Origin of the sequence: Streptomyces sp. NPDC046881 (assembly GCF_040645015.1) — a bacterium.
Lineage (GTDB): Bacteria > Actinomycetota > Actinomycetes > Streptomycetales > Streptomycetaceae > Streptomyces.
Genome location: NZ_JBEYXJ010000040.1, coordinates 1 through 56,888, shown reverse-complemented (window position 1 = coordinate 56,888; position 56,888 = coordinate 1). Strand labels below are relative to the sequence as shown.

Annotated in this window: 48 protein-coding genes and 2 pseudogenes (1 of these 50 running past the window's edge); 32 read left to right on the top strand and 18 right to left on the bottom strand. The window is 74.1% G+C overall.

Annotated features, from left to right (window positions below):
- A protein-coding gene (locus ABZ923_RS20525) for an SDR family oxidoreductase (RefSeq protein WP_361473586.1) crosses the window boundary here: on the top strand, positions 1-508 show its 3' portion. Its footprint begins 524 nt before the window's first position; only the last 508 of its 1,032 coding nucleotides appear in the window; its start codon lies off the left edge, out of view; it ends in the stop codon at positions 506-508.
- 40 nt (positions 509-548) lie between these two features.
- On the top strand, positions 549-788 hold the full coding sequence (locus ABZ923_RS20520) for a hypothetical protein (protein WP_361473583.1): 240 nt from the start codon (positions 549-551) through the stop codon (positions 786-788).
- Positions 789-894: 106 nt separating this feature from the next.
- On the opposite strand, the gene ABZ923_RS20515 is transcribed toward ABZ923_RS20520, so the two are convergent.
- Together ABZ923_RS20515 and ABZ923_RS20510 are read right to left on the bottom strand one after the other, a co-directional pair.
- Positions 895-2,184 carry an ROK family transcriptional regulator gene (locus ABZ923_RS20515; RefSeq protein ID WP_361473580.1) on the bottom strand — a complete coding sequence of 430 codons (1,290 nt, stop codon included), beginning with the start codon at positions 2,182-2,184 and terminating at the stop codon, positions 895-897.
- A gap of 236 nt (positions 2,185-2,420) precedes the next feature.
- The gene (locus ABZ923_RS20510; RefSeq protein WP_361473577.1) at positions 2,421-5,600 is read right to left on the bottom strand and encodes a cytochrome P450; all 3,180 of its coding nucleotides are present in this window, start codon (positions 5,598-5,600) and stop codon (positions 2,421-2,423) included.
- 219 nt (positions 5,601-5,819) lie between these two features.
- Here ABZ923_RS20510 and ABZ923_RS20505 point away from each other — a divergent pair, with 219 nt between their 5' ends.
- The 6 genes from ABZ923_RS20505 (at position 5,820) to ABZ923_RS20480 (ending at position 14,632) form a co-directional block, all read left to right on the top strand.
- On the top strand, positions 5,820-9,476 hold the full coding sequence (locus tag ABZ923_RS20505) for a hypothetical protein (protein WP_361473575.1): 3,657 nt from the start codon (positions 5,820-5,822) through the stop codon (positions 9,474-9,476).
- A 74-nt stretch (positions 9,477-9,550) separates the two neighbouring features.
- The gene (locus ABZ923_RS20500) at positions 9,551-10,192 is read left to right on the top strand and encodes a PAS domain-containing protein (protein ID WP_361473572.1); all 642 of its coding nucleotides are present in this window, start codon (positions 9,551-9,553) and stop codon (positions 10,190-10,192) included.
- Positions 10,193-10,309: 117 nt separating this feature from the next.
- Positions 10,310-10,804 (top strand): FBP domain-containing protein, encoded by a 495-nt coding sequence (locus tag ABZ923_RS20495; protein ID WP_361473569.1) that lies wholly within the window; start codon positions 10,310-10,312, stop codon positions 10,802-10,804.
- A gap of 79 nt (positions 10,805-10,883) precedes the next feature.
- Positions 10,884-12,137, top strand: a complete 1,254-nt coding sequence (locus tag ABZ923_RS20490; protein WP_361473566.1) for an aromatic acid exporter family protein — start codon at positions 10,884-10,886, stop codon at positions 12,135-12,137.
- Between the two features lie 46 nt (positions 12,138-12,183).
- Entirely contained in the window at positions 12,184-13,287 is a 1,104-nt protein-coding gene (locus ABZ923_RS20485) for a hypothetical protein (protein ID WP_361473563.1), read from the top strand.
- A 205-nt stretch (positions 13,288-13,492) separates the two neighbouring features.
- On the top strand, positions 13,493-14,632 hold the full coding sequence (locus tag ABZ923_RS20480; protein WP_361473632.1) for a lactonase family protein: 1,140 nt from the start codon (positions 13,493-13,495) through the stop codon (positions 14,630-14,632).
- On the opposite strand, the gene ABZ923_RS20475 is transcribed toward ABZ923_RS20480, so the two are convergent.
- Together ABZ923_RS20475 and ABZ923_RS20470 are read right to left on the bottom strand one after the other, a co-directional pair.
- Entirely contained in the window at positions 14,600-15,325 is a 726-nt protein-coding gene (locus ABZ923_RS20475; RefSeq protein ID WP_361473560.1) for a DUF2470 domain-containing protein, read from the bottom strand. The genes ABZ923_RS20480 and ABZ923_RS20475 overlap by 33 nt on opposite strands.
- 80 nt (positions 15,326-15,405) lie before the next feature.
- Complete coding sequence (locus ABZ923_RS20470; RefSeq protein ID WP_361473558.1) at positions 15,406-16,023, bottom strand: TetR/AcrR family transcriptional regulator; 618 nt, start codon at positions 16,021-16,023, stop codon at positions 15,406-15,408.
- A gap of 120 nt (positions 16,024-16,143) precedes the next feature.
- On the opposite strand from ABZ923_RS20470, the gene ABZ923_RS20465 reads away from it, so the two are divergent.
- Complete coding sequence (locus ABZ923_RS20465; RefSeq protein WP_361473555.1) at positions 16,144-17,712, top strand: cytochrome P450; 1,569 nt, start codon at positions 16,144-16,146, stop codon at positions 17,710-17,712.
- Here ABZ923_RS20465 and ABZ923_RS20460 read toward each other — a convergent pair.
- The 7 genes and pseudogenes from ABZ923_RS20460 to ABZ923_RS20430 form a co-directional block, all read right to left on the bottom strand.
- On the bottom strand, positions 17,674-18,531 hold the full coding sequence (locus ABZ923_RS20460; protein ID WP_361473552.1) for a pentapeptide repeat-containing protein: 858 nt from the start codon (positions 18,529-18,531) through the stop codon (positions 17,674-17,676). The genes ABZ923_RS20465 and ABZ923_RS20460 overlap by 39 nt on opposite strands.
- A 136-nt stretch (positions 18,532-18,667) precedes the next feature.
- Positions 18,668-19,969, bottom strand: coding sequence for an alpha/beta fold hydrolase (locus tag ABZ923_RS20455; RefSeq protein ID WP_361473549.1), 1,302 nt, complete (start codon positions 19,967-19,969; stop codon positions 18,668-18,670).
- A 128-nt stretch (positions 19,970-20,097) separates the two neighbouring features.
- Positions 20,098-21,129, bottom strand: coding sequence for a LacI family DNA-binding transcriptional regulator (locus ABZ923_RS20450; RefSeq protein ID WP_361473546.1), 1,032 nt, complete (start codon positions 21,127-21,129; stop codon positions 20,098-20,100).
- A 54-nt stretch (positions 21,130-21,183) separates the two neighbouring features.
- Positions 21,184-22,596, bottom strand: a complete 1,413-nt coding sequence (locus tag ABZ923_RS20445; RefSeq protein WP_361473544.1) for a BNR repeat-containing protein — start codon at positions 22,594-22,596, stop codon at positions 21,184-21,186.
- Between the two features lie 16 nt (positions 22,597-22,612).
- Positions 22,613-22,933: an L-rhamnose mutarotase gene (locus tag ABZ923_RS20440; protein WP_361473541.1), complete on the bottom strand. Its 321-nt coding sequence runs from the start codon at positions 22,931-22,933 to the stop codon at positions 22,613-22,615.
- Positions 22,933-23,232: pseudogene (locus tag ABZ923_RS20435) on the bottom strand (rhamnose ABC transporter substrate-binding protein); the annotation flags it as partial. The pseudogene ABZ923_RS20435 and the gene ABZ923_RS20440, both read right to left, overlap by 1 nt.
- A gap of 3 nt (positions 23,233-23,235) precedes the next feature.
- Positions 23,236-23,412: pseudogene (locus ABZ923_RS20430) on the bottom strand (ATP-binding cassette domain-containing protein); the annotation flags it as partial.
- A gap of 270 nt (positions 23,413-23,682) precedes the next feature.
- Here ABZ923_RS20430 and rhaI point away from each other — a divergent pair.
- The 7 genes from rhaI (at position 23,683) to ABZ923_RS20395 (ending at position 32,800) form a co-directional block, all read left to right on the top strand.
- On the top strand, positions 23,683-24,843 hold the full coding sequence (gene rhaI / locus ABZ923_RS20425; RefSeq protein ID WP_361473538.1) for an L-rhamnose isomerase: 1,161 nt from the start codon (positions 23,683-23,685) through the stop codon (positions 24,841-24,843).
- A gap of 127 nt (positions 24,844-24,970) precedes the next feature.
- Positions 24,971-27,010, top strand: a complete 2,040-nt coding sequence (locus ABZ923_RS20420) for a bifunctional aldolase/short-chain dehydrogenase (protein WP_361473535.1) — start codon at positions 24,971-24,973, stop codon at positions 27,008-27,010.
- Between the two features lie 8 nt (positions 27,011-27,018).
- Positions 27,019-28,473: a rhamnulokinase family protein gene (locus ABZ923_RS20415; RefSeq protein WP_361473629.1), complete on the top strand. Its 1,455-nt coding sequence runs from the start codon at positions 27,019-27,021 to the stop codon at positions 28,471-28,473.
- 72 nt (positions 28,474-28,545) lie between these two features.
- Positions 28,546-29,301 (top strand): (Fe-S)-binding protein, encoded by a 756-nt coding sequence (locus ABZ923_RS20410; RefSeq protein ID WP_361473532.1) that lies wholly within the window; start codon positions 28,546-28,548, stop codon positions 29,299-29,301.
- The gene (locus ABZ923_RS20405; RefSeq protein ID WP_361473529.1) at positions 29,298-30,776 is read left to right on the top strand and encodes a LutB/LldF family L-lactate oxidation iron-sulfur protein; all 1,479 of its coding nucleotides are present in this window, start codon (positions 29,298-29,300) and stop codon (positions 30,774-30,776) included. The genes ABZ923_RS20410 and ABZ923_RS20405 overlap by 4 nt, the downstream gene beginning before the upstream one ends.
- Positions 30,773-31,414, top strand: coding sequence for an LUD domain-containing protein (locus ABZ923_RS20400; protein WP_361473526.1), 642 nt, complete (start codon positions 30,773-30,775; stop codon positions 31,412-31,414). The genes ABZ923_RS20405 and ABZ923_RS20400 overlap by 4 nt, the downstream gene beginning before the upstream one ends.
- A gap of 231 nt (positions 31,415-31,645) precedes the next feature.
- Entirely contained in the window at positions 31,646-32,800 is a 1,155-nt protein-coding gene (locus ABZ923_RS20395) for a betaine/proline/choline family ABC transporter ATP-binding protein (protein ID WP_361473524.1), read from the top strand.
- Between the two features lie 6 nt (positions 32,801-32,806).
- Here the strand turns inward: ABZ923_RS20395 and ABZ923_RS20390 are convergent, their stop codons facing one another.
- From ABZ923_RS20390 to ABZ923_RS20380, 3 genes are read right to left on the bottom strand one after another with little or no spacing between them, the layout of a single operon-like run.
- Positions 32,807-33,748 carry an ABC transporter substrate-binding protein gene (locus ABZ923_RS20390; protein WP_361473521.1) on the bottom strand — a complete coding sequence of 314 codons (942 nt, stop codon included), beginning with the start codon at positions 33,746-33,748 and terminating at the stop codon, positions 32,807-32,809.
- Positions 33,745-34,416 carry an ABC transporter permease gene (locus ABZ923_RS20385; protein ID WP_361473518.1) on the bottom strand — a complete coding sequence of 224 codons (672 nt, stop codon included), beginning with the start codon at positions 34,414-34,416 and terminating at the stop codon, positions 33,745-33,747. The genes ABZ923_RS20390 and ABZ923_RS20385 overlap by 4 nt, the downstream gene beginning before the upstream one ends.
- Entirely contained in the window at positions 34,413-35,093 is a 681-nt protein-coding gene (locus ABZ923_RS20380) for an ABC transporter permease (RefSeq protein WP_361473515.1), read from the bottom strand. Before ABZ923_RS20380 ends, ABZ923_RS20385 begins: the two co-directional genes overlap by 4 nt.
- A gap of 223 nt (positions 35,094-35,316) precedes the next feature.
- Here ABZ923_RS20380 and ABZ923_RS20375 point away from each other — a divergent pair, with 223 nt between their 5' ends.
- The 3 genes from ABZ923_RS20375 to ABZ923_RS20365 all read left to right on the top strand — a co-directional run bounded on the left by ABZ923_RS20375 (position 35,317) and on the right by ABZ923_RS20365 (position 38,567).
- Entirely contained in the window at positions 35,317-36,174 is an 858-nt protein-coding gene (locus tag ABZ923_RS20375; RefSeq protein WP_361473512.1) for a MoxR family ATPase, read from the top strand.
- Entirely contained in the window at positions 36,171-37,523 is a 1,353-nt protein-coding gene (locus ABZ923_RS20370; RefSeq protein ID WP_361473509.1) for a VWA domain-containing protein, read from the top strand. Before ABZ923_RS20375 ends, ABZ923_RS20370 begins: the two co-directional genes overlap by 4 nt.
- A gap of 63 nt (positions 37,524-37,586) precedes the next feature.
- Complete coding sequence (locus tag ABZ923_RS20365; RefSeq protein WP_361473507.1) at positions 37,587-38,567, top strand: pyridoxal-phosphate dependent enzyme; 981 nt, start codon at positions 37,587-37,589, stop codon at positions 38,565-38,567.
- 167 nt (positions 38,568-38,734) lie between these two features.
- Here ABZ923_RS20365 and ABZ923_RS20360 read toward each other — a convergent pair whose 3' ends face one another.
- Positions 38,735-39,091, bottom strand: a complete 357-nt coding sequence (locus ABZ923_RS20360) for a cupin domain-containing protein (RefSeq protein ID WP_361473504.1) — start codon at positions 39,089-39,091, stop codon at positions 38,735-38,737.
- Between the two features lie 183 nt (positions 39,092-39,274).
- Between ABZ923_RS20360 and ABZ923_RS20355 the strand changes: the two genes are divergently transcribed.
- Both ABZ923_RS20355 and ABZ923_RS20350 read left to right on the top strand, forming a co-directional pair.
- On the top strand, positions 39,275-39,874 hold the full coding sequence (locus tag ABZ923_RS20355; RefSeq protein WP_361473501.1) for an HD domain-containing protein: 600 nt from the start codon (positions 39,275-39,277) through the stop codon (positions 39,872-39,874).
- Positions 39,875-39,876: 2 nt separating this feature from the next.
- On the top strand, positions 39,877-40,443 hold the full coding sequence (locus ABZ923_RS20350; RefSeq protein ID WP_361473499.1) for a GNAT family protein: 567 nt from the start codon (positions 39,877-39,879) through the stop codon (positions 40,441-40,443).
- A 5-nt stretch (positions 40,444-40,448) separates the two neighbouring features.
- On the opposite strand, the gene ABZ923_RS20345 is transcribed toward ABZ923_RS20350, so the two are convergent.
- On the bottom strand, positions 40,449-41,393 hold the full coding sequence (locus ABZ923_RS20345) for a LysR family transcriptional regulator (protein WP_361473496.1): 945 nt from the start codon (positions 41,391-41,393) through the stop codon (positions 40,449-40,451).
- A gap of 180 nt (positions 41,394-41,573) precedes the next feature.
- On the opposite strand from ABZ923_RS20345, the gene ABZ923_RS20340 reads away from it, so the two are divergent.
- The 7 genes from ABZ923_RS20340 to ABZ923_RS20310 all read left to right on the top strand — a co-directional run bounded on the left by ABZ923_RS20340 (position 41,574) and on the right by ABZ923_RS20310 (position 50,761).
- Positions 41,574-42,269: a type 1 glutamine amidotransferase domain-containing protein gene (locus ABZ923_RS20340; protein ID WP_361473493.1), complete on the top strand. Its 696-nt coding sequence runs from the start codon at positions 41,574-41,576 to the stop codon at positions 42,267-42,269.
- A 301-nt stretch (positions 42,270-42,570) separates the two neighbouring features.
- Complete coding sequence (locus ABZ923_RS20335; RefSeq protein ID WP_361473491.1) at positions 42,571-43,017, top strand: hypothetical protein; 447 nt, start codon at positions 42,571-42,573, stop codon at positions 43,015-43,017.
- A 64-nt stretch (positions 43,018-43,081) separates the two neighbouring features.
- Entirely contained in the window at positions 43,082-43,747 is a 666-nt protein-coding gene (locus ABZ923_RS20330) for a SigE family RNA polymerase sigma factor (protein WP_361473488.1), read from the top strand.
- Positions 43,744-44,085 carry a hypothetical protein gene (locus ABZ923_RS20325; protein WP_361473485.1) on the top strand — a complete coding sequence of 114 codons (342 nt, stop codon included), beginning with the start codon at positions 43,744-43,746 and terminating at the stop codon, positions 44,083-44,085. Before ABZ923_RS20330 ends, ABZ923_RS20325 begins: the two co-directional genes overlap by 4 nt.
- 53 nt (positions 44,086-44,138) lie before the next feature.
- Positions 44,139-45,104: a pirin family protein gene (locus ABZ923_RS20320; RefSeq protein WP_361473482.1), complete on the top strand. Its 966-nt coding sequence runs from the start codon at positions 44,139-44,141 to the stop codon at positions 45,102-45,104.
- Positions 45,105-45,431: 327 nt separating this feature from the next.
- Entirely contained in the window at positions 45,432-47,702 is a 2,271-nt protein-coding gene (locus ABZ923_RS20315) for a PAS domain S-box protein (protein WP_361473626.1), read from the top strand.
- An 839-nt stretch (positions 47,703-48,541) separates the two neighbouring features.
- Positions 48,542-50,761, top strand: a complete 2,220-nt coding sequence (locus ABZ923_RS20310; protein WP_361473623.1) for a heavy metal translocating P-type ATPase — start codon at positions 48,542-48,544, stop codon at positions 50,759-50,761.
- Here the strand turns inward: ABZ923_RS20310 and ABZ923_RS20305 are convergent.
- Complete coding sequence (locus ABZ923_RS20305; RefSeq protein WP_361473479.1) at positions 50,752-51,450, bottom strand: response regulator transcription factor; 699 nt, start codon at positions 51,448-51,450, stop codon at positions 50,752-50,754. The two genes, ABZ923_RS20310 and ABZ923_RS20305, sit on opposite strands and share 10 nt — an antisense overlap.
- Before the next feature lie 501 nt (positions 51,451-51,951).
- Between ABZ923_RS20305 and ABZ923_RS20300 the strand changes: the two genes are divergently transcribed.
- On the top strand, positions 51,952-53,601 hold the full coding sequence (locus tag ABZ923_RS20300) for an AMP-binding protein (RefSeq protein ID WP_361473476.1): 1,650 nt from the start codon (positions 51,952-51,954) through the stop codon (positions 53,599-53,601).
- Positions 53,602-53,685: 84 nt separating this feature from the next.
- On the opposite strand, the gene ABZ923_RS20295 is transcribed toward ABZ923_RS20300, so the two are convergent.
- On the bottom strand, positions 53,686-54,132 hold the full coding sequence (locus ABZ923_RS20295) for an SCP2 sterol-binding domain-containing protein (RefSeq protein WP_361473473.1): 447 nt from the start codon (positions 54,130-54,132) through the stop codon (positions 53,686-53,688).
- A gap of 196 nt (positions 54,133-54,328) precedes the next feature.
- On the opposite strand from ABZ923_RS20295, the gene ABZ923_RS20290 reads away from it, so the two are divergent.
- From ABZ923_RS20290 to ABZ923_RS20280, 3 genes are read left to right on the top strand one after another with little or no spacing between them, the layout of a single operon-like run.
- Entirely contained in the window at positions 54,329-55,327 is a 999-nt protein-coding gene (locus ABZ923_RS20290; protein ID WP_361473470.1) for an ATP-binding cassette domain-containing protein, read from the top strand.
- Positions 55,327-56,106, top strand: a complete 780-nt coding sequence (locus ABZ923_RS20285; protein ID WP_361473467.1) for an ABC transporter permease — start codon at positions 55,327-55,329, stop codon at positions 56,104-56,106. Before ABZ923_RS20290 ends, ABZ923_RS20285 begins: the two co-directional genes overlap by 1 nt.
- A 40-nt stretch (positions 56,107-56,146) precedes the next feature.
- Positions 56,147-56,839, top strand: a complete 693-nt coding sequence (locus ABZ923_RS20280) for an alpha/beta fold hydrolase (protein ID WP_361473464.1) — start codon at positions 56,147-56,149, stop codon at positions 56,837-56,839.
- The last annotated feature ends 49 nt before the right edge of the window (positions 56,840-56,888 follow it).

Genomic DNA, 56,888 nt, shown 5'->3' with positions numbered 1-56,888 from the left:
CCTGTTCAAGTGGGAGTCGGCGAGCGAGCAGCGGCGGATCTTCGGCGGACGGTTCCTGCCCGGTCCGCTGGCCCGGCCGGAACTGCTGCCGTTCCTGCCGGACGTCCCGGGGCTGCGGGTGCAGGCCCTGCACACGGACGACGCCGCCGAGGCCTACCGGCTCGCGGTGCGGTCGGACAGTGCCCGGGGCGCCTTCAACCTGGCCGCCGATCCCCCGCTGGACGCCGGTGTGCTCGCCGAGCTGCTCGGCTCCCGGCCGGTGCGGCTGCCGCGTACGGCGGCCCGGTCGGCGATCGCCGCGGCCTGGGGGCTGCGCCTGCTGCCCGCGTCGCCGCACCTGTTCGACGCCGTGCTGCGGCTGCCGCTGATGGACTGCTCCCGGGCGCGCGCCGAGCTGGAGTGGGAGCCCCGGCACACCGCGACCGAGGTGCTCCAGGAGTTCCTGGACGGCCTGCAGAAGGGCGGCGGGATGGAGACCGAGCCGATGCGGGGCCGGAAGGTCGGCTGACCCCTGCCCCGCCCGAGCCGACCGAGGAGCGGAGGACACCATGGCTGAGCAGCAGCCCCGGCCCGGCGCCGAGCAGCGCCCGGTCCCCCGGGACATGCCGGACCAGCAGGCCCGGCCCAACGAGGACCCCTGGGACGTCGCCCCGGGCCGCACGCCGGACGACGAACCGGACGAGAACACCGTCCCGGACACGGACGAGGCCGGCACCGGGCGACGCGGCGCCACCGACACGGGCACGGCCCACTCGGACCACCCGGCTCCGCAGGAACCTTCGGGCTGAGGCGCGGACGGTTGGTCGTAAGCGCCCGCCGGGGCGGCCCCGCTCCCCGGCGGGCGACAGACGGGCCACCCGGTGCCGGCCGCCTGCGCCCCGCATCCCCCGAGGGTCAGTGCGGGCTGCGGTCCTGGAGGGCGGTGCGCCAGGCCGGCAGGCGCTTCTCGGGGGTTCGTTCGGGGCGGCGGCCGCCGTCGGCGAAGAACTCGGCCAGCGGGAGGATCGCCGCGCCGACGGTGACCGCGTCCGGGCCGAGCCGGCCGAGTTCGATGGCCACCTGGTCGGCCGGGTGCCGCAGGGCGTACGTCGTCGCGTGCCGGCGTACGGCGGGCAGGAAGCGCGTGCCGAGCTGGAGGCCGGCCCAGCCGCCGATCAGGATCCGCTCGGGCTGGAAGAGGTTGATCAGGTCGGACAGGCCGGCGCCGAGGTACTCCGCGGTCTCCTCCAGGACGGCCAGCGCAACCGGATCGGGCGCGGTGCCCTCGGCGGGATAGGCGGCGGCGAGCATCGCGGTGAGGGCGGTCTCCTCGTCGGTGTCCTCGGGCGGCCGTCCGCCCTCCTCGCGCCAGCGGGCCAGCAGCGACTCGGCGCCCGCGTAGGCCTCCAGGCAGCCCGGCGCACCGCAGCGGCAGCGGCGCCCGCGCACCCGTACCGTCAGATGCCCCCACTCGACGGCCCGCCCGTGCTCCACCTCGGGCGTGACCAGGCACGCGCCGACGCCGGAGCCGAAGAGCACGACCACGGCGTTGCGGGCCCCGCGCCCGGCGCCGAACCACATCTCGGCCTGGCCGAGGGTCTTGGCGCCGTTGTCGATGAAGTACGGCACCCCGTCGGGCAGCCCGGAGGCCGAGCGGAGCAGCTGCTCCAGCGGGACCGCGTCCCAGCCGATGGTCTGCCCGTGGACGACGGCGCCCCGGTCCGTGGTGTGCTCCACGATGCCGGGGACGCCGACGCCGACGCCGAGCAGCCGGTCGGGGGCGGCCTGTTCGGCGGTGAGGACCTCGGCGACGCCGTCGCGGATGTGGCCGGCGATGACGTCCACGTCGTAGCCCTGCGGGGTCAGCGGGCGTTCCACGCGGGCCAGTTCGGTGAGGGCCAGGTCGAACAGCTCGACCCGGACCCGTGTCTCGCCGACGTCGACGCCGATCATCTGTCCGCTGTGCGGGGCGACCCGCAGCAGGGTGCGGGGCCGGCCGCCGTCGGAGTCGACACTGCCGGCCTCCTCGACCAGTCCGTCGGCGATCAGGTCCGCGACCACGTTGCTGACCGACCCGGAGCTGAGTCCGGTGGCCGGCCCCAGCTCGAACCGGCTGAGCGGGCCGTCGAAGTACAGCCGCTGGAGCACCGCCGTCCGGTTGCCCCGCCTGAGGTCGCGTACCGTGCGTCCGTTGCGCCCAGCCATGTGGCTCCCTTCACGAACCCTGCCCGACCTGCAACATACCCCTTCGGGCAGCCGGGGCGCGACATTCTCCCAACCCTTAGTTCACGCTATGAGCTAAGGCGGAGGCGATTGAGTGCCGGGGTGCCGCCGCCGAGGGGCCGCACGGTGGCCGGCCGGGCGGGCGCCATGCCCGCCCGGCCAGGACCCGCCGGGCCCGTTCCCCGGAGTCCCCCACCGTGCCCCCTCCCCCGGCGGGCTCAGCCCCCCGCGTACACGTCCTCCACGTAACGCCCGTCCGCGACCAGCTCGTTCAGCCACCGCTCGGCGGCGGCCCCGTCGGTGCCCGGCGTGCGTTCCCGGTACAGGGTACGGAAGGCCTCGCGGACGCCGGGGGCCATGCGCGCGCCGTCGCCGCAGACGTACACCCGCGCCCCGGCCGTCAGCAGCCGCCACACCTCGTCGGCCTCGGCGGCGATCCGGTGCTGGACAAAGGCGGCCCCGTTCTCGGGCGCGGCGCTGAAGGCCGGGCGCAGCGACACCGCTCCGGCCCGCTCGGCGGCGCGCAGCTCCTCGGCGTGCAGGTAGTCGGCGTCGGGAGCGTCGCAGCCGAAGTACAGCAGCGCGGGCGGGAGCGCGGTGCCCGCGCGGCGGGCGGCCAGGCGGTCGGCGACGGCGCCCCGGAACGGGGCGAGCCCGGTGCCCGCGGCGACCAGCACGACCGGTGCCGAGTGGTCGATCCGGAACGCCTCGCGGCAGGGCTGGACGCGGGCGTGGACGGTGTCGCCGGGCCGCAGGGAGGCGAGGTGGCCGGACCCGGTGCCCCGGTAGCGGCCCCTGCCCGACCGGGCCGGTGCGTCGAGCACGGACACCATGAGGTCGGCGTGGCGCGCGTCGGCCACCGGTGCCGAGGAGATGGAGTAGTGGCGGGGGCGCAGCGGGGTCAGCAGGTCGAGCAGGAGCGGCCAGCCGAGCGCGCCGCGCAGGGCGGGGTGGTCCTCGGCCAGCTCCACCAGGGTGCGCGGGTCGTCGTCGGCCGGGGCGGCGAGGGCGGCACGCTCGGGCGGGCAGGGGTTGGCCTCGGCGAGCAGGGCCCGCTGCCGGTCCGTCGGCCGCTCCTGCAACTCCACGTGGTGGGTGAGCAGTTCCCGCACCGGCAGCGGCCGGTCGACGACAAGACCGTCGCGGCGCGGGCGCGTGGCCCGGATGTCCAGTACCGCGTCGGCGTCCAGGCCGAACGCGGCGACGGCCCGGTCCACCAGGTCCGGGGCGTTGGCGGGCAGCACGGTCAGGTGGTCGGCGGTGCGGTAGGTGACGCCCTCGGGCAGGGCGACGCGCAGGAACCGCTTGGTGCGCGGGTGGTCCGCCGCGGTGAGGTCACAGGCCTCGGTGACCGTCATCGGGACCAGGCCGTGCCGTTCGGCGAGGGCGTCCAGCGGACCGCCGGTCAGGGTGCGCACCGCGTAGGCGTGGTCGGGCTCGGCCGGTGCGCCGTCCCCGGTGTCCGGGTCGCCGTACTCCGTGAGCAGGGCGGTGCGCAGCCGGGCCGTGAACTCCCGTACCGTGCCGGTGAGATCGCCGGAGGCGTCGGCGGCGGCGCGGTCGGTGAGCCGGGTGGCGCCGAGTTCGGCGAGGCGGGCGTCGACGCGGGTGGGGACCTGCTGGTAGGTCGCGGCCCAGTTGCGGTCGCCGACGCCGAGGACGGCGTAGCTGACGCCGGTCAGATCGGGGGTGGCGTCGAGCCAGGCGGTGAAGGCGACGGCGTCGTCGGTGGGCCGGCCGTTGTAGGAGGCGGCGGTGATGACGACGGGCCGGTCCGTGGGCAGGCCGTCCGCGTAGGCGTCCAGGGCGGCGACCTCGGTGGCGCAGCCCACGGCGGCGGCCTCGTCGGCGAGCTGGGCGGCGAAGTCCCGGCAGGTGCCGTAGTTGCTGCCGTGCAGGAAGAGGGCGCGGGTGCCGGGGCGGACCCGGGCCGGGAGGGCGTCGGGGGCCGGGGCGCCCGCGGCCGGCGCGGGGGCGGTGCCCGGCAGGGGTGCGTGCACGCGGTCGGCGGGGGTGCGCGGGGTGAGCGTGAGGGTGAAGCCCTCGGGCTTGAGGGTGAGGGTCTCCTTCACGGTGAGTCGGTAGCCGGCGTGGTCGTGCAGCCGGTAGCGGTGAACCAGCAGGGCGAGCAGCATGGTCGCCTCGTGCAGCGCGAACTGCCGTCCGATGCAGGCGCGTTCACCGGTGCCGAACGGCTTGAAGGCGTGCACCGGTCGGGCCGCCTCGGCCTCGGGGGTGAACCGCTCGGGGTCGAACAGCTCGGGGTTGTCGCCCCACACGGGCCGGCGGTGCAGCATCGGCGCGAGCACGGTGACGGCCTGGCCGGCGCGCAGCGGGATCCGGCCGCCGAGCAGGGTGTCCTCGCGGGCGTGCCGGCTGAACGCGGCGGCCGTCGGCCACAGCCGCAGCGCCTCGTTGAGGACCTGGCGGGTGTAGGTGAGCCGGCCGATGTCCTCGTACGTCGGCTCGGGGTCGGCCGTGTCGCCCCACAGCGCGTCGGCCTCGCGCTGCACGAGCCGCAGGACGGCGGGGTGCTTGGCGAGGTAGTACAGGGCGAAGGACATCGCGCCGGAGGTGGTCTCGTGGCCGGCGATCAGGAAGGTGATGACCTGGTTTCGGATGTTGGCCGGGTCCAGGGTGGTGCCGTCGGCGGGGTGCGGGGCGCTGAGCATCAGCCCGAGCAGGTCCTCGGCGCCGCTCTGGTCGGTGCCGGTGCGGGCGGCGATGACGTCGTCCACGACCCCGGCGAGGTAGTCCGCGTCCCGCCGGAAGGCCGCGTCGGCCGCCGTGTGGTCCTGGCCGGGGGTGCGGGCCAGGCGGGTCATGCTCCACTCCAGGCAGCGGACCATGGACTCCACGAAGGGGTGCGGCTCGGCGCGTTCGAAGGAGCCGAAGTCGTAGTCGAAACCGGCCAGTCCGATGGTGTCGAGGGTCATGCGGGTCATGTCGTCGGGCACGTCGACGGGCTGCCCGGCCCGCGCGGCCCGGTCCCAGGAGTCGATGAGCCGCCGGGCCACCTTCAGCATCACGGGGTGGTAGGTGCGCATCGAGCCGAGCGCGAAGGCGGGCATCAGGATGTCGTGCGCCTTGGCCCAGTTGGGCTCGTCGTTGTACGCGGTGAACAGGCCGTCGGCGGCGAACTCGCGGACGTTCTCCAGGGCGGGCCCGACGTGCTTGGCGAACCGCTCCTCGTCGGCCAGGTCGGCGACCAGGTCCGCGTCGGCGACGAACGTCACGTCCCGGCCGTGCAGCCGGCGCACCAGCACCGGGCCGTGCTCCCGCATCAGTTCCATGATCTGCTGGATGGGGGCGCGGCCGGGGCCGGTGGCGGTGATGTCGACGACGGGGACACCGGCCAGGGGTGCGGCCGGTTCGGGGTGCAGTGCGGTGGGGGGCATGACGCGCCAACTGCCTTTCGCGGTAGCGGACTACTGCGTTCCAGGGTGGTCGACGGTCAGGCCGGGCCCGCGCCACGGCACTACACGATCGTGCAGTGGAAAGCGGGCCGCGCCACTTGCGCGCACCCGGTCCGGGGGGCCCGAACCGCCCGCACCGGACGCCGGCCAGGCCGTACGCTTCGGAGAACTCCGCCGAGCCGCATGCGAAGGAGTGGGGAGTTGGCCGTACCACCGGCGGGTCCCGTCGCGGACTTCTGCGCGGAACTGCACCGTCTCGTGCGCGCGTGCGGGGTGTCGCAGACGGAGATCGGCGCCGCGCTGCGGCTGAGCGGCCCCTCGGTGTCGGAGCTGCTGAGCGGACGGCGGCGCCGGGTGCCCGACTGGAACAGGGTCCGGCTGATCGTCGCACTCTGCGCGGAACGGCGCGGGACCGGGACGGCGCCGCCCGCCGGGATGACCCTGGACACGGACTGGTGGCGGGCCCGGCACGCCGAACTGGAGCGGACCGCGGAGGCGGCGACCGTACCGCGGCACGAGCCCGCGCCGCCGGCCGGCGCGCCCACGGCCGGGCACCGGCCCGGCCTGCCGGCGGACGTGCCCGCACCCGGCGACCTCGACACCGGCGCCTGCGTGGACATGGACGTGCGCACCGCCGTCCTGCTGCTGGCAGGTGACCGGCCGCACCCGGGCCTGGAGCTGCTGCGGCAGCTCAACCACGCCTACGACCGGCAGAGCGTGCTGCGCATGCTGGCGGAACTGCTGGACGGGTACCCGAGCCGGGTGCGGGCCGCCCGCGGTCCGGCGCGCGCCGCGTTGCTCCAGGCGGCGCGTGTGGCGTTGACGGCCTGCGCGGTCCGGCGGCACGTCCCGGGGCTCCCGGCGGAGGGGTCCCACCTGGTCCAGGGCATGGCCGACGGCTCGTCCCCGGCCTACGCGCCCGCCGGTACGGCCCCGGACGGGCAACCCGACCCGGCGGGCATCCTGTCCTGGCCCCCGTCGAGCGCGACCACCGGCACCCAGCGGCTGATCGCGGACACCTTCCACGAGTTGGCGCTCCCCCTGGCCGAGCGGTGCCCCGAGTTCGCGCTGTCGGCCGGGCTGCCCAGTGCCGTGGTGACGTCCCTGGCGGACACGGGTACGGGGGTGGGCCTGGCCGGACTGGGCGTCCTCCTCGACGAGTTCGCGGGGACCGGCTCCCCGGGCGCCGCCGTCCGCGCCCGGCTCCGGGCCCCGATCGCCTCGCTGGACGCCCCCGGCCCACGGCTGCCGTCGCTCGGCGAGGGGTACGTCGATCCGCGCTTCCGGCTGTCCCGCCCCACACCCGGGGACGAGACGAGAGTCGCCTCGGACAAGTGGTGGGAGCAGCAGGAAGCGCACGAGGGCATCGAGCGGTTCCTCGCCGCCCATCTGCTCTCCCTGCCCGCCCTGCTGACCCCGCTCGTCGTCCTCGGGCACCCGGGCGCCGGCAAGTCACTGCTCACCAGGCTGCTGACGGCCCGGCTCCCGGCAGCCGAGTTCCGGCCGCTGCGGGTCGAGTTGCGGCACACCCCGGCGCTCGACGTACAGGGCCAGCTCGAACACGCGCTGCGGCAGGACACCGGGCGGCCGCGGCACTGGCCGGACTGGTCCGAGGAACAGCCCGGCGCGGTACCGGTCGTCCTGCTCGACGGCTTCGACGAGCTGCTGCAGGCGGGCGCGCAGAGCCTGAGCACGCGGTGGCAGTGGAACTACCTGACGGACGTGGCGGCGTTCCAGGCGCGGGAGGCGGCCCTGGGCCGCCCGCTGATCGTCCTCGTCACCAGCCGGACCGTGGTGGCGGACCGGGCACAGCTCCCCCAGGGGTCCCTGGTGCTGCGCCTGGAGCCGTTCGGACCGGCCGAGACGGACCGTTGGCTGTCCGTCTGGAACACCGTGAACCACACGTACTTCACGCAGCGGGACATCCTTCCGCTGAGCCCGGAAACGGTGCTGCGGCACCGGGAACTGACCGCCCAGCCCCTGCTGTTGCTCATGCTGGCCCTGTACGACGCGGCCGACAACGCCCTGCACCGCCTCGCCGGCGCGGACTTCAGCCGTACCGAGCTGTACGACCGGCTGCTCACGGAGTTCGTCCGGCGGCAGGTCGACAAGGACGGCGCGCTGCCGCCGGCCGAGCAGGCCGCGGCGGTCGAGCGGGAACTGCACCGGCTGTCCGTGGTCGCGCTCGGCATGTTCCAGCGCGGCGCCCAGGCGCTCGGCGCCGCGGACGCGGACCGGGACCTGGCGGCCCTGGACACCGGGGCCACCGAGGAGGACCGGGGCAGCGGCTCGGACCTGCTGTTCGGGCGGTTCTTCTTCGTGCACGAGGCACACGCCCTGGTCGCCGAACAGCACCTGCGCAGCTACGAGTTCATGCACGCGACATTCGGCGAGCACCTGACGGCCCGGCTGATCGGACAGGCGGTGCGCGAGCTGGCCGACTCCGGCGCCGGGGACGACGGCCGGCTCTACGCGCTGCTGTCGTTCGCGCCGCTCACGGACCGGGTGCAGGTGCTGGAGAACGTGCGGGACCTGCTGGCCCGCGGGACACCGGAGGGTCTCGTGGACGCGCTGGCCGGGCCGTTCCGTGCCGCCGAATGGGAGCCGGAGGCCCGCACCCCCGTCACGCACGCGCCCGTGCGGCTGACCAGGACCTACCGGAACTCGGTGTACCAGGTCAATCTGCTGCTGATCGCCGTCGCCGTGGCGGGCGAGGTGTGGGCCTCGCGGTTCCTCGCGCCCGACGACGACGTGGCCGACGCCTGGCGGCGGCATGCGTCCAAGTGGCGGTCCCAGTTGTCCGGGCCGTCCTGGAAGCTGTTCTCCGGCGCGCTGACGCCCGAGCGCTGCCGGCACTCCGGCGGCCGACCGGACCTGAGACTCCGCCTGCACGCCGCGCCCGCCGACGACCACCATCTGGACTGGGTGCTGGGCACGCCCGACGCCGAAGTCGCCCGGTACGCGGGAGACGACGAGTTCGCCCCCGACACCTGGGCCCGCATGCACCGCCGGATCACGTTCACCGGCGACCCGGATGCCGAGATCCTGCTGCACGCGGTACGGCCCCTGCTGCAGTCCATGCCCGGCACCCTGCTGACGTACCGGACCGAGGAGGAGGGGCGATTGCGATCGGCCGCCCAGGCCCTGCTGTCCCTGGTCGCGCAGCCGCCGGTCGCCACTCTGCGGGACAAGGCCTACACCACCGCTCTGACGGTGCTGGCGCAGCTGCCGCCCCACGAGACGGAACCGTACCTGGAGGCCCTGGGCCACCAGCTGACGCGCGACGCCGCCCTGCTGCCGGACGACTCGCTGGCGGCACACCTGCGCCGGTTGCGCATCGTCCTCGACAAGGCCGTCATCGGTCCGAGGCTGCGGACGCACCTGTCCGACTGCCTGTACCTCGCTGCCGGACGGCCGGACCCGGCGCTCGAGGCGGCCGCGGAGGAACTTCACCGGCTGCTCGTCCGCACGGGCCCGCAGGATGGCGGGCGCACCGAGAGCGCCCGGCTCGCCGCCCTGACGGCCCTCACCCAGGCCGCCCGTTCCAGCACCACGTGGCGGGACGCCCGGATGCCGCGCGGCGCGGAAGCGGCCGGCCGGCTGGACGAGCTCCTCGACGGACTCGACCTCCCGGCGGTCGCGGCCGGCCGCCCCTCCGTGCTCGTGGCGGTCCTGCGCGCCGCGATCGACCTCGGTCTGGACGAGTGGCTGGCCGCCCGGGCGCCGGAGTTGCTCCGAGCCCTCCCCCGCGAGGCCTTCGGCCTCCTCCGTCCCTCGGATCTGCCCCCGCTGCGCGCGGCCCTGCCGCCGGGCGCCCACGCGAGCGAGTTCGCCGGCGTGGAGGCCCGGTGGCGCTGACCCCCGCCCCGCCGATTTGCCGCTGACCTGCACTTCCTCTTGGATGGCGGTCGGCCGGCGGACCGGGAGGTGCGATGGAGGCGGAACGGGCCGACGCGGTGGTGTGGCGCAACCGGGCGCTGATGCTGTTCGACCGGGTGTCGGTACCGGTGGCGGTGTGCGACGTGTACGGCCAGGTGGCGCTGGCGAATCCGGCGATGGCCGCGGAGTGCGGTACGACCCCGGGCCGGCTGCGCGGCCGGCAGGTGCTGGAGCTGTTCCGGCCGCAGGAGACCACCCAGGTGGAGCGGATCGCCGAGGCGCTACGGCTGCGGCACCGCTCCCGCTACCAGGTGTCGGTGTGCTGGCGGGCGCCCGGCGGGGCCGAGCGGCACGGGGAGCTGACGGCGGATCCGGTGAGCGACAGCGTGGAGGAGACACCGGCGCTGCTGGTGATGCTGCGGGTGCTGGGCGAGCGCACGGCACCGGAGCCGCAGCCGGTGCGGACCACCGGGGTGGAGCGGCGGGTGCTGGCCCTGCTGGCCGGGGGCGCCACCACGGCCCGCGCCGCCCGCGAACTCGGTCTCACCCGGGACGGCGTCACCTATCACCTGCGCCGCCTGTCGGCTCGCTGGAACGCCACGAACCGCACAGAGCTGGTGGCCCGCGCCTACGCCCTGGGCGTGCTGGCCCCGGGCGTATGGCCCCCGGAACCGGGAGCCGCGGAGGAGGAGTAGCCGGCAGGGGAGCCACAGGGAAAACCATTGGCTCACCCTCGCTGTGGCTAACTAGGCTAGTCGTCAGCCTAGAGGGCCTAGGTTCACCGGCCCGGCCGGATCCGGAAGGACTCCCCCATGAGACCGCTCACCGAGCAGGACATCCGCAGCTCCTTCGTCAACTGCTCCAAGGGCGAGGCCAAGCGGGTGGCCGTCCCGCGGGACCTCGGCGAACGCCCTTGGGACGACCTGGACTTCCTGGGCTGGCGCGATCCCGGCGCCCCGGACCGCAGCTATCTGGTCACCGAGCGGGACGGCCGGCTCGTCGGCGTCACCCTGCGCTTCCCTGCCTCCCAGCACGGCTTCCTGCACCGCAGCATGTGTTCGCTGTGCCTGACCACGCACCGGGGCGGCGGGGTCTCGCTGATGGCCGCGCGCAAGGCGGGGGCGGCCGGCCGGGAGGGCAATTCGGTCGGGCTGTACATGTGCTCGGACCTGGCGTGTTCGCTGTACCTGCGCGGCAGGAAGACCCCGGCGTCCGGCGCCCGGTTCGAGGAGAGCCTGACCCTGGACGAGCAGATCGCCCGCACCAGGAGCAACCTGGAGGCCTTCCTCGACAAGCTCTATGCATAAGCATCTGGCCTGAAGCAGTCCGAAACAGTCCGCAAACAGCCACGTTCGACGCCCCCGAGGAACGGGAACAGGCCAAGGGATGCGCGACGTACGAGAGTGGAGCACGGGACTGCTGCGGCTGGCGAAACGCCGCCGGGAGCCGGTGGTCGTCCAGACCCTGCGGTCGGCGACGGCCGCGACGATCGCCTACGTGATCGCGCTCCGGCTGAGTCCGGAGCCCGCCCCCCTCACCGCGCCGCTGACCGCGCTGCTGGTCGTCCAGGTGACCTTCTACGCCACCCTCACCAACGGCATCCGCCGGGTGAACTCGGTGGTCGCGGGCGTCCTGGTCGCCATCGCGTTCAGCGTGCTGGTGGGCCTGACCTGGTGGAGCCTGGCGCTGCTGATCGTGGCCGCGCTGGCCGTGGGGCACCTGGTGCGCGTCGACGAGTACGTGGCCGAGGTGGCGATCAGCGCCATGCTGGTGCTCGGGGTCACCACGGTCGGGTTCACGGCGTGGGCGCGGATCGTGGAGACGCTGATCGGCGCGGTCGTCGGCACCGCGTGCAACCTGCTGCTGCCGCCCCCGGTGTGGGTGGACGAGGCGGGCCGGTCGATCGAGGACCTCGCACGGCGGGTGCGCCAGCTGATGCTGCGGATGGGCGAGGAGGCCGCGGGCCGCACCCCCTGGCAGCGGGCCGCCGAGCGGCTGCACGAGGCGCGCCGGCTGGACCACGACATCGTCCAGGTGGACGCGTCGCTGCGGCAGGCCGAGGACAGTCTGCGGCTCAATCCCCGGGTGAAGGAGGGGCTGCTGCACCGGGTGGTGCTGCGCACCGGTCTGGACACCCTGGAGATCTGCACGGTGGTGCTGCGGGTGCTGGCCCGCTCCTTCACGGACCTCGCCAAGGCCCGCGGGTCCGAGGAGCTGTTCCCGCCCCGGGTGGGGGCGACGGTGGAGCAGCTGCTGTCGGAGATCGCCGACGCCGTCGTGAGCTTCGCCGTGCTGGTGACCACCCATCTGAGCGAGAACGCCGAGTCGGCGGAGGAGCGGCTGAGTGCCGAACTGCGCACGGCGGCCGGCACCCGGGACCGGCTCGCCGAGCTGCTCCAGGAGGAGATCCGCAAGGACTGGGCGCACTGGCAGCTGCTCGGGGCGGTCCTCACCGAGACGACCCGGATCATCGACGAGCTGAACACCGAGCACCGCACCCGCCGCCTGCTGGAGGAACTGGACCGGGTCTCGCGCGGACAGCGGACCAAGCTGCCCCGGCTGGCCTGGCTGCGCGACCGCCTCGGTGTGCAGGAGGAGCTGTGGCGGAACCGCGCGGGGGTCGGTGAGCGTTCTCGGTGAGGAAGACGCCGGGGCGGGCCGGCGCGGGAGGCGAGGGAGCGGGCGGATGACGGGTGGCGGGGTCCGGATCGACGGGAACACGCTGCGGCTGCCCGGCGGGGTGGCGGTGCGCTTCGTGCGCACCCTGCGGCTGCCGGAGAGCGGCACGCATCCGCTGCCGCCGGGTCTGGGCGAGTTCCCGGTCCGGCGGGTGGCGGACCACGCCGACCGGGTGCCGGAAACGATGCGGGCGCGCGGCGGGGTGATGCTGCCGGTGTACCTGCGCGAGGCGATGTGGCTGAGCTTCGCGGGGACGACGGAGCCGGCCGCGCTCCAGGTCGGCGTGGGCAAGGTGTGCGCGGTGTCCGGGAAGCCGTGGCGGGGCCGGCTGTCTCGGCGTCCGCAGAACTACGTGGTGCTGCCCCGTCAGCCCTGGCTGGACGGGATCAACTCCGGCAAGGGCACGGTCCGCCAGTTCGTGGCCGTACCGCTGGGGCTGGGCGCGACCGTGGAGGGGCAGGTCACCGGCGAGGAGGTGTGGGGCGGGGTCCAGCTCCAGTCGTTCCCGCTGACGGAGGGCGCCCTCGCCGAGTGGCGGCGCCAGGAGCGGGAGCGGGCACTGCCCCCGAGCCCGCCCGGCAGCTACGGCCCGGCCGGCGGCTTCGGCGCCGCCCTGCCCACGGCGGCGCCGGCCCCGGGCGGCCCTCCGCCGGGCGGGCCCGTCGGCGCGCCGCCGCCCGCCGCGTCCTTCGGCGCTCCCCCGCCGCCGGCCGCCGCCCCCCGGCGCGCCGCGGCCATGGGGCTGGGCGTCGGCGGCTCGATGCGGCAGGAGGTCTACCAGGACGACCGGCCGCTGCGCGACTGGTCCGAGGAGCCGGCGGGGCGGGTGTTCGTGCACCTGGTCACGCCCCCGGAGTGGCGCCGGATCACCGGCGAGGCGCCCCCGCCGTCGCCGGTCGACCGGGCGGCGTACACCCGCGCGGGGCTGCCCTGGTACGACTACTACGACGCGGACGCCGACGATCTCGCCCCCACGGACACCCTGGAGGGGGTCAAGCCGGTGGGCGAGTGGCTCGGCGAGGACCTGGACCCGTGGCAGGCCCCGTCCGCCGGGCAGGTGGCACCGCTGAAGGACGCGCCGGGCAAGCCGGTCGAGGACGGGGAGTGGTGACCACCGCCGTTGCGCGTCGCGCAACACCCGTTGCCGGACTTGCCCTTGCCGGTGGGTGCAGGCCAAGGTGGCTGTCACCAGGGGGGCGACCGACGACCTGAGGTGCGGCATGGACACGGAGGCACGGACGGCGGAAGAGGGCTCTTCCCCGCCCCGGCGGGACCGCGAGCGCGGCGGCTGGACCAGACGCCGGTTCGTCGGGGCCGTGGCCGGCACGGCGGCCGTCGTGGCGGTGCCGTCCCCGGCCGCCCCGCCGGCGGACACCCGGGCCACGCGGAGCGCGCCGGACCCGGCCCCGCCGCCCCGGGAACCGTCCGGGCCGCGCCCGCTGTACGTGGGCACGTACACCTCCGTCGACGGCGGCGGCACCGGCATCGGTCTGGCGTCGTACGACCCGGAGTCCGGCCGGATCACCGGGTCGGGCACGCTCACCGGGGTCCCCGACCCGTCGTATCTCGCCGTGCACCCGGACGGCCGCACGCTGTACGCGGTGGACGAGCGGCCGGACGGCGGGGTGACGGCCGTGCGCCTCGCGGACCGGAAGGTCCTCGGCACCCGGAGCACCGGCGGCGCCGGGCCCTGTCACCTGTCGGTGCATCCGACCGGGCGCTGGCTGCTGAGCGCCGACTACGGTTCGGGCAGTGTCGCCGTGCACCCGATCGACGCCTCGGGCGCCCTGGGCGAGCGCACCGACCTGGTCACGCACACCTCTCCCCCGCCCGGCCCCGGACAGCAGGGCCCGCACGCCCACCAGTTCGTCACCAGTCCCGACGGCGGGCACGTCCTCGCCGTGGACCTGGGCACCGACACCGTGTACACCTACCGCCTCGACCCGGCCGGCGGCACGCTCACCGAGGTGTCCCGGGCGCGCACCCGGCCCGGCGCGGGCCCGCGCCACCTGACCTTCCATCCGGGCGGCCGGTACGCCTATCTGGCCAACGAGGTGGACGACACCGTGGCCGTGTGCGCGTACGACCCGCGCTCCGGCCGGCTGCGCGTGGGCGCACCGCAGCCGACGGGTTCGGACGGCGGCACCAACTACCCGGCGCAGATCCTGGTGACGGCGAACGGCCGGTACGCCTTCCTCGCCAACCGGGGCCACAACAGCCTCGCCCGGTACGCCGTCGAGGCCGACGGGGCGCGGCTGCGGCTGCTCGGCACGGTGCCGGTGGGCGGGGACTTCCCGCGGCAGATCGCGTTCTCGCCGGACGGCCGGCTGCTGTTCGCGGCGAACCAGCGCTCCGGCACGGTCACCGTCTTCCGTGTCGACCCGGAGGGCGGTGGACTCCGCCCGGCCGGCGAGCCGTTCGCCTCACCCGTCGCCGTCTGCGCGCTGCCGCTGTAGCGCGCGGGGGCAGCCGGCGGCACCGGCCTGCGCCAGCAGGGCGTGCATGCGCTCGGTGAGCTGGGCGACGTCGTCGGCGGGCGCGTGGAAGGGCAGCCGTACGTCGCCGTGGGCGCGGGTGCGTTCGATGCGCAGGGTCAGTCCGTGCCGGTCGACGGCGAGCGGCACCACCCGGGTCGCGGCGTGCAGGCTCTCGGGCCGCACCAGGCGGGTGAGCCGCTCGACGGCGTCCGGGTGGGCCTCGGCGAGGTGGGTGAGCAGCCGGGCCTCGGCGCCGGCGAGGGGGTCGGGGCGGGCGGCGGTGAACTCGTCCGGGTCGACCACCACCGCCCCGGCGGACCGGCGCAGCACCACGCGGGTGGGATGGAACAGGAGGGTGCCCTCGGACGGGGCGAACCAGCCGGAGAGGAAGAGCCGGGCGCGGATGCGGTGGCGCACCGGTACGGGCGCCACGTCGGCGAACTCCAGCAGGGCGGAGGGCTCTTGGCGCGGGGCGCACAGGACCGCTCCGAACAGGGCGCTGTCGTCGGGCACCGCCAGCCGTACCGCGCCGTCCTCGGTGACGGTGTGGGCGCCGGCGTACTCCTCGCGCGCGCCGTCCGCGGTCACCGCGCACGACCACGCGACGGCCAGCACCGAGCGTGCTCGTTCCGCCGCGCCGGGGGCGGCCGTCCAGTCCTGCGTGTCACCCATCCGAGACCTCCTTAGGTAAGCCTTGCCTAACCTATCGGAGATCGAGGCGCACGCCAACCAGGCCGCACCGGCGGTCGGGGTCATCCGGAGTGCGCGAGGACGCCCAGCAGGGCACGGGCGCACAGATCGCGCACCTGTTCCCGGCCGAACTCGCCCTCACCGCGCAGCCATTCGAGGCAGACGGCGGTGGTGAAGGCGAGCCAGCCGCGCACCGCCAGGCGCACCTGGGGAGCGGTCTCGACGACGGGCCCGAACTCGGGGTCGGCGGCGAGCGCGGCCAGGATCTGCTTCTCCTGGGCGGCCAGGGCCCGCCGGTAGACCCGGCGCACGGCCTGGTCGCCGGCCGCGTCGGCGCGGTGGAAGGCGCGGAAGCCGTGGGCGTGGGCCTCGACGTAGCCGAGGTAGGTGTCGAGGCCGGCGGTGAGCTGCTCGCGCACCGGCACTCCGGGCACCGCCGCCGTCATGCGCAGCATGCGCGCGCTCTCCCGCTCCACGACGGCGGCGAAGAACTCCCGCTTGGTCGGGAAGTAGTGGTACAGCAGCCCGCGCGAGACCCCGGCGATCTCGGCGACCTGCTCGATCCACACGTCGTCGTAGGGGCTCTCCGAGAACAGCTTCGCGCCGACCGACAGCAGCTGCTCACGGCGTTCCGCGGTACTGAGTCTGCGCCGGGCGCGTTCCCCCTGGTTCGCGGGCATGCCGTCACTTTACTTGACGCCGGTTCAACAACGGGACAACACTGGAACACGTTACTGAACCCACGTACAACACGCGCGCGTCACTGCTTCAACCATCCGCTGATCAAGGGAGATCGCGTCATGGCGGAGACGACGGGGGTCCCGGGGACCGGGCTGCCGAAGGGTTTCCGGAGCGCCGAGCAGGGCTGGCCCGGGCTGCACCGCATACCGCATCCACCGCACCGGCTGCCGCTGCTCGGCGATGTGCTCGGCGCCGACCGCAGGCGGCCGCTGCAGGACTCGATGCGCTTCGCGCGCGAGCTGGGGCCGATCTTCCGGCGCCGGGCCTTCGGCAAGGAGTTCGTGTTCGTGTGGGGGGCCGGGCTGGTCGCCGACCTCGCCGACGAGTCCCGGTTCGCCAAGCACGTCGGCCTGGGCGTCGCCAATCTGCGGCCGGTGGCCGGCGACGGCCTGTTCACCGCCTACAACCACGAGCCCAACTGGCAGCTGGCGCACGACGTCCTGGCGCCCGGGTTCAGCCGGGAGGCCATGGAGGGCTACCACGGCATGATGCTCGCGGTCGCCGGCCGGCTGACCGACCACTGGGACCGCGAGCTGGCGGCCGGGCGCACGGTGGACGTGCCCGGCGACATGACCCGGCTGACCCTGGAGACGATCGCCCGGACCGGCTTCGGGCACGACTTCGGCTCCTTCGAGCGGGACCGCCCGCACCCCTTCGTCACGGCGATGGTCGGCACCCTCACCTACGCCCAGCGGCTGAACAGCGTGCCCGGGCCGCTCGCCCCGCTGCTGCTGCGCGCCGCCGCCCGGCGCAACGCGGCCGACATGGCCTACCTCGACCGCACCGTGGACGGTCTGGTCGCCGCCCGTCGCCGGTCCGGTGGCGGCGAGGGGGACCTGCTGGACCGCATGCTGGCGACCGCGCACCCGGAGACCGGGGAGAAGCTGTCCGCCGAGAACGTCCGCAAGCAGGTGATCACGTTCCTGGTGGCGGGCCACGAGACCACCTCGGGCGCCCTCTCCTTCGCCCTCCACTACCTCGCCCGGCACCCCGAGGTCGCCGCCCGGGCCCGGGCCGAGGTGGACCGGGTCTGGGGCGACACCCCGCGGCCCGGCTACGACCGGATCGCCAAACTGCGCTACGTCCGCCGGGTGCTGGACGAGTCGCTGCGGCTGTGGCCGACCGCGCCCGCCTTCGCCCGCGAGGCACGGCGGGACACGGTCCTCGCCGGGGAGCATCCGATGCGCCGGGGCGCGTGGGCGCTGGTGCTGACGCCGATGCTGCACCGCGAGCCGGAGGTGTGGGGCGAGGACGCCGACCGGTTCGACCCGGACCGCTTCACCGCGGCGGCCGTACGGGCCCGGCCACCGCACACCTTCAAGCCGTTCGGCACCGGCGCCCGGGCCTGCATCGGCCGCCAGTTCGCCCTGCACGAGGCGACGCTGGTCCTCGGCCTGCTGCTGCGCCGCTACGAGCTGCACGCGGACCCCGGTTACCGGCTCACCGTCTCCGAACGGCTGACGCTGATGCCGGAGGGGCTGCGGCTGCGGCTGGAGCGCCGCGCAGGCGCGCGGGGGACGGCGCGACCGGACCACGACGCAGCCGCGGACGGGCCACGGCACGGCCCGGCCGAGCCGGCGGAGCCCCTGTCAGCGAGCCGCTGTCCAGTGCACGGGGCGCGTGACTGACGCCGGCAGCCGGGTACCCTCGCTGCCCCGGGCCGCGTTGACCTGCGGCTGGGTGAGGAAGAAGGCTCCGGTGAGGTCCGCGTCGGTCAGGTCGGCGTCCCGCAGGTCGGCACCGATCAGGTCCGCGTCGCGCAGGTCGGCACCGGTGAGGTCGGCGGCTATCAGACAGGCGCCACGCAGGCTCGCCCCCCGCAGGTCGGCGCCCCTGAGCCGGGCGCCGACGAGATCCGCGCCCCGCCGGTCCCGGCCCCTGCCCTTCCCCTTGCCCTTGCCCTTGTCGCCGGCGCCGGCCCGGGCCAGCTCGCTGGTGCGCAGCAGGAGCACGTTGACCTCCTGCCGGTGCGCGGCCACGTCCAGCGCGGCCAGCTCCTCGGGGGTCTGCCGGGTGAGCCGCTCGGTCTTCTCCAGCGCCTGCCGCAGCTCGGGGTGGACGGGCCGGGCGGCGGGCAGGCCGAGTGCCTCGGTCAGGTACCACAGCAGCTCGTGCAGTTGCCGGACGACCGGGAACACGTCGAACATCCGGCGCGCGTGCTCCTTCGGCGCGGTACGCCAGTCCTGCCCGCCGAAGGTGACCTGCGAGACCTTCTGGCCGGCGCCGAAGCAGTCGTAGACCGTGCAGCCGGTGAAGCCCTTCGTCCGCAGGTCGGCGTGGATGCCGCAGCGGTGGTCGCCCCCGAGGTTCGGGCAGGGCTTGCCCGCGGGCTTGTCCCGCGCGAAGTCGGCGGAGCGGGCGAAGGGCAGGGCGACGCAGCACAGCCCGAAGCACCGCGCGCAGTCGCCGCGCAGGTCGGGGGCGGGGTCGGCTATCTGATCCGGCATGGGGTCCAGCCTACTGACCCGCCGGCACGGCACTGATCGTCCGCCCCCGTCCGCCGGGCGGCGGCAGCGGCTCCGTCGTGGCTCGTCACGCGGATGCCCGCGCCCCTTCCGAGGCGCCGTCCCTGCCCGGTGACCGTCACGCCTCGTCGCGTGCCAGCGCCAGCAGCCGGTCCAGGACGCGGGGGGCGCCCGCGCGCAGGCCGTCGTGCTCGTACTCGTTGGTGACCCAGGGGCGCAGGCCGCGGATCGCGGCGGCCGTCTCCAGGGAGTGGGCGGTGTCGACGTACATGTCGTCGTGGTACACGGCCGCGGCGACCGGGACCTCGTTGGCGGCGAGACGTGCCGGGTCGTACAGGGGGCGCCAGTCGGTGCGGGCGGCGAGCAGTTCGGCCGTCTCGCGCAGGGGGCGCAGGGCCGGGTCGGTGTCGAACATCCAGGGGTGGACGGTCTCGCCGGTGAAGAGCACCGGGCCGTCTCCGGTGAGCGCCTTGGCCGCGTCGAACTGCGGGAACTCGGCGCGGACGCGTTCGGCGGCCCACGCGGTGGGGCGGGCGTCCTGGCCGTAGATCGACTCGTGGACGAGGGCGTAGAGGGGGTGGGAGGCGTACGACAGGAGGGACTGGGCCTGCTCCTGGAAGGCGTCGGAGAGCTCGAGGCCGGCCGGCGTGCGGACGAAGGCGTCCTCCAGCAGGTGGTGCAGCCGGTGGCTGCCGTCGCTCGCGCCGAGCATCAGGCCGAGGGACTGGAAGGCCTCGACGGTGAAGCGGTAGCCGTTCGGCAGGACCACGTCGCGGGTGAGGAGGTGGTCGGCGATCCGGCGGGCGCGCTCCACGTCCTGCGGATAGCGGGCGTAGTGCGCGGCGACCTTGCGTTCGACGCGCGGGTAGGCGGCCCGGTAGACGTCCTCGGCGTGGGCGTGCAGGGAGGGCAGGCCGCCGGTGACGATCGCGGTGGCGATGCCCTCGGGGGCCAGGGAGAGGTAGGACACCGTGCAGAAGCCGCCGAAGCTCTGGCCGAGCACGGTCCACGGGGCTCCGCCGGTGACCTGCGGGCGGATGGCCTCGCAGTCGCGGACGATGGAGTCGGCGCGGAAGCGGGTGAGGTGGTCGGCCTGGGCGGCGGGGCCGCCGCGCAGCGGCAGGGTCTGCCGGGTGGCGGGTGTGGAGCGGCCGGTGCCGCGCTGGTCGAGCAGCAGGACGCGGTACTCCTTCAGCGCCCGGTCGAGCCAGGCCTGACGTCCGACGAAACGATTCGCCCCGAAGCCGGGGCCGCCCTGCAGATACACCAGCCAGGGCAGGTCCTGCCCGGCCTTGTCGCTCGCCACCGCCTCGCGGGCGTACAGCTCGATGGTCTCGCCGCCGGGGTCGGCGTGGTCGAGGGGCACGGTGAAGTGGCGGTCGGTGAGCACGACGCCGGGCTGGCGGTAGCTGAGGCTCAACGGGTCTCCTGGGACGGACGGGCTGGACGTGTCCCAGTTGAGCACACGAGCGGGCGCGCGCCGAGCCCCGGGATCATGGATGGTCACTGAACTGCCGGTCAGTACGGGGCCGGGCGCGGGACCCCGGCTCAGCGTGCCGCGAGGCTGGAGCGGCGCACCACCAGCTCCGGCTGGAGCACCACCCGCCGGTGCTCGTGCGCCCGCTTCCGCTCGCCCTCGTGCTGCTCGGTCTCCTCCAGCAGCAGTTCGGCGGCGAGGGCACCCATGGTGACGGCGGGCTGGCGTACGGAGGTGAGGGGTACGGCGGCGGCCGCGGCGAACTCGATGTCGTCGTAGCCGACGAGCGCGAGGTCGTCCGGGACGGTGACCCCGGCCGCGTACATGGCCTGCAGGACACCGAGGGCGAGCAGGTCGTTGGCGCAGAAGACGGCGGTGGGCCGGTCGGCGAGGCCGAGCAGCCGGGCGCCCGCGTCCCGGCCCGCGGCCACGTCGAGCCGTTCGGTGGGCAGTTCGCGCAGGGCCTCGGGGCCGAGGCCGGCCTCGGCGAGGGCGTTCAGCGCGCCGGTGCGGCGGTCGCGGACCTGGTTGAGTCCGGGCGGCCCGCTGACGTAGGCGAACGAGCGGTGCCCGGCGTCCACCAGGTGCCGGACCGCGAGCGCGCCGCCCGCCACGTCGTCGACGCTCACCGAGCATTCGGTGGTGCCCTCGGCGACCCGGTCGACCAGCACGAACGGGATGCCGTGCCGGCGGAAGGCCGCGATGTTGCGGCCGGTGGCGTCGGCCGGGGTGAGCAGCACGCCCCGCACCCGCTGCTCGGCGAAGAGCGAGAGGTACTCCGCCTCCTCGGCCGCGTTCTGCGCGCTGTTGCACACCATCACGCCGAGCCCCGCCTCCCGGGCCGCCCGCTCGGCGCCGCGCGCGACGTCCACGAAGAACGGGTTGCCCATGTCGAGCACGAGCAGCCCCATGATCCGGCTGCGGCCGGCCCGCAGCTGGCGTGCCGACTCGCTGCGGACGTAGCCGAGCCGGTCGATCGCGGACAGCACCCGGGCACGGGTCTCGCCGGCGACGGTGTCCGGGCGGTTGATGACGTTGGACACCGTGCCCACCGACACTCCGGCGGCGCGGGCGACGTCCTTGATACCCACCGACTGGGCCATCGGGCTTCGGACCTCCAGGGGACGGGATGCGGCGGGGCGGCCTTCACACTACCGTCACGCCGGCAGGGCGAAGTCGGCCACGTGCAGGGGCGAGGGCGTGGTGCCGGTGGACTTCTCCTGGTACAGGAACGACAGGACGCCGTCCGCCCGGACCCGGGTCTCGTCGACCACCACCTCGCCGAAGGCGTTCAGCCCGCCGCCGTCGAACAGGAGCGTCCAGTCGGTGTACCCGGAGGCCGCGGAGGCCGCGGCGATCCGGCCGAACGGGAACACGGCGTAGGCGTTGTCGTACCGGTCCAGGACCAGCCTGGTGCGCTGGCTGGAGCCGAGCGGGACCGGGATCTCGGTCTTCTGCCAGCCGCCGGCGGCGTTCTTGCGCAGGTGGAAGGCGCGCCCGTGGGCGGTGCGGTCGGCGACGTAGCCCGTGGTGCACCGGCCGAAGCGGCCGGGGACGTAGCTGATGATGGCGTGCGGCCGGCCGGCCGAGTCGGTGGACTGGCTCTCCTGGTTCATCAGCGAGTGGTCCGGGTCCAGCGGGTCCACCACGAGACCGCCGTCGCCGACGGCGACCCGGTCGGGTCCGCCGGTGGTGCCGACGACGGTGCCGGCGTCGTCGCGCCAGGTACGGCCGCGGTCGTCGGACCAGACGTAGCCGGTGTCGTGGTTGGTGATGCCGCCGCCGCTGCACATGACGGCCGCGTTCTGCTCCCGCCAGGTGAACAGGGCGTGCAGCCGGCCCCGCGTGTCGTAGTCGATGCCGTGCAGGTACATGTTCCGGGCGGTGCTGGAGCCGTGCTCGCTGGTGTACGTGCCGGTCGCGCTGGTCCACTCCCCCAGCGCGGTCCAGCGTGACCCGTCGTACTCGGCGAGGGCGTTGCGGCCGTCGCCGGAGACCCCGGCGCGGTAGCTGAGCTGGAGCCGGCCCTCGGGGGTGGCGACGAACTGCGGGTAGGTGAACTGCGAGGTGAGCGCGAGCCCGTCGAGGGTCGTCCGGACGGCGCCGAAGACGGACGTGGTCCAGGCCGTGGACGCGGGACGGTCCAGCAGCCCGGCGACGGATTTGACGTAGCAGAAGCCGTCGCTGTGGGAGTCCATGTTCAGGTGCAGCCGGCCGTCGGTCGCGGAGAGGCCCAGGGAGATGACGTTGTGGGAGTCGTCGGCCTTCAGCCGGTGCGGCAGGGTGACCGTCGACCAGGTGGCGGCGCCCAGCGCCCGGCGGGCCACGACCGCGTGGCGGCTCGCCGTGTACCAGGCGGCGTACTGGTGGCCTCGGTGGGTCAGCAGGCCGTTCTTCTGGAAGGAGTTGTTGTTGACCAGCCCGTCGTAGGAGACGAAGTAGACGGCCTGGGAGTCGAGTCGGGTGGTGCCCCTGCTGGTGACCGACGGGCCCGGGACGGCCGCCCGTGCGGTTCCGGCGGCCGTGACGGAGGCGGCGGGGGCGCCGGCCTGCACGGTGCGTCGTCTCATGTGCGGCTCCAGGTGGTCAGGCGAGGTGGAACACTTCGGTGAGCGGTTTCATGGCCTCGTCGGGGCGGGCGCCGTCCAGCGACTCGAAGAACGGCGCCATCTCGGCCTGCCAGCGGGCGTTGACGCCGGTGGCCTCCATGCCGGCCTGGGCGGCGGCGAAGTCCGCCGTCTCCAGATAGCCGACGAGCAGGCCGTCCTCGCGCAGGAACAGCGAGTAGTTGTGCCAGCCCGTCGCCTTCAGGGCGTCGAGCATCTCCGGCCAGACGGCCGCGTGCCGCTCACGGTACTCGTCGAGCCGGTCGGCCCGGACCTTCAGCAGGAAACACACGCGCTGCATCAGCGAACCCCGGTCTCTCGGAAGTCGAACTGGTCGATGTTCTCGGCGTCGAACACGGTCGGCCTGCCCAGGCTGATCACGCCGTCCTTGCCGATGGTGTACGTCGTGCCACCGGCCTTGAAGGTCTCGCCCTCCCTGCCGGTGATCTGGCCCGAGGCCGGCGCCACCGCGGTCCGCGCGGCCAGGTCGCCGCGCTTGGCCGGGTCCCACAGCTCGAAGGCGTCGACGGTGCCGTTCTTGACGTACTCGCGCATGTCGTTCGGCGTGCCGAGGCCGGTCAGCCTGACCTTGCCCTTGTAGGCGGTCCTGAGGAGCTTGACGGCCGACTTGCCCGCGCCGTTCTCGCCGGCGAGGGCGTGCACCTCGCCGGGCAGCAGCTCCAGGGAGACGTCCCGCAGGGCGCGTACGGCGCCGAAGGACTTGGAGACGCCCTTCAGCGCCGGCACCGGGGCCGGTTCCGTGTCAGGCGGGTGGGTCATGGGGGCTCCTCGACGACGCCGGCGGCAGGGCAGCGGGCCCGCCACGGGGTCGTGAAAGGTTTCAAGTGGATGGCCGGGACGGTAGGCACCGCAGTCATGGCACGTCAATGGGTCCCTATCGAAAAGATCTCGATAGCCGTAGTCACAACGGGGTCACGGAGAGCCAAGCCGGCCGGACTGCTTGACACCCCTCCGGGCGACCCCTAGCTTGCCGTTTTGAATCGTTTCACACACTCCCTCGTGCCGTCCGACCTCACCAGGAGCCCCGAAGTGACCGACCTCGCCGCGGTGAAGGCCGCGCTCAGGACCCAGGCCGTCGAGACGCCGTCGTGGGCGTACGGGAACTCCGGGACCCGCTTCAAGGTCTTCGCACAGGCCGGGGTGCCGCGCTCGCCCTGGGAGAAACTGCAGGACGCGGCACAGGTGCACGCCTTCACCGGGGTCACGCCGACCGTGGCCCTGCACATCCCCTGGGACACCGTGGAGGACTACGCGGCCCTCGCCGAGTACGCCGAGGAACGGGGCGTGCGGCTGGGCGCGATCAACTCCAACACCTTCCAGGACGACGACTACAGGCTGGGCAGCATCTGCCACCCGGACGCGGCGGTGCGCCGCAAGGCCGTCGACCACCTGCTGCGGTGCGTGGACATCATGGACGCCACCGGGTCGCGGGACCTGAAGCTGTGGTTCGCCGACGGGACGAACTACCCCGGGCAGGACGACGTCCGCGCCCGGCAGGACCGGCTCGCCGAAGGGCTGGCCGAGGTCTACGCGCGGCTCGGCACGGGGCAGCGGATGCTGCTGGAGTACAAGTTCTTCGAGCCGGCCTTCTACACGACCGACGTCCCGGACTGGGGAACCGCCTACGCGCACTGTCTGAAGCTCGGCGACAAGGCCCGGGTGGTCGTCGACACCGGGCACCACGCGCCGGGAACCAACATCGAGTTCATCGTGGCGACGCTGCTGCGCGAGGGGAAGCTCGGCGGGTTCGACTTCAACTCGCGGTTCTACGCCGACGACGACCTGATGGTGGGGGCGGCCGATCCCTTCCAGCTGTTCCGGATCATGTACGAGGTGATCCGGGGCGGGGGGTTCACCTCCGACATCGCGTTCATGCTCGACCAGTGCCACAACATCGAGGCGAAGATCCCGGCGATCATCCGCTCGGTGATGAACGTGCAGGAGGCCACGGCGAAGGCACTGCTGGTCGACCGGGAGGCGCTGGCCGCGGCTCAGCGGGCCGGGGACGTGCTGGCGGCCAACGCCGTGCTGATGGACGCCTACAACACGGACGTGCGGGGGCTTCTCGGCGAGGTCCGGGAGGAGTCGGGGCTGGATCCCGATCCGATGGGCGCCTACGCCCGGTCCGGGTGGGGCGAGAAGATCGTCGCCGAGCGGGTGGGTGGGGACCAGGCCGGTTGGGGAGCGTGACGCGTCCGCCTCCGGAGCACCGTCGCGGGGTGCGTTGCGGCTTCCCGCGCCCACGCGGCGGAGCCGCACATCGACACGGCCCGCGCCCCTGTCCGTCCGTCCCTCTTCCGAACAGGAACCGATCCTCATGACCACCCATCCCGAAGTCGCCGCTCTCCTCTCCCGCTCCCACCGGCTCGGCTCCGATCCCCGGAACACCAACTACGCCGGCGGGAACGCGTCCGCCAAGGGCTCCGCCACCGACCCCGTCACCGGGGGCGAGGTGGAGCTGATGTGGGTGAAGGGGTCCGGTGGCGACCTCGGCACGCTCACCGAGGACGGGCTGGCCGTGCTGCGGCTGGACCGGCTGCGGGCCCTGGCCGAGGTGTACCCCGGGGTCGGGCGCGAGGACGAGATGGTCGCCGCGTTCGACTACTGCCTGCACGGCAGGGGCGGGGCCGCGCCCTCGATCGACACCGCCATGCACGGGCTGGTGGACGCCCCGCACGTCGATCACCTCCACCCGGACTCCGGTATCGCGCTCGCCTGCGCGGCCGACGGGGAGAAGCTGACCGCCGAGTGCTTCGGGGACAGCGTGGTGTGGGTGCCGTGGCGGCGGCCCGGGTTCCAGCTCGGGCTGGACATCGCCGCGATCAGGGCCGCCAACCCGCAGGCCGTCGGCTGCGTCCTCGGCGGGCACGGCATCACCGCCTGGGGCGACTCCTCCGAGGAGTGCGAGCGCAACTCGCTGCACATCATCCGGACCGCCGAGGCGTTCCTCGCCGAGAAGGGCAGGGCGGAACCCTTCGGGCCGGTCGTCGAGCGGTACGAGGCGCTGCCCGAGGCCGAGCGGAGGCAGCGGGCGGCCGCGCTCGCGCCGTACGTCCGCGCGCTCGCCTCCCAGGACCGGCCCCAGGTCGGACACTTCACCGACGCCGAGGTGGTGCTCGACTTCCTGGCCCGCGCCGAGCACCCCCGGCTGGCCGCCCTGGGCACCTCCTGCCCGGACCACTTCCTGCGCACCAAGGTGCGGCCGCTCGTGCTCGACCTGCCGCCGGCCGCGCCGCTGGACGAGGCCGTCGCCCGGCTGCGGGACCTGCACGCCGCCTACCGGGAGGAGTACGCCGCCTACTACCGGCGGCACGCCCGGCCCGACTCCCCCGCCCTGCGCGGCGCCGACCCGGCCGTCGTGCTGGTGCCGGGCGTCGGCATGTTCTCCTTCGGCAAGGACAAGCAGACCGCCCGCGTGGCCGGCGAGTTCTACGTCAACGCCGTCCACGTGATGCGGGGCGCGGAGGCCGTCTCGTCGTACGCGCCGATCGAGGAGGCCGAGAAGTTCCGGATCGAGTACTGGGCGCTGGAGGAGGCCAAGCTCCGGCGGATGCCCGAGCCCGAGCCGCTCGCCACGCGCGTCGCGCTCGTCACCGGGGCCGGCAGCGGGATCGGGAAGGCCATCGCGCACCGGCTGGTGGCCGAGGGGGCGTGTGTCGTCGTCGCCGACCTGAACGGCGGGAGCGCCGCGGCCGTCGCCGAGGAGCTGGGCGGGCCGGACAAGGCCGTCCCCGTCACCGTCGACGTCACCTCCGAGGAGCAGATCGCCGCCGCGTTCGAGGCGGCCGTGCTCGCCTTCGGCGGGGTCGACCTGGTCGTCAACAACGCCGGGATCTCCCTCTCCAAGCCGCTGCTGGAGACGTCGGCGAAGGACTGGGACCTCCAGCACGCCGTCATGGCCCGCGGGTCGTTCCTCGTGTCGCGGGAGGCGGCCCGGGTGATGACCGCGCAGGGGCTGGGCGGCGACATCGTGTACATCGCCTCGAAGAACGCCGTCTTCGCCGGGCCGAACAACATCGCCTACTCCGCCGCCAAGGCCGACCAGGCCCACCAGGTACGGCTCCTGGCGGCCGAGTTGGGCGAGCACGGGATCCGGGTCAACGGGGTCAACCCGGACGGGGTGGTGCGCGGGTCCGGGATCTTCGCGGGCGGCTGGGGTGCGCAGCGGGCCGCCGTGTACGGGGTGCCGGAGGAGAAGCTGGGCGAGTTCTACGCGCAGCGGACCATCCTCAAGCGGGAGGTGCTGCCCGAGCACGTGGCGAACGCGGTGTTCGCGCTCACCGGCGGGGACCTCACGCACACCACCGGTCTGCACATTCCGGTCGACGCGGGTGTGGCGGCCGCGTTCCTGCGGTGAGCGCGGACGTGAAGTCGTACGCGGCGGTCGATCTCGGAGCCTCCAGCGGGCGGGTGATGGTCGGGCGGGTCGGCCCGGACTCGGTGGAGCTGAGCGAGGCCCACCGGTTCCCCAACCGTCCGGTGCGCCTCCCGGAGGGGCTGCGCTGGGACATCCTCGCGCTGTACGGCGGTGTCCTGGACGGGCTGCGGGCGGCCGGTGCCCACTGCGGTGGACGGCTCGCCTCCGTGGGCGTCGACGGCTGGGCCGTCGACTACGGCCTGCTGGACGCCGACGGGGCCCTGCTCGGCAACCCGGTGCACTACCGGGACGGCCGTACCGAGGGGGTCGCGGAGCAGGTGTGGGCGACCGTGCCGGCCGCCGAGCTGTACGCGGCCACCGGTCTGCAGTACGCGCCGTTCAACACCCTCTACCAGCTCACGGCCGCCCGCTCCACGGCCCAACTGGCCGCCGCGAAGCGGCTGCTGCTCGTCCCGGACCTGCTGGCGTACTGGCTCACCGGCGAGCAGGGCACCGAGCTGACCAACGCCTCCACCACCCAGCTGATCGACCCCCGGACCCGCGACTGGTCGTACGGGACCGCCGACCGGCTCGGCATCGACCTCGGCCTGTTCGCGCCGCTGCGGCAGCCCGGCGACCCGGCCGGGACGCTGCGGCCGCAGGTGCTGGCGGAGACGGGTCTGACCGGTCCGGTGCCGGTGACCACCGTCGGCTCGCACGACACCGCCTCCGCGGTGGCCGCCGTCCCCGCGGCTGCCGGTGAGCGCTTCGCCTACATCTGCACCGGCACCTGGTCGCTGGCCGGCCTCGAACTGCGCGCTCCGGTACTCACCGAGGAGAGCCGGGCCGCGAACTTCGCCAACGAGCTGGGGCTCGACGGCACCGTCCGGTATCTGCGCAACATCATGGGGCTGTGGCTGCTCCAGGAGTGCGTACGGGCCTGGGGGGAGCCGGATCTGGGGGTGCTGCTGCGGGGGGCGGCCACCGTGCCGGCGCTGCGCTCGGTGGTGGACGCCGGGGACGAGGCGTTCCTCGCGCCGGGGCGCATGCCGGAGCGGATCGCGCAGGCGTGCCGGGAGTCGGGGCAGCCGGTCCCCGGGACGCGGGCCGAGATCACCCGGTGCATCCTGGACTCCCTGGCCCTCGCCCACCGGCGGGCCGTGACGGACGCGCAGCGGCTGGCCGACCGTCCGGTGGACGTGGTGTACCTGGTCGGCGGCGGCACCCGCAACGCGCTGCTGTGCCAGCTGACGGCCGACGCCTGCGGTCTGCCGGTGGTGGCCGGCGCGACCGAGGCCGCCGCCCTCGGCAACGTCCTCGTGCAGGCCCGCGCACAGGGACTCGCCGGCGACCTGGCCGACCTGCGCCGGCTGCTCACCCGCACCCAGCCGCTCACCCGGTACACGCCCCGCGGCGACCCCGGCCGGTGGCGGGCGGCCGAGGCCCGGCTCGCCCCGCGGTGAGCCGGGCCCTGCCGTCGCCGGGACCCGCCGACTACCCTGCACTCGTCCGATGACCGACACCGAGGAGCCGCGATGCGTGTCGCCCTGTTCCTGACCTGTGTCAACGACACGCTGTATCCGGACACCGGGCGTGCCGTGGTGAAGCTGCTGACCAGACTGGGTGTCGACGTCGACTTCCCGATGGGCCAGAGCTGCTGCGGGCAGGCGCACTACAACACCGGGTACCGCCATGAGGCCGAGCCCTTGGCCCGGCACTTCTCCGATGTCTTCCGGGACTACGAGGCGATCGTGACGCCGTCCGGATCGTGCGGGGCGATGGTGCGGGAGCTGTATCCGCGCATGGGCGAGCGGGCCCGGGCCGAGGGGCGGGGGGACTCGCTGGCGCGGACGCTGGCTCCGGTGGTGCCGAAGACGTACGAGCTGACGGAGTTCCTGGTGGACGTGCTCGGGGTGACGGACGTCGGCGCCTGGTACCCGCACACGGTCACCTACCACCCGACCTGCCACGGGCTGCGCGGTCTCGGCCTCGGCGACCGGCCGCGCCGGCTGCTCCGGGCCGTGAAGGGGCTGGAGCTGGTCGAGCTGCCCGGCGCCGAGGAGTGCTGCGGGTTCGGCGGCACGTTCGCGCTGAAGAACGCCGAGGTGTCGGCGGCGATGGGCGCGGACAAGGTACGCAACGCCGAGTCGACGGGCGCGGAGGTGCTGTGTGCGGCCGACAACTCCTGTCTGATGCACCTCGGCGGCACGATGAGCCGGCTGCGGACGGGCATGCGGCCGGTGCACATCGCGGAGATCCTGGCGAGCACGGAGGAGGAACCGGCGGTATGACCGGTACGTATCTCGGCATGCCGGCCTTCCCGAAGGCCGCGCACGACGCCGTCCACGATGCCACCCTGCGCGGCAACCTGCGGCACGCCACCCACACCATCCGCGCCAAACGGGCCCGGGCGGTGGCCGAGTTGTCCGACTGGGCGGCCCTGCGCGAGGCGGGCAGGCGGATCAAGGACCACACCCTGCGCCATCTCGACCGCTACCTGGTGCAGTTGGAGGAGTCGGTCACCGCGGCGGGCGGTACGGTCCACTGGGCCGCCGACGCCGACGAGGCCAACCGGATCGTGGCCCGGCTGGTCGAGGAGACGGGCGAGTCGGAGGTCGTGAAGGTCAAGTCGATGGCCACGCAGGAGATCGGCCTCAACGAAGCCCTGGAGGCCGCGGGCGTCCGCGCCTACGAGACCGATCTCGCCGAACTGATCGTGCAGTTGGGCAAGGACCGCCCCTCGCACATCCTGGTCCCGGCCATCCACCGCAACCGGGGCGAGATCCGGGACATCTTCCGCGCCGAGATGGGCGAGTGGGGCAGGCCGGCCCCGGAGGGCCTGACGGACACGCCCGCCGAACTCGCCGAGGCCGCCCGGCTGCACCTGCGGGAGAAGTTCCTGCGCGCGAAGGTCGGCATCTCCGGCGCCAACTTCATGGTCGCCGAGACCGGCACGCTGGTCGTGGTGGAGTCCGAGGGCAACGGCCGGATGTGCCTGACGCTGCCGGAGACGCTCATCTCGGTCGTCGGCATCGAGAAGGTCGTCCCCTCCTGGCGGGACCTGGAGGTCTTCCTCCAGACCCTCCCCCGCTCCTCCACCGCCGAGCGCATGAACCCGTACACCAGCATGTGGACGGGCACCACGGACGAGGACGGCCCGCGCGCCTTCCACCTGGTCCTGCTGGACAACGGCCGTACCGACACGCTCGCCGACGAGGTCGGCCGCCAGGCGCTGCGCTGCATCCGCTGCTCCGCCTGCCTGAACGTCTGCCCGGTGTACGAGCGGGCTGGCGGGCACGCCTACGGCTCGGTCTACCCGGGCCCCATCGGCGCCATTCTCAGCCCCCAGCTCCGGGGGACGCAGAGCGAGATCGACGCCTCGCTGCCGTACGCGTCGAGCCTGTGCGGGGCCTGCTACGAGGTGTGCCCGGTCGCCATCGACATCCCCGAGGTGCTGGTGCACCTGCGCGAGCGGGTCGTGGAGGGCGGTCCGGCGGTACGGCAGGGCAACAAGGTGGTGCTCCGGCCGGCGAAGGGGCACGCGGCCGAGCGGGCGGCGATGCGGGCGGCACGCTGGGCGTTCTCCCACCCGGGCGCGCTGCGCGCGGGCCAGCGGCTGGCCTCCCGGACCCGCCGGCTGCACCCCCGTACGCTGCCGGGCCCCGGCCGGGCCTGGAGCGGCACCCGGGAGCTGCCGGCTGTGCCGCGGGAGCCCTTCCGGGACTGGTGGCAGCGCACGCACGGCGGAAAGGACGGCACCAAGTGAGCAGCAGGGAACGGGTCCTGGGCCGGGTGCGGCGCGCGCTCGCGGACGTGGCACCGGAGGACCGGCCGTACGAGGAGGCGGTGGCGCGGGACTATCTGCGCGAGCACGGGGAGCGGACCGTCGAGGAGACGGTGGAGCTGCTGGCGGAGAACCTGGCGGACTACCGGGCGCTCGTGCACCGCGCCGACGCCGGGGAGCTGCCGCTGCTGGTCATGCGGCTGCTGGCCGAGCGAGGCTCCCGGGAGGTGCTGGTCCCGCCGGGGCTGCCGGCGGAGTGGCTGCCGGCCGCCGGTCCCGTGCGGATCCGGGACCGGGCGGCGGACACTGCGCAGCGGCTGGACCGGGTCGACAGCGTGGTGACGGGCTGCGCCGTGGCGATCGCCGAGACCGGCACGATCGTCCTCGACGGCTCCCCGGACCAGGGCCGGCGCCGTATCTCGCTCGTCCCGGACCACCACATCTGTGTCGTCCGCGTCCCGGACCAGGTCGTCAACTCCGTCCCGCAGGCCCTCGAACGCCTCGATCCCACCCGGCCGTTGACGTGGATCTCGGGCCCGTCGGCCACCAGCGACATCGAACTGGACCGGGTGGAGGGCGTGCACGGCCCACGCACCCTGGAGGTGATCCTGCTCGGCTGACCCACCCCCTTGGAACCGGCTCGGCGCCACGCCCGTCGCCGTCACCCGCACCCGCACCCGCACCAAGCGGCAGCGGCTGCTGGACGACGGCGCCGCCGAAGTGATCGTCTCTGTGGGGCATGCAGAGCGGCGAGCCCACAATCGTGCTCACGGCCGGGCGGTGAACGTCGGTGTCCGCCGGTCGGGGCACGGCGGGATGAGGCCCGGGGGACGCTGCCGTAGCGTGAGGGAATGATCCGGTTCGAGCAGGTCACCAAGCGGTATCCGGACGGTACGACGGCCGTGGACGACCTCTCCTTCGAGGTGTCCGAGGGCGAGCTGGTCACGCTCGTGGGACCGTCCGGGTGCGGCAAGACGACCACGATGATGATGGTGAACCGGCTCATCGAGCCGACCTCGGGCCGGATCCTCGTCGGCGGCGAGGACGTCGCGACCGTCGACCCGGTCCGGCTGCGCCGCCGGATCGGGTACGTCATCCAGCAGGTGGGCCTCTTCCCGCACCGCACCGTCCTGGACAACACCGCGACCGTGCCCGCACTGCTCGGCTGGACGCGGGCGAAGGCGCGGGCCCGGGCGGCCGAGCTGCTGGACCTGGTGGGCCTGGACCCGAAGACGTACGGGTCGCGCTACCCGGAGCAGCTGTCCGGCGGGCAGCGGCAGCGGGTCGGCGTGGCGCGGGCGCTGGCCGCGGATCCGCCGGTGCTGCTGATGGACGAGCCGTTCGGCGCGGTCGACCCGGTGGTGCGCGAGCAGTTGCAGGACGAGTTCCTGCGCATGCAGGCCGCGGTGCGCAAGACGGTGCTGCTGGTCACGCACGACATCGAGGAGGCCGTCCGGCTCGGCGACCGTATCGCCGTGTACGGGCAGGGCCGCATCGAGCAGTTCGACACGCCCGGCGCGGTGCTGGGGTCGCCCGCGACGCCGTACGTCGCCGGTTTCGTGGGCGCCGACCGCGGGCTGAAGCGGCTGTCGGTCACCACGATCGAGCCGGAGGACCTGGAGCAGCCGCCGGTGGCCCGCCTGGACGAGCCCGCCGGGCAGGCGCTGGAGCGGTTGCGGGCCGAGGGCGCCCGGTGGGCGGTGGTGCTGGACCGGGGCGGTGACCTGCACGGCTGGGTCGGCATCGAGGAACTGGTGGCGGGCGGCACAGTCGGGGAGCTGACGCACCGGATGACCGCCTGGGTGCCGGTCGGCGCCCCGCTGAAGCAGGCGTTCGGTGTGATGCTCCAGTACGACGCCGGGTGGGTCGCCGTGCTGGAGGGGGCGCGGTTCCGCGGGGTGCTGACGCCGGCGAAGCTGCACGAGGCGCTGCGCCGCTCGGTGGACGCGGACGCACGCGGTGTGCCCCGCGGACAGGTGCGGTTCGCATCGGTGGCGGACGCCTGAGGCGGGCTACTTCAGCAGGCCCTTGTCCGACAGATAGGTGCGGGCCACGTCGGCCGGGAGCCGGCGCCAGCTGTCGACCTGCTGGTTCATGGCGGCCAGGTCGCCGGTGGTGAGGACGTCGTTGAGCCTGCCGAGCACCTTCGCCACACGGGGGCCGCCCGCGCGCGAGCGGTTGACGACCGGGACGACGTAGTCGGCGTTCTGCAGCCGCTTGTCGTCGGCGAGCAGGACCAGGCCGAAGGAGCCGAGGGTGGCGTCGGTGGTGGTGGTCAGCACCATCTGGTCCCGGCCGGTCTGCACGGCCCGCTTGGCCTGGGTGGTGCCCACGCCCTTGGGGTCGATGCCGGTGATGTCGATGCCGTACACCTTCCGCAGGCCCGGCGCGCAGTACGGCCGCTGCACGCACTCGTCGCCCGCCGCGAGCCGTACCTTCAGTCCGGAGGCGCCGAGGTCGCTGAGGGTCCTGAGGCGGTGCCGGCGGGCGTAGGCGGCGGTCACCGCGAAGGCGTTCTGGTCGACGGCCCGGCCCGGGGGCAGGACGGTGAGGCCGCGGGGTGCGGCGAGGCCGCGCAGCGCCCGCATCGTGGCGGCGAGGTCGGGCGAGCCGACCGGGCGTGCGCCCGCGCCGTGCGTCTTGGCGTTGAGCCAGTCGGCGAACGTGGCCGCGTACTCGGGCACGACGTCGATCTGGCCCGACTCCAGGGCCGGTTCGTACAGCTCCCGGTTGGCGACGGTGAGGATGGACGTCCGGTAGCCGGCCTGGTTCAGCAGCTGGGCGTAGAGCTGGGCGAGCAGGTCGCTCTCGGTGAAGCCGGCCGAGCCGATGGTCAGGTGGCGGCTGTCGCCGGGCGGTGCGGTGACCTGGCCGCGGTGTTCCAGGGCCGGGCCGGTGGCGCAGCCGGCCGGCAGGAGGAGCGCGAGCGCGGCGAGTGCCGTACGCGCCCTCACCGGCCGCCCCGGGCCCACACCGGCGCCAGCCGCTCGACCACCTCGAAGACCCCCTCGACGAGGAGGGCGAACCCGGCGACGAGCAGCGCGCCCGCGACCACCATCGGGGTGCTGGCGAGGTTGAACCCGGCCGTGATGATCCGGCCGAGGCCGCCGCCGCCGGCGAGCGCGGCGATGGTGGCGGTGGCCACGAGCTGGACGGCGGCGATCCGCACCCCGTTCAGCACCAGGGGGAGCGAAAGGGGCAATTCCACGTGAAACAGCACCTGCCGGCCGGTCATCCCCATGCCCCGGGCGGCCTGGACCACGCTGCGGTCGACCTCGCGCATGCCGACGTAGGCATTGGTGAGCAGCGGCGGTACGGCGAAGAGCACCAGGGCGACCACCGTCGGGCCCTCGCCCCACCTGCCGACCGGGGTCAGGAGCAGCAGCACCAGGACGGCGAAGGTGGGCACGGCCCGGCCGACGTTGGAGATGTTCACGGCGAGCGCGCCGCCCTTGCCGAGGTGGCCGAGGACGAGGGCGACGGGCAGCGCGATCAGACAGCTGAGCAGCAGGCAGGCGACGGTGAGCGCGAGGTGCTGGAGCAGCCGGTGCCGGATGCCGTCGTCGCCCGACCAGTGCGCGGGGTCGGCGAGCCAGTCCCAGGCGGCGGCGAGGGCGTTCATCCGCGGGCCGCCCGCGTCCAGGGCGTGATCAGCCGCTGCACGCCCAGCAGGAGCACGTCGGCGGCGACGGCGATGACCACGCACAGCACGGACGCGGTGAGCACCTGGGCCTTGAAGTAGGTGTTCATGCCCGCGTAGATGAGGTCGCCGAGGCCGCCGAAGCCGACGATCGCGCCGACCGTGACCAGGGAGACCGCCGAGACGGTGGCGATGCGCAGGCCGGCCATCGCGGCGGGCAGGGCGAGGGGCAGCTCGACGGTGAGGAGCAGGCGGACGGGGCCGTAACCGAGGCCGAGCGCGGCCTGCCGGGTCTCTTCGGGGACCGCGCGCAGCCCGGCGAGGATGTTCCGGACGAGCAGGGTGAGCGAGTACAGCACCAGCCCGGCGACGACCAGGGTGGCCGAGAGGCCGTAGAGGGGCAGGAGCAGGGAGAACATGGCCAGCGACGGGATGGTGTAGAGGATCGTCGTGACGGCGAGGACCGGTCCGGCGGCCCATCCCCAGCGGCGGGCGAGTACCGCGAGCGGCAGGGCGACGAGCAGGCCGATCAGGACCGACAGGAAGGTCAGCTGGAGGTGCTGGACGACCGCGTCGAGCAGGATCTGCCGGCGGGTGCTCAGGTAGGCGCCGCAGATCCACTCGTTGCGCGCGAGGCAGTCGTCCGGGGGCGCGGTCACGGCTCCATTGGACCGGGCGGCCGGGGGCGGCGGCGCGCTGGGCTGGCCCGTCCGGGGGAGCCGGCGCCGCGCTCCCCGGCGGTGCCCAGCAGGGCGTTCGCCGTCGCGGCGGAGCCCGTCGGCCGGGCACATACCCGTGGCGCCGGAGCTGAACAAGCGCTTAGATAGGGGCTCGGCCGTTGTTCGCCCCAGGAGCCCGCTCCCCGACCCGCCGGAGGCCCCGTTGTTCACGTCCGTCGACGACGTCTCCGCCCGCCTCGCCGAGACCGGCTATCTCGCCTCGCCCGCCGTCGCCACGACCGTCTTCCTCGCCGCCCGGCTGGGCAAGCCGCTGCTGGTCGAGGGCCCGGCCGGGGTCGGCAAGACCGAACTGGCCAAGGCTGTCGCCCAGGTGGCCGCGGCCCGGCTGGTCCGGCTCCAGTGCTACGAGGGCGTGGACGAGTCCCGGGCCCTGTACGAGTGGAACCACGCCAAGCAGCTGCTGCGCATCAGCGCGGGCCGCGACGAGAGCTGGGACGAGACCCGCACCGACATCTTCAGCGAGGAGTTCCTGCTCCCCCGCCCGCTGCTCACCGCCATCCGCGGCGACGAGCCGACGGTGCTGCTCATCGACGAGACCGACAAGGCCGACGTCGAGATGGAGGGACTGCTGCTGGAGGTGCTGAGCGACTTCCAGATCACCGTCCCGGAACTGGGCACGGTCACCGCGACCCGCCGCCCGTTCGTCGTGCTCACCTCCAACGCCGGCCGCGAGCTGTCCGAGGCCCTGCGCCGCCGCTGCCTCTTCCTGCACATCGGCTTCCCGGAGGAGGAGCTGGAGCGGCGGATCGTACGGCTGAAGGTGCCGGGTCTCGGCGAGGCGCTGACCGCGTCGGTGGTCCGGGTCGTCGGGGCGCTGCGCGCCATGGACCTGCGCAAGGTGCCGTCCGTCGCCGAGACCATCGACTGGGCGCGCACCCTGCTGGCCCTGGGCGCCGGCACCCTCGACGAGACCGTCGTCCGGGACACCCTCGGCGTGATCCTCAAGCACCAGGACGACATCCAGAAGGCGGCGGCCAAGCTCGACCTGGACGCGCTGTGACCGACGTCGCCGACCGGATCACGGGCCTCGCCGGGGCGCTGCGCGCGCACGGGGTGCGGATCGGCACCGGGGAGACCGTGGACGCGGCCCGCGCCGTGGAGGCGCTGGGCCTCGCCGACCGGGAGCTGCTGCGCGAGGGGCTGGCGGCCACTCTGCTGCACGGCCCGGGCCAACGCGCCGTGTTCGACTCGGTCTTCGACCTGTACTTCCCCCGCGGGGTCGGCGGCCCGGACGGTGCTCCCCCGGACCGCGAGACCCTGCGGGACCGGCTCGCGGAGGCGCTGGCCGCCGACGACCGGGCACGGCTGGCCCGGTTGGCGGCGGAGGCCGTCGACGGCCTGGGAGGGTACGGGAGTTCACCGGGCTCGGACGGCTGGTCGGCGTACCAGACCCTGGACCGGCTGCGCCCGCAGACCCTGCTGGCCCGGGTACGGTCCGAGGTGCGCGGCCGGGACGGGAGCGGCGCGGGCTTCGCGGACCGGCTGCTGGACGACGAGATCCGGCGCCGCATCGAGGAGTTCCGGCGGATGGTCGGGACGGAGGCCCGGCGCCGGGTCGCGGAGCGGCGCGGGCCGGACGAGATCGCGCGGCGGGGAGTCCGGCCGACCGCCGACCGGGTCGACTTCCTGCTCGCCGGCCGGGACCAACTCGCCGAACTGCGCAGGGCCGTCCAGCCGCTGGCGCGCAAGCTGGCCACCCGGCTCGCCGCGCGCCGCCGCCGGGCCGCGCGCGGCACGATCGACCTGCGCCGCACCCTGCGCTCCTCGCTGTCCACGGGCGGGGTGCCGATGCGGCCGGTGCTGCGCCGGCGCCGCCCCGTCCGCCCCGAACTGGTGCTGCTCTGCGACGTGTCCGGCTCGGTGTCCGGTTTCTCGGACTTCACCATGCTCCTCGTGCAGGCCCTGCACGACCAGTTCAGCAAGGTGCGCGTGTTCGCCTTCGTCAACCGGCTCGACGAGGTCACCGGCCTGCTCGACCACGGCCGCGCCGACCCCGACGGGCTGAGCGCCCGGATCCGCGCCGAGGCCGTGCTCACCGGCTGGCACGGCAGCAGCGACTACGGCGTGGCCCTGGGCGAGTTCACCGAGCGGTACGGCGGTGCGGTCGGCCCGCGGACGACCGTGTTCGTCCTCGGGGACGCCCGGACGAACATGAGCGACCCCAACCTCCCCGCCGTGCGCGAGCTGGCCCGGCGGGCCCGGCGCGTGTACTGGCTGAACCCCGAGCCGCGCGACCGCTGGGGCACCGGCGACTCGGCCGCGCCCGCCTACGCCGAGCTGGTCGAGATGCACGAGTGCCGCACGGCCCGGCAGCTGAGCGGGCTCATCGCGGGGCTGCTGCCGGTGTGACGCCGGGCGCCGGTCCGTGATCCACTGGGCCCATCGCCGGACCCGACCCGAGGACGCGTCGCCATGACTCACCCGCCCGTGCCGCTGGGCACCTTCCCCACCCCGCTGGAACCGGCGCCCCGGCTGGCCGCCGCGCTGGGACTCGGGCCGGACGACCTGTGGGTGAAACGGGACGACCTGACCGGTCTCGGCGGCGGCGGGAACAAGATCCGCAAGCTGGAGTGGACGGTCGGCGCGGCCCTCGCCGAGGGCGCGGACACGCTGGTGACCACCGGCGCCCCGCAGAGCAACCACGCCCGGCTCACCGCCGCCGCGGGCGCCCGGCTCGGTCTGGCGGTCGTCCTCGTGCTGCGCGGCTCCCCGGGCGCCTCCCGCTCCGGAAACCTGGCCCTCGACGGCCTGTTCGGCGCCCGGCTCGCCTGGGCCGGCCCGGTCGACCAGGCCGGGCTGGACGCGGCGGCGGCCGAGGTCTGCGCGCGCCTGCGGGCCGGCGGTGCCCGCCCAGCGCTGATCCCCTTCGGCGGTTCCGGCGTCCTGGGCGCCCGCGGCTACCTGCGCTGCGGCGAGGAACTGCGCGAGCAACTGCCGGGGCTGCGCACGACGGTGGTGGCGCTCGGCTCCGGCGGCACGATGGCCGGGCTGGTCGCGGCCCTGGGCAGCGGGGCGGTGCTGGGCGTCGACGTGGGCGCGCTGGCCGACCCGGCGGCGGCGGTGACCGAGTTCGCCGCACCGCTCACCACGGAGCGCCTCTCCCCGGAGGGGCTGCGGATCCGCCGGGACCAGGTGGGTGCCGGGTACGCGACGCTGACCGGCCCGGTACGCGAGGCGCTGCGGCTGGCCGCCCGCACCGAGGGCCTGCCGCTGGACCCTGTCTACACCGGCCGGGCCCTGGCCGGCCTGCACGCCGCGATCGCCGACGGCACCGTCCGGGCCGGCGAGAAGACGGTCCTCCTCCACACCGGCGGTCTCCCGGGCCTGTTCGGCCACCCGGACGCCGTCGGGTTCGCGGAGGAGGGGGCGGGGACCTTCGACGCCACGGGCTGACAGGACCTTCGGGCAGGCCGCCGGGCCGCGCCCGGTGCGGCCCGGCGGCGGGGACACGCGGACGGACACCGGCGTCCGGCCAGGGTCTTTCTTCCGGATCAGGCCGGCCCCGAGCGACCGCGCCACCTGGCCGCCCCGCGACACCGGCAAGATCCGGAAGAGAGGCCCTACCCCTTCGCGTACTCGTTCGCCATCGTCCCGGCGAAGTCCAGGACGACGACCTGTTCGTCACCGACCACCCAGGCGTCGTGGCCGGGCGGGCAGACGAAGACGTCGCCCGGGCCGACCTCGCCCTCACCGCCGTCGTCCATGCGCAGGTGCATCCGTCCCTGCACGACGTACCCGTTGTGGTGGACCATGCAGCTCTCGGTGCCCGCGATCGGCGCCACCGACTCCGACCAGCGCCACCCCGGCTCGAACGTGCCCACCGCGAAGTCGAGTCCGGTCAGGTGGAGGGCTTCGAGGTGGCCGCGGGGGAAGTCGCGCCGTTCGTCCGGCTTCTCGACCGTCTTCACTTCCAGCATGGCGGTGTCCTCCCTTCCGGCCGCTGACCGCGGCCGGGGCCGGCCTCCGTCCCCGGCGGCCTCGGACGGCACCGGTGCTGCGGCGGCCGTATCCCACCACCATGGTCGGCCCGGCGATCCGGCCCCGCCATCCAGGGCCGCGGGACAACGATGTCGGTCGCGGACCGCGGCTACGCTGACCCGATGACCGCCGCCGACACCGTGTCCATCGCCACGGACGACACCGGTGACCCGCCCCTGCGCCCCCTGCCCGGACAGGCCGCCCTGCTGCTGGAGCGGGCCGGCGCGCCGCCCCGGCTGGTGGCCCACCTCCGGGCGGTGCACGACGTCGCCGCCCAGCTCGTGGCATGGGTGCAACGGCACTGCCCCCGGCTGGAGTTCGACGCCGAGGCGGTGCTGTTCGGTGCCGCCACGCACGACATCGGCAAGGCGCTGCACCCGGCCGAGCTGTCCGGTCCCGGCGCGCGACACGAGGCAGCGGGGCGGGAGTTGCTGCTGGCGTACGGGGTGACGGCCCGACTCGCCCGGTTCGCCGGCACCCACGCGTCCTGGGCGGCTCCCGGCACCGGTGTGGCGGACCTGCTGGTGAGCCTCGCCGACAAGGTCTGGAAGAACAAGCGGGTCCCGGAGCTGGAGGACCTGGTGGTGGCGCGGCTGGCGGAGGCCGACGGCCGGCCGGCCTGGCAGTGGTTCATGGAACTGGACGAGTTCCTCACCGCCATCGGCGAGGACGCGGACCGTAGGCTGGCGTACCAGATGTCCCACCCGCTCACCCGAAGGTGACCATGTTCGCGACCCCACTCGGTGCCGACGGCGCCGAGCTGTGCCCGCTCCAGCCCTGGCAGGCCGAGGAGTTCCTCGCCCATGTGGACCGGGGACGGGAGTTCATCGGGCGGTTCAACGGACTGCCGGACGTGGTCACGGACGTGGCCGCCGGCCGGGCGTTCCTGGAGGCGTACGCGCGGAAGGAGGCGGCCGACGAGGGCCTGATCCGGGGGATCCGCCTCGGCGGCACCCTGGTCGGGGCGGTGATCCTGCGCCGGATGGACGTGGCGCAGGGTACGGCGGAGGCGGGCTGCTGGCTGGAGCCGGCCGGGGTGGGCCGGGGTCTGGTGACCCGGGCGGCACGCCTGCTCGTCGACTGGGCCATCCGGGAGCGGGGCATCCACCGCGTCGAGTGGTGGGTGTCGGCCGGCAACGCGCCCAGCATCGCGGTCGCCCGCCGGCTCGGCATGCGCAAGGAGGCCGTGCTGCGGGAAAGCCACCTGTACCGGGGCGAGCGGCACGACGAGGAGATCTGGGCGGTGCTGGCCCCGGAGTGGCGGGCCGCCCTCGAAGACCCCGCGGCCTGAACGGCCTACCAGCCGCGCGCCGCCCGCAGCAGCAGGGCGCGGACGCGGGCCACGTCCGGGTTGTCGGAGGCGCCGGGCCGCTGGACGAGGAAGCCGGTGTTGATCGGCGGGTCCTCCGGTTCCAGCAGCGCCACGAGCGCGCCGGACTCCAGCAGGTCCTGGCACAGATAGCGGGGCAGCACGCTGAACCCGGCGCCCGCGGCCACGGCCGTCAGGACCCCGCGCAGGTCCGGCACGGTCACCGCGGCGGTACGGGACAGGCGCCGGCCGAAGACGTGCCGCCAGTAGCGGCGGGCGATCGGCAGGTCCTCGGCGTAGGTGAGGAGCGGGACGCCCTGCAGGACGCCGGGATCGAAGGCGGCCTGCGCGCCGGGCTCCCGGCCCTGGGGGTCCTGCGCGCGCCGCGGGCCCGTCAGCCGCTCGGCCCAGACCGGTGCCGCGACCAGCACGAACTCCTCGTCGGTGAGCGGAACGGAGTGCAGGGTGCGGCCGCGCGGGCGGGTGGTGGCGATCACCAGGTCGTGGCGGCCGGCGCGCAGTTCGTCCAGCAGCGGATCGGTCAGCCCGGTCGCCACCCGCAGCCGTACGCCCTCGGTGACCAGCGGTGCGAGGGCCGGCAGGACCATGGTGCACAGCAGTTCCGCCGGGCCGGCCAGGTGCACCGGTTCGGCCCCGGACCCGGCCGGCGGGGTGGGGCCGGCGACCGCCGCGAGCTCGTCCAGCGGCGCGGCGACACGGGCCGCCAGCTCGTCGGCCACGGGGGTCGGCGTGACCCCGCGCGGCAGCCGTTCGAACAGCTCCCGGCCGGTCTGCCGTTCCAGCGCGCGCATCTGCGTCGTCACCGTCGGCTGGGACAGGCCGAGCAGGCGGGCGGCTCCGGTGAAGGAGCCGGAGCGGTACACGGCCAGGAAGGTGCGCAGCAGGTTCAGGTCGAGGGAAGCGGTCTCCACGGTCCGAGTATCACCGACCGGTATTCCCGGCGACCCATAGGGGATCCAATGTCAGCCATTCGATCCTTCATTGGATCCCTATGGGTCCGGCGACCTACGTTCTTTCCTGCGGGCGCACGTTTCCGCGGACGCACGCTTTCCAAGACTTCCCAAGACGCACGCTTTCGAAGAGAGACCCTCATGTCGAAGATCCTGTTCGTGATGACCGGCGCCGATCAGTGGACGCTCGCCGACGGCACCGCGCACCCCACCGGCTTCTGGGCCGAGGAGGCCGTGGTCCCGTACCGCGCCGTCAAGGCCGCCGGGCACGAGGTCGTCGTCGCCACGCCGGGCGGTGTGGTGCCGCCGGTCGACCGGGCGAGCCTGGCGCCCGAGTTCAACGGCGGCGAGGAGGGCGCGGCCGAGGTCGCCCGCGCGCTGGAGGAGATGACCGAGCTGCGCACGCCGGTGAAGCTCGCGGAGGTCGACCTCGGCGACTTCGCCGCCGTGTTCTACCCGGGCGGGCACGGCCCCATGGAGGACCTGGCCGTCGACGCCGAGTCGGGCCGGCTGCTGGTGGCGGCCCTGGACTCGGGCAAGCCGCTGGCCGTGGTCTGCCACGGTCCGGCCGCGCTGCTCGCCGCGGTCCGCCCCGACGGCACCAACGCCTTCGCCGGGTACCGCGCGGCGGCCTTCACCAACGAGGAGGAGACCCAGGGCGGCCTCGCCGGCCAGGCCAAGTGGCTGCTCCAGGACCGGCTGACCGAGGCGGGCGTCGACGTGCGGGCGAGCGAGCCGTGGGCACCGCACGTCGTGGTCGACCGCAACCTGATCACCGGCCAGAACCCGGCGTCCTCGGCTCCGGTCGCCGAGGAACTGCTGAAGCAGCTGGGCTGAAGCAGCTGGGCTGTGGCCGCCGGGGGTCGGTGGTGGAGCGGGCTGACGGCGCCAAGCGACGGCGGCCGGTAACAGGGGCGGGTGACAACGGGCTGACGGCGCCGGGTGTCGCGGCGGGTGACAACGGGCTGACCGCGCCGGGCGACGCGGTGGCCGGCGGATCGCGGATCGCGGATCGCGGGGCGCTGGGCGCGGAAAATTCGTCGGTCGTCGCCTGCAACCTCGCCCGGGGTCGGGCGTCTGTCGGGGTGGAGGCCTCCGCTTCGACCAGATGTCCGACCCCGAGCCATCGAAGGAACCCATGTCCGCACACCGAACCCCGCGCCCGAACCGCTCCCGCCGGCTGCGGGCCGCCCTGGGGGTCTCCGCCGTAGGCGCGGCCCTGGCCGTCGCCGGCACGCTGACCGCCCAGGCGGCCCAGGACGACAGCCACCCGGAGGCCCGTCCCGCCCCCGCACCGGCGAGCGCCCATACGACCCCCTCCCCGGTGCCGTCCCCGGCGCGCACCGCCACCCCGTCCCCCGTCCCGTCGCCGGCGCGCACCGGCACCCCGTCCCCCGTGCCCTCGCCCGTACGGCCGACGAGCCCCGCACCGGCACCCGTCACGGCCGTCCCCTCCCCCGCGCCCGCCACCCCGCGCCCGGTGCCGTCCACTCCCGCACCCCGGCACCCGGCACCCGGCCCGCACCCCCACCACCGCCACGCCACGCCGACGCCGGCGCCGGCGCCGGTTCCGCAGCAGCACTGAGGCAGGGCCGGGTGCAGGGGGAGCCGTCGCGCGGCGGCTCCCCGCTCCCGGCCCGGGGAGAGCCATGACGACAGCGACACCACCGGCGACGGCCCTGCCCTGGGAACGGACCGGCCGTCGGAAGCGCTTCACCTGCCGGCGGCGTCTCGCGCAGGTGCTGCCGGCCCGCGTCCTCGCCCGTATCCGCACGGACCCGAGCCCCACCGCACCACCCGGCACCGGGTCCGCCGCCCAGGCCGGATCCCCGCCGGACATCGAGGAGTTGTACCACCACCGCCGGCTGTCCCTCGTACGCCTGGCGGTGCTCCTCGTGGACGACCTGCCCACGGCCGAGGACGTCGTGCAGGACGCGTTCACCGCGCTGTTCCGGCGCCACGGCCACCGGCTCGCGGCGCTGGACGACCCGGAGGCGTACCTGCGGACCAGTGTCGTCAACGCGGCCCGCTCGGTGCTGCGCCGGCGCCGGACCGTACGGGCGTACACCCCCGCGCCCGAGGGACACGCGCCCGCCCCGGAGGAGGACGTACTGCTGCACGAGGAGCACCGGGAGGTGCTCGCGGCGCTGCGCACGCTGACCCGGAGGCAGCGGGAGGTGCTGGTGCTGCGCTACTGGTCGCATCTGACCGAGGCCGAGATCGCGACGACGCTCGGCCTGTCGCGCGGGGCCGTCAAGTCCACGGCCAGCAGGGCGCTGGACGCCCTGGGCCGGCGTCTGGAGGGGCTGCGATGAACGAGTCGGGTACGGGGACCACGGCGACGCCGGTCGAGGAGCGGCTGCGGGCCGCCCTGGCCGCGCGGGCGGACGCGGTCGGCCCGGCCGACCTGCGGCCGCTGCGCCCGCCGGCCGGTGCGGCACGCCCCCGGCGGGTGCTGGTGCGCCGGGCGGTGGTGGGCGTGCTGGCCCTGGCCGCCGTGGCCGCGCTGGTGTTCTTCACGACGCGCGGCGGCCCGTCCCACCCGGCCGAGCCCGCCCGCATCCCCCGCCCCTCCACCGGCACACCGTCCCCGGCGCCGAGCCCGGTGCGCCCGTCCACGGCCCAGCCGTCCCCGAGCGCACCACACCGGTGAACCGCCCCCGCACCAGCCTCCCCCGCGGTGCGCGGAGCGCTAGGTTGTGCGGCATGAGCAACCTTGACCGCGCGCCCGTGCCCAGTGTCTGCGGTGGCCGCGGATTCGTCGTCGCCGAACCCGTCCGCGAGTTGCTGAGTCCCCGTCCCGTGAAGCTGGGCGAGTCGACCGAGGTGCGCCGGCTGCTGCCGAACCTCGGCCGGCGCATGATCGGCGCGTGGGCCTTCGTCGACCACTACGGGCCGGACGACATCGCCGACGAGCCCGGCATGCAGGTCCCGCCGCATCCGCACACCGGGTTGCAGACGGTCAGCTGGCTGCACGAGGGCGAGGTGCTGCACCGGGACTCGACCGGCAGCCTGCAGACGATCGGGCCCCGGCAGCTGGGCCTGATGACCTCGGGCCGGGCGATCAGCCACTCCGAGGAGAGCCCCCGCCGGCACGCCCGCTTCCTGCACGGCGCCCAGCTGTGGGTGGCGCTGCCCGACGAACACCGGCACACGGAACCGTCGTTCGAGTACCACCCGGAGCTGCCCACGGTGACCGCGCCCGGCCTGACCGCCACGGTGCTCCTCGGCAACCTGGACGGCGCCCGCTCCCCCGGTACGGCGTACACCCCGATCCTCGGCGCCGACCTGACCCTGCGCCGGGGCGCCGAGGCCCGCCTCCCCCTGGAACCGGACTTCGAGTACGGCGTGCTGGCCATGTCCGGCGAGGTGCACGTGGACGGGGTCCCGGTGCTGCCCGGCTCCCTGCTCTACCTCGGCTGCGGCCGCTCCGAACTCCCGCTGCGCGCCGAGTCGGACGCCGGGGTGATGCTCCTGGGCGGCGAGCCGTTCGCCGAGGAACTGGTCATGTGGTGGAACTTCGTGGCCCGCTCGCAGGAGGAGATCGCCCGGGCCCGCGAGGACTGGACGAACGGCACCCGCTTCGGCGAGGTGAAGGGCTACGACGGAGCCCCGCTGCGCGCACCGGCACTGCCGGCCACGCCGCTCAAACCCCGGGGAAGGGTGCGCTGACCTGCAAAGGTGACGGGTCGCCGACACATCCTGCTGCCACCGGCGCTCACGATGCTTGCCGCTGCGATGCCGGGGCCGGTCGGCCCAGGTTCCTTCGGGCCGCTGTGCGTGCCGGCGTTCCGGCGCGGTGACCGGGCGGTCGCCGTCCAAGAACGGTCAGGGCGATCGTCGTATGCGGACGAGTTCTGGCAAAGGGGGCCACTAGGCGACTTGGGACGGCAGAACCGCGAGCTTTGCGTTGGGATGACCTGTCTCAACGCAAGCCTGGGGGCGAGGACGAGAATGAACGACCTGATCGACACAGCACCACCTGCGCCTCTCGGCACGATGGACTCCGGCACGTGCCGGTGCGGCCACCGAGCCCCCCGTGGCGCTCCGAGCGCCGCCGAGGAGAGGTTCCGGGGGCTGCTGGAAGCCGCGCCGGACGCCATGGTCATCGTCGACGACACCGGCACCATCCGCCTCGTCAACGCCCAGACCGAAGCCCTCTTCGGCTACCGCCGCGAAGAACTCCTGGGCCACCCCGTCGAACTCCTCGTCCCCGGCCGCTTCCACGCCCACCACACCGAACACCGCAACGGCTACGCCCACAACCAGCAGGTACGCCCCATGGGCGCCGGACTCGACCTGTACGGCCTCCGCAAGGACGGCACCGAGTTCCCCGTCGAGATCAGCCTCAGCCCCCTGGAAACCACCGACGGCCTCCTCGTCTCCGCCGCCGTACGCGACGTCAGCGAACGCAAAGCCGCCGAGGAGAGGTTCCGGGGGCTGCTGGAAGCGGCGCCGGACGCCATGGTCATCGTCGACGACACCGGCACCATCCGCCTCGTCAACGCCCAGACCGAAGCCCTCTTCGGCTACCGCCGCGAAGAACTCCTGGGCCACCCCGTCGAACTCCTCGTCCCCGGCCGCTTCCACGCCCACCACACCGAACACCGCAACGGCTACGCCCACAACCAGCAGGTACGCCCCATGGGCGCCGGACTCGACCTGTACGGCCTCCGCAAGGACGGCACCGAGTTCCCCGTCGAGATCAGCCTCAGCCCCCTGGAAACCACCGACGGCCTCCTCGTCTCCGCCGCCGTACGCGACGTCAGCGAACGCAAAGCCGCCGAAGAGCGCATCAACGAGCTCGCCGCGCTGGTCGAGTCCTCGCAGGACGCGATCCTCGCGAAGACCCTGGACGGCCGCATCACCTACTGGAACGCCGCGGCCCAGCGGTTGTACGGGTTCACGGCGGACGAGGTCCTGGGACGGCACGTGTCGATGCTGGCGCCCCCCACGACGAAGCACGAGATCACCGCACTGCTGAAGCGGCTGCGCCGGGGCGAGAAGGTCGAACACTTCGAGACCTTGCGGCTCACCCGCTCCGGAGCGCTGCTGGACGTCGACGTCACCCTGTGGCCGACCCGGGCAGCGGACGGCGCCGTCGTCGGGGCGTGCGCGATCGTCCGGGACATCAGCGACCGCAAGCGCGCCGAGGCGGAGCTGACGGAGCTGTACGAGCAGCAGCGGCACATCGCCCTGACCCTGCAGCGCAGTCTGACGGGCACGCCGCCCGCCATCCCCGGCCTCGCCACCGCCAGCCGTTACCGGCCCGCGACCCAGGGAGCCGGCGTCGGCGGTGACTGGTTCGACCTGATACCGCTGGGCGCCGGCCGCGTGGGTGTGCTGATCGGCGATGTGATGGGCCGGGGGCTGGAGGCCGCCGCCGTCATGGGCCAGCTCCGCTCCGCCGCCCACGCGTTGGCCAAGACCGGGCTGCAACCACGACAGCTGATGCAGGCGATGGACACCGTCGTCGCCGATCTCGACGTCCCCGACCAGCTCGTCACCTGCTGCTACCTGGTCATCGCCGCCGACACAGGGGAGGTGACCGTGTGTTCCGCCGGCCACCTGCCGGTTCTCGTCGCCGTCCCCGGTGCGCGCACCCGGACGCTTCCGGCACCCGTGAACGCCCCCCTCGGTGTCGGTGGGGTGATCTACGAGCAGTGCTGCAGCAGCATCGAGCCGGGCGCCACCCTCGTGCTCTACACCGACGGTCTCATAGAGACTCCCGGAACCGACATCGAGGAGAAACTCGCCCAGCTCGTCGCCACCCTGGACGAGCTGCCGGCCGCGGTCCCCGAACTGGAGACCGCGGCCGATCACGTGCTGTCGACGCTGCTGCCCGACGCGGACGGCCACGACGACGTCACGTTGCTGTTGACCCAGCTGCCCGCGGCTCCGCTGGCCACGGCCACCACGCAGCTGCCCTCCGCGCCGGAGTCCGTGCCGACGGGCCGTGCCTTCCTCGCCAGAGCACTGGACACGTGGGGCTGCGCGGGCGCGTCGGACGAAGCTCTCCTTCTGCTCTCCGAGATCCTCACCAACGCCGTGCTGCACGCCGACGGCCCCATCCGGGTGCAGGTGTGCCGCACCGACACCGATCTCACCGTGGAGATCAGCGACCGCAGCCCCCACCTGCCTCAGCCGCGCCTCGCGGCGCAGGACGAGGAGTCCGGGCGTGGCCTGCTGCTCGTTCGCGCCCTCGCCGACGACTGGGGCGTGCGGCCGATGGACCAGGGGAAGACCACCTGGTTCAGCCTCAAGCTGTGACAGGGCTCCGCAGCCGGCGCATCAGCACCGTCCGGGGGCGCGCGGTCACCGGAACCGCGCAGGGCCGCCACACTCCATGCATGCGCAGGAACTCATCAACGTGATAAACCAGTTCGGCTCACCCTGCACCGCCCGATCCGCGGACAGCCGCCCGTAGAAAGCAGACTGCACCTTGTTCCAGGAAACCCCCATCTTCAGCCGCCTCGTCGCCGAGCGCGGTGACATCCCCACTCAGGTACGCGGTGAAGCCGACCGTATACACCGCGACCTGGCCCGGGTGATGACCTGGGCGCCCCCATCCGACCTGCCCGGCAGCACAACGCCGCACAGAACGACCTGGTGACCAGCGCACGCCGCCCCGCCACCAGCCCCGCGCGAGCGACGAGGGAGCGGAACTGAGGGCGGGGATGCGGAAGACGAACCCGGCGGGTCGGTGAACACCCTGCGCGGCGACGTGCTGCGCGCGGCCCGTCGCGGCCTGCCCCGTCGGCCGAACGGCCCGGCGTCGACCACCCGGTGAACCGGAGCCAGGCCGGGAACCCCCTGCCCCGGCGGCGCGACTACCTGGCCATGGATGCACAACAGCGGCGGCGATCTTCCTTCGCCTTTGGCAAACCGATCGGGTTCGTCCTGGTGCTGGGGGTGCTCTGCACCGTGTTCTACGGGGTCGGGCGCGCGGTGGGCCCGGTGGCGCCGGAGTGGCGTCCCGGGTGGCACTATCCGCAGGACGAGCGTTCACACTCCGCGGGGCACGGCCGGTGAGCGCCGAGTCCGGGACGGTCCCCCCGGCACCGGTCGACAGCGGGGAGGGCGCGGCGGAGCCGACGGCCCGCGGCACCCTGCTCACCACCGACCTCGCCGTCGGCGGAATGACCTGTGCCGCTTGCGTGGCACGCGTGGAGAAGCGGCTCCGTCGTATCGCGGGCGTCACCGCGGGCGTCAACCTGGCCACCGGCCGGGCCCGGGTCGTCCATCCGGCCGACGTGCCCGTGACGGATCTGCTCGACGCGGTACGGCGGGCCGGCTACACGGCCGACCGGATCGACGACGACGCACAGGCACCCGAGGCCCCGCCGGCCGGGTGCCGGGACGAGGACTGCCTCAAGGTGGTGCTCACCGCGGTGCTGGCCCTGCCGGTGCTGCTGGTGTCGATGATCCCGGCGTTGCAGTTCCGCAACTGGCAGTGGGTGTGCTTCCTGCTGGCGACCCCGGTGGCCCTGTGGGGCGCCGACGTCTTCCACCGCCGCGCCCTGCGCGCCCTGCGGCACTCGACGGCGACCATGGACACCCTGGTCAGTCTGGGGGTGACCGCCTCGTACGCGTGGTCGTGCTATGCGCTGTTCCTGGGCACCGCCGGCACTCCGGGGCTGGTCATGCCCTTCTCGCTGGGCGCGGCCGGCGGGCACGACCACGTCTATCTGGAGGCCACCGTCGGCATCCCGCTGTTCGTTCTGTGCGGCAGGCTGATGGAGGACCGGGTGCGGCGCCGGACGGGCTCCGCGCTGCACGCGCTCGCCGAACTCGTGGTGAAGGACGTCACCGTCCTGGACGAGGGGCAGCCCGGCGCGGCGCCCGTCGAACGGCGCGTTCCCATCGGTCAGTTGGTGCCGGGTCAGCTGTTCCTCGTGCGGACCGGGGAGCGCGTGGCGACCGACGGCGTGGTGGTGCGCGGCAGTGCGGCGCTCGACCTGTCCCTGCTGACCGGGGAGAGCGCGCCCCGCGAGGTCGGACCGGGCGACCGGGTCACCGGTGGAACGCTGGACGCCGGCGGCAGTGTCGTCGTCCGGGCGACCGAGGTGGGCGCCGACACCCGGCTGGCCCGGGTCACCCAGTTGGTGTGGGAGGCCCAGGCGGGCAAGGCCCGGGTGCAACGGCTCGCGGACCGGCTCGCGGGGGTGTTCGTGCCGGCGGTGCTGGTGATCGCGGCCTGTGTGCTCGGTTTCTGGCTCGGCGCCGGCGCCAGTGCCCAGGGGGCCGTCACCACGGCTGTCGCGGTGCTGGTGGTGGCCTGTCCCTGCGCACTCGGGCTGGCCACGCCCACCGCGCTGCTCGCGGCCACCGGGCGCGGCGCGCAGTTCGGGGTGCTGTTCAAGGGCCCCGAGGTGCTGGAGCGGCTGCGGGCCGTGGACACCGTGGTGCTGGACAAGACCGGCACGCTCACCTCGGGCACCATGCGCCTGCTGGACACGGTGACCGTCGACGGCTGGTCGGCCGCCGCCGTGCTGCGCCTGGCGGCGGCCGTGGAGCAGTTGTCCGAGCATCCCGTCGGCCGCGCCATCGCCGCCGCCGTGCCCGCCGCGGACCGCGTTCCCGGTGGCGCCTCCGGTTTCACCGCCATGGCCGGGACCGGGGTCCGCGGCAGCGTGGACGGACACGCCCTGTGCGTCCGGCGTATCGCCCCCGACACCGCGCTGCCCGCACCCCTGCGGGAGGCCGCGGACCGGGCCGACGCCGCGGGGCGCACGGCCGTCGTGGTTCAGGTCGACGGCGCGTGCGTGGCCGTGCTGACGCTCGGGGACACCCTGCGGCAGGGCGGCACCGAACTGGTGGCGCGGCTGCGGGCGCTCGGCGTCGAGGTCATGCTGCTGACCGGGGACGGCCCCGGGGCCGCGCGTGCGGTCGCCGCCGAGCTGGGCATCGAGAAGGTGCGGCACTCCGCGTCGCCGGAGGACAAGGCCGAGGCGGTGGCGCAGCTCCAGGCCGCCGGCCGCGTGCCGGCGGTCGTGGGCGACGGGGTCAACGACGCGGCGGCGCTGGCCGGTTGCGAACTCGGCATGGCCATGGGCAGCGGCACGGACGTGGCCGTCGGAGCCGGTTCGGTGACGCTGATGCGCGAGGACGCGCCGGCGGTCGCGGATGCCCTGGAGCTGGCCAAGCGGGCCATGGGGACCATCGGGTCGAACCTCACCTGGGCGTTCACGTACAACATCCTGCTCATCCCGATCGCCGCCGCCGGCATGCTCAACCCGATGATCGCCGCGGTCGCCATGTCGGGGAGCTCCCTGCTGGTCGTCGGTAACAGCCTGCGGCTGCGTTCGTGGCGACCCGCTCAGACCTGAGGCGGTAGCAGCCCCTCCTTGAGCGCGGTCACCACGGCCAGCGTCCGGTTGGGGCTGTTCAGTTTCGCCAGGACGTTGGCCACATGGCGCTTGGCGCCGTGCTCGGAGATGCTGAGGCGGCGGGCGATCTGCTTGTTGCTCAGGCCGTCCCCGACCAGCGAGAGGACCTGCTGCTCCCGGGGCGTGAGCGACACCGGGCGTGGCGCCTTGGCGCCGTTGCGCTCGCGCACCTGGGACAGCAGTTCGCGGGCGAGCGTGGAGGGCATGGACAGTTCGCCGTCGCTGATCCGGCGCAGCGCGTCGGCCAGGGCGTTGCGGGTGAGTTCCGGCTGGACGAGGAAGCCGTCGACGGGCAGCGAGGCCGCCCGTACCACCATGTGCTGTGACGCGTTCTCCAGCAGGAACAGCACCTTGACGTTCATCGCGGAGATCTCGCGCAGCGTTTCTTCCTGTTGGGTGACCTCTTGCCCCGGACAGGACATGATGACGACGTCGACGGGCGCATGGTGCAGATGACGGGCGAGTTCTTCGAACGAGTCGGCCTCGACCAGGTGTCGCACCCTGATCGAGGCCAGCATGGTGCGCAGACCGAACCTCGCCACTTCGTTGGGGACGAAAAGCGCGATGTCCAGCCCGTCATGGGCGGCGTGGGCGTATTCGAGGGCGGTGGTGCGGTCGGTCTCGGTCACGACTTTTACTCCTGAGTTGCTCGGCCGGGAACCCTTTTTTCCTCTGGAAGGAGTCGTGCGCTGAACGAGCGGGAATTATCGACGGCGCGAGATTCCGGGCCCCGCGGACAGCGGTACGTTCGCTGCTGTCGATACGTTCCAGCTGCGTGCTTTCCGGTATCGCTCCGCGCGTTGCCGACAGCGCGTCAACCCCGGTCGCGTCATTTCTCTACTATGCCGGGCTAGTAGAGCGTGGCGACAGTAGTTGACGACTCAGCCCGCGGGCAATACCAACGGCAACCAGCCGGGCGGCCATCCGGGCGAATCACGCCACTTGGCTCACCGGGGCATCGCTCGGGGCATCGCTCGGGGCGTGGACCGGGGCATCCGTTCGCGGCGGTGGCGTAGCCGTTCGGGCACCCTCGGACGGCGTCTCCCAAGGACGCCCGCGAAGTCGGGCGGGGTCCGCCTAGCGTGGGGCAGCGCCCGGTGCTCCCCCGCTATCCGAGAGGGCTGTGTCCGATGACCGCCGACCCCCTGCGAAGCGATCAGCAGTCGATACCCGCCGCGCTGCACGACTCGGCGCGGCGCGGCGGCTCGCTCACCGTGCTCGACCGGGCGATGCGGCCGACACGTCTGAGTCTGGGCGAAGTTGGCGACATATCGACGGATGTGGCCGCCCGGCTGCGCCGTGCCGGTGTCCGGCCCGGGGACCGCGTGTGCGTGCTAGCGCCGACCTCCGTGGAGCTGCTGCTGAACCTGTTCGGTCTGTGGCGGCTGGGCGCGGTGCCCGTGGTGCTGCCGCACGAGCGGCCGGAGGCGTCCGCCGGACCGGGTCTGCTCGCGCACCGGCTCGCCACGGCGGGCGCCGAGGTCGTCCTGACCGACCACCTGCCCCGGCTGGGCGCGGCGGTGCCTCCCGGGTGCCGTGTGCTCCCGCTCGACGCCGGCCTGTCGGGTCCGGGAGCGCCCGAGCCCCCGGTGCCCGACGGCTCCGCCCTCGGTCTCCTCCAGTTCACCTCGGGAACCACCGGATCGTCGAAGGCCGTTCCGGTACGGCAGGGGCAGCTGGTCGGGAACGTGCTGGCCTGTATGGCGGCGCTCGGCATGCGCCCCGGGCACACCTACGTCAGCTGGCTGCCCTTCTACCACGACATGGGCATCGTCTCGGTGGTCGGGCTGCTCGTCCAGGGCGTGCACGTCGTCGTGATGCCGACGGAGAACTTCCTCGGCCGCCCGGCGAGCTGGCTGGAGACGGTGAGCGCCCACCGGGCCGAGATCACGGCCGCCCCGAACTCGGCCTACCAGCTGGCCGTCAAGGCCCAGCAGCTGCGGCCCGCGGCACTCGACCTGTCCCGGCTGCGGGTGGCCATCAACGGCGCGGAGCCGGTGACGGCCGACACGGTGGAGGAAGCCGTCCGGGTGCTCGGCGGGAGCGGCATGCCCGCCGGGGCGCTGTGCCCCACCTACGGCATGGCCGAGACCACGCTCGTCGTGACCGCGGCGTCCGCGCGGACGTCGGTGCGCGTGCTCGACCCGAAGGAGGCGCCCCGCCAGTACGGCGGTCACGAGCTGCCGGACCGTCCGCTGGTCTCCTGCGGCACGCCGCTGCCCGGCACCCGCGTCACCGTGCACGGTCCCGGCGGCGAGCCGCTGCCCGACGGCCAGGTCGGCGAGGTGCGCGTGACCGGGCCCGGCGTGACCGACGGGTACTGGACCGCGCCCGGCGCCCCGCTCGACGGCCTGGGCCGGCTCACCGACGGCCACATGGACACCGGCGATCTCGGCTTCCTGCACGAGGGCGAGCTGTACGTCTGCGGCCGCGCCAAGGACATGATCATCGTGGGCGGGCGCAACCTCTACCCGGAGGACTACGAGATCGTGGCCGAGACGGTGCCCGGGGTGCGGGGCGGGAACGTGATCGCGTTCTCCCTGCCGGACCGGGAGCGCATGGTGGTGGTCGCCGAGGGCAGGGGCGGCGCCGTGAGCCAGGACCGGCTCGCCCGCGAGTTGTTCGAGCGGCTGCGCGAGGCGGCCAAGCACGCGCCGGCCGAGGTCGTCCTGGTGCGTCCCGCCACCCTGCCGAAGACCTCGTCGGGCAAGAAGCGCCGCGGCACCTGCCGGGACCGCTACCTGGCGGGCGAACTCGACGTCGTCGCCACCGCGCGCTGACCCCATGCGGAAGCCGCCCCGCCGGCGAACACTCCCGGCCGGGCGGCTTCGTCCACGCCGCCGCGCGGCGTGCGTCGCGACCGCTCAGCGCGCCTCGCCGACGGCGCCGCGCACCTCGTCGGCGAAGCTGCTGGAGACCTGGGCGGCGAGAGACACGAGTTCGTCCGTCGCCCGCACGTACTTCAGGAGCGTCGGCAGGTGCCCGGTCACCATGAGGTCGCCGTCCAGCATGCCCTCGATGGGGTCCGTCTCGCCCTCGATCACGCTTTTCCACACCGAGTAGGGCGCCCTGATCACGAAAGTCGCGTCACGCGCACCGTCCGGGCCCACGTCGTACGTGGCGGATTTGCATGCGCCGTCCCCGAATTCCGTATGGCACCAGATGTCGTTCGGTACGCCGCGGTCCTCCTCGGCTTCGAAGACGAATGCGATCTCCGCCCGGAACGTGCGGGCCGCCTCCTCGAACTCCTCCGAGGAATTGATCAGCTCCACGTATGAATTCAACCACTCTGCGCTGGGAAAGAGGCTCACGGCATCCCCTCGGGTCTTCTACGGTGCCACCGTTGTACCGAAGCGCCGGGGCGGCTCCCCAGGGCCAACGGGACGCCCGAGTTACAGCACGCTCGACGGGCCCGAACGGCCACCTAGAACGGGCGCCGCACGGGGCACGAACGACGCTCCGAAACAGCGCTGTTCAGCGGCGATCCGAGGGGTGACGCTGAACGGCATGTCCATCATCGAGGCCCAGGGCCTCCACAAGGCGTTCGACGACGGCACGGTGGCGGTGGACCGGGTCGACTTCGAGGTGACCGAGGGGGAAGTGTTCGGTTTCCTCGGCCGCAACGGAGCGGGCAAGACCACCACGGTCCGCATCCTGGCCACCCTCACCCGCGCGACCTCGGGCAGGGCTCGGGTGCTGGGACTCGACGTCGTCAAGCATCGTGCCCGGGTACGCGACCGCATCGGCCTGTCGCTCCAGCAGGCCGCGCTCGACCCGCTCATGTCGGGCCGGGAGCATCTGCACCTGGTCGCGACCCTGCGCCGGATGCGCCCCGCGCGGCGCACCGAGCGCATCGAGGAACTGCTCACCGGGTTCGGGCTCACCGAGGTGGCCGACCGGCTCGTCGCCACCTACACCGTGGGCATGCGGCGCCGCCTCGACGCGGCCCTCGCCCTGATCCACGGCCCGGAGCTGCTCTTCCTCGACGAACCGACCACGGGCCTGGACCCGCAGAGCCGACGGGCCCTGTGGGACTTCGTCCGCACCTACCGGCGAAGCGGCGGAACCGTGTTCCTCACCACCCAGTACCTCGACGAGGCCGACGAGTTGTGCGACCGGATCGCGATCCTCGACAAGGGCACGATCTCCGTGATCGACACCCCGCAGGAACTCAAGAAGGGCATCGGCGGCAAGGTCCTCACCCTGCCCGCCACCCCCGAGGCACAGGAACTGGCGGCCTCGGCCGCCGGCCCGGCGGCCTGCCGGCGGACCGGTGACCTGCTCCGGGTCGACCTGCCGGCGGACGAGGACGTCCTGCCGTCGCTGTTCCGGAAGCTGCACGAGCGGGGCATTGCGCTGAGCGGAGTCACGGTGACGGATCCGACCATCGAGGAGGTCTTCATCCGCCTCACCGGTGAGGGGCTGGAGCGCAGGACGTCGAACGACGGCAGCGTCGCCGCGGCCGCGCTCGCCAGGACCGTCGGCACGGGCCGGGGAGGCATCTGATGACCGCACTGTCCGGAACCATGATCCTGCTCAGGCGCAACCTGCGCGAGGGCCTGCGCAGCCCCGTGATCGCCTTCGTCTTCCCCGTGCTGTTCCCGCTGTTCCTGATCACCCTCGTGGCGTCCAGTTACGAGCGCATGGCGTTCATCCCTGGCTTCCCCGTCACCCCGTACGCCGCCTACATGGCGCCCGGCCTGCTGCTGTTCACGGGCATGATGGGCTCCGGCTACTCGGCCACCGCCCTGGTGCTCGACGCACAGAGCGGTTTCCTCGACCGGCTGCGCCTGCAACCCGTACGGCCCCCGGCCCTGTTGCTGTCCCGGCTGCTGTTCGACGCCCTGCGGGTGGTGCCGGCCGGCCTGGTGGTCCTCGGGGTCAGCGTGCTGCTCGGCGCCCGCGTCGACTCCGGCCCGGCCGGGGTCCTGCTGCTGCTGGTGCTCTCCTCGTTCTGGTCGGTCGCCTACGGCGGCATCTTCTACGTCGTGGCGCTGCGCACCCGCAATCCGCAGGCCCCGCTCGCCATGGCCCCCCTGTCGGTGCTGCTGCTGTTCGCCAGCCCGGCCGCCGCCCCGCCGTACCTCCTGCAGGACTGGCTGGCCAAGCTGACCACATGGAATCCGTTCACCTACGTCATCGAGGGCATCCGCGCCCTGATGACGGGACCGGAGAGCGGTACCACCACGGAGGCGCTGCTGAAGGCCCTGGCCGTCCTCGTCGGGCTCACCGTCGTCACCCAGATCTTCGTCCTCCCTGCCTTCACCCGCCTGGTCGGCGACTGAGCCGGGCCCGCCGAACTCCCCCACCGAGGAGCACTCCGCCATGCTGTTGTACTGCTTCCCGCACGCCGGGGGCGCCGACTCCCCGTACCGCTCCTGGGGGGACCGGCTCGCCCCCGTGGAGGTGCGTGTCCTCGGCCGCGGTGCCCGGTTCCCGGGCCGGACGCCGACCGCGCCGGATTCGGTGACCGCCCTGGCCGAGGCGTGCGCCGACCACCTGGCCGGCGAGCGCCGCCCGTACCTGTTCCTCGGCCACAGCCTCGGGGCGCTGATCGCCTTCGAGACCACCCGCGCGCTCGCCGCCCGGGGGTGCCGGGGCCCGGAGGTGCTGTTCGCCACCGGCCACGTCGCCCCGCACCTGCCGTCGCCGGGTCCGAAGCTGGCCGCGCTGCCCACCGCCGAGTTCTGGGCGGAGGTGCGCGCGCTCGGCGGGACCCCGCCGGAACTCCTCGGGCAGGCCGCACTGCGCGAGGCGGCCGAACCGGGCCTGCGGGCGGAGTTCCGGGCCGCCGAGACCTACCGCTACGTCCCCGGGCAGCCGCTGGGCTGCCGCATCGTGGCCCTGGCCGGCACCGACGACGACCGGGCACCCGCGGACCAGTGCGCCGCGTGGCGGCTGCACACCACGGGCGGCTTCGCGCTGCACACGGTGCCCGGCGGGCACTTCTTCGTCGCCGACAACCCCGGTCCGGTGCTGGAGCGCATCCGGCAGGAGAGCGCGTCACCGGTGCGGTGACGCGGCGGGCCGACGCAGCGGCGGGGCCGCCCCCGAGGACGGGGGCGGC

Bases quoted from the DNA above. Each gene is read 5' to 3' on its own strand.
- ABZ923_RS20335 (WP_361473491.1), top strand. From the start codon at position 42,571: ATGTCCGCACACCGAACCCCGCGCCCGAACCGCTCCCGCCGGCTGCGG.
- ABZ923_RS20510 (WP_361473577.1), bottom strand. From the start codon at position 5,600: ATGCCCCCCACCGCACTGCACCCCGAACCGGCCGCACCCCTGGCCGGT.
- ABZ923_RS20365 (WP_361473507.1), top strand. From the start codon at position 37,587: ATGACTCACCCGCCCGTGCCGCTGGGCACCTTCCCCACCCCGCTGGAA.
- ABZ923_RS20420 (WP_361473535.1), top strand. From the start codon at position 24,971: ATGACCACCCATCCCGAAGTCGCCGCTCTCCTCTCCCGCTCCCACCGG.
- ABZ923_RS20340 (WP_361473493.1), top strand. From the start codon at position 41,574: ATGTCGAAGATCCTGTTCGTGATGACCGGCGCCGATCAGTGGACGCTC.
- ABZ923_RS20300 (WP_361473476.1), top strand. From the start codon at position 51,952: ATGACCGCCGACCCCCTGCGAAGCGATCAGCAGTCGATACCCGCCGCG.
- ABZ923_RS20465 (WP_361473555.1), top strand. From the start codon at position 16,144: ATGGCGGAGACGACGGGGGTCCCGGGGACCGGGCTGCCGAAGGGTTTC.
- ABZ923_RS20360 (WP_361473504.1), bottom strand. From the start codon at position 39,091: ATGCTGGAAGTGAAGACGGTCGAGAAGCCGGACGAACGGCGCGACTTC.
- ABZ923_RS20325 (WP_361473485.1), top strand. From the start codon at position 43,744: ATGAACGAGTCGGGTACGGGGACCACGGCGACGCCGGTCGAGGAGCGG.
- ABZ923_RS20440 (WP_361473541.1), bottom strand. From the start codon at position 22,933: ATGCAGCGCGTGTGTTTCCTGCTGAAGGTCCGGGCCGACCGGCTCGAC.
- ABZ923_RS20280 (WP_361473464.1), top strand. From the start codon at position 56,147: ATGCTGTTGTACTGCTTCCCGCACGCCGGGGGCGCCGACTCCCCGTAC.
- ABZ923_RS20515 (WP_361473580.1), bottom strand. From the start codon at position 2,184: ATGGCTGGGCGCAACGGACGCACGGTACGCGACCTCAGGCGGGGCAAC.
- ABZ923_RS20290 (WP_361473470.1), top strand. From the start codon at position 54,329: ATGTCCATCATCGAGGCCCAGGGCCTCCACAAGGCGTTCGACGACGGC.
- ABZ923_RS20410 (WP_361473532.1), top strand. From the start codon at position 28,546: ATGCGTGTCGCCCTGTTCCTGACCTGTGTCAACGACACGCTGTATCCG.
- ABZ923_RS20470 (WP_361473558.1), bottom strand. From the start codon at position 16,023: ATGCCCGCGAACCAGGGGGAACGCGCCCGGCGCAGACTCAGTACCGCG.
- ABZ923_RS20405 (WP_361473529.1), top strand. From the start codon at position 29,298: ATGACCGGTACGTATCTCGGCATGCCGGCCTTCCCGAAGGCCGCGCAC.
- ABZ923_RS20395 (WP_361473524.1), top strand. From the start codon at position 31,646: ATGATCCGGTTCGAGCAGGTCACCAAGCGGTATCCGGACGGTACGACG.
- ABZ923_RS20320 (WP_361473482.1), top strand. From the start codon at position 44,139: ATGAGCAACCTTGACCGCGCGCCCGTGCCCAGTGTCTGCGGTGGCCGC.
- ABZ923_RS20330 (WP_361473488.1), top strand. From the start codon at position 43,082: ATGACGACAGCGACACCACCGGCGACGGCCCTGCCCTGGGAACGGACC.
- ABZ923_RS20475 (WP_361473560.1), bottom strand. From the start codon at position 15,325: ATGGGTGACACGCAGGACTGGACGGCCGCCCCCGGCGCGGCGGAACGA.
- ABZ923_RS20495 (WP_361473569.1), top strand. From the start codon at position 10,310: ATGAGACCGCTCACCGAGCAGGACATCCGCAGCTCCTTCGTCAACTGC.
- ABZ923_RS20500 (WP_361473572.1), top strand. From the start codon at position 9,551: ATGGAGGCGGAACGGGCCGACGCGGTGGTGTGGCGCAACCGGGCGCTG.
- ABZ923_RS20460 (WP_361473552.1), bottom strand. From the start codon at position 18,531: ATGCCGGATCAGATAGCCGACCCCGCCCCCGACCTGCGCGGCGACTGC.
- ABZ923_RS20350 (WP_361473499.1), top strand. From the start codon at position 39,877: ATGTTCGCGACCCCACTCGGTGCCGACGGCGCCGAGCTGTGCCCGCTC.
- ABZ923_RS20285 (WP_361473467.1), top strand. From the start codon at position 55,327: ATGACCGCACTGTCCGGAACCATGATCCTGCTCAGGCGCAACCTGCGC.
- ABZ923_RS20385 (WP_361473518.1), bottom strand. From the start codon at position 34,416: ATGAACGCCCTCGCCGCCGCCTGGGACTGGCTCGCCGACCCCGCGCAC.
- ABZ923_RS20490 (WP_361473566.1), top strand. From the start codon at position 10,884: ATGCGCGACGTACGAGAGTGGAGCACGGGACTGCTGCGGCTGGCGAAA.
- ABZ923_RS20445 (WP_361473544.1), bottom strand. From the start codon at position 22,596: ATGAGACGACGCACCGTGCAGGCCGGCGCCCCCGCCGCCTCCGTCACG.
- ABZ923_RS20450 (WP_361473546.1), bottom strand. From the start codon at position 21,129: ATGGCCCAGTCGGTGGGTATCAAGGACGTCGCCCGCGCCGCCGGAGTG.
- ABZ923_RS20520 (WP_361473583.1), top strand. From the start codon at position 549: ATGGCTGAGCAGCAGCCCCGGCCCGGCGCCGAGCAGCGCCCGGTCCCC.
- ABZ923_RS20315 (WP_361473626.1), top strand. From the start codon at position 45,432: ATGGACTCCGGCACGTGCCGGTGCGGCCACCGAGCCCCCCGTGGCGCT.
- ABZ923_RS20355 (WP_361473501.1), top strand. From the start codon at position 39,275: ATGACCGCCGCCGACACCGTGTCCATCGCCACGGACGACACCGGTGAC.
- ABZ923_RS20485 (WP_361473563.1), top strand. From the start codon at position 12,184: ATGACGGGTGGCGGGGTCCGGATCGACGGGAACACGCTGCGGCTGCCC.